Origin of the sequence: Streptomyces hygroscopicus subsp. hygroscopicus, from assembly GCF_030269125.1 — a bacterium.
GTDB lineage: Bacteria > Actinomycetota > Actinomycetes > Streptomycetales > Streptomycetaceae > Streptomyces > Streptomyces hygroscopicus_C.
This window is the reverse complement of sequence record NZ_BSSM01000011.1, coordinates 171,659-228,389: the sequence shown is the minus strand read 5'-3', so window position 1 is coordinate 228,389 and position 56,731 is coordinate 171,659. Positions and strand designations below refer to the sequence as shown.

The following is a 56,731-nucleotide window of genomic DNA, read 5'->3' as shown; positions in this document are numbered from 1 at the left end:
GGGTGCTGGAGGAGATGCGCGGCACCGGGCTCGGCACGGTGCTGCTCCATCTGGTCCTGGAGCGGATGCGGGCGGGCGGCGCGCACGGAGCGTGGTTCCTGTGGACCGGCGAGCGGTCCGCGGCGGGCCGTCTCTACCGCGCGGCCGGTTTCACCACCACCCGCCGGTTCCGGGTGCTGCGCCGGGAGCCCGTCCGGTGACCCGGCCCGCGCGCGGCCTGAACCGGCGGCACTTCGCGCTCGCGCTCCCCTCCACCCTGCTCACCGCCGGATGCGCCGCGCCGCACCGGGGCACCGGGCGCCCCGGGGACCCGATCGTCCTCACCCTGCTTTCCCATTACTCCAGCGGGGCGCTGAAGAAGGCCCTCCAGGACCCGGTGGACGAGTGGAACGCCACGCACGACCGGGTCAAGGTGCGCAACGTGGCGGTGGAGTTCACCGATCTGCTGACCACCTTCATGGTCCGGCAGGCCGCGGGCCAGGGCGCCGACATCATCCAGCCGTACTGCCTGTGGACCGGCCAGCTCGTGCGCGCCGGTGTCCTGCGCCCCGCGCCGCCCGAGCACGCCGAGGAGATCAGGCGCGGCTACAGCGCGGCCGCGGTCGGCGCCGCGTCGGTCGAAAACCGCGTCTACGGCTACCCCACCGAGGCGCAGACGTACGCCCTCTACTACAACGCGCGGCTGCTGCGCGCCGCCGGTGTCGGCGGACCCCCGCGCACCTGGCCGGAGTTGGAGGCCGCCGCGCACCGCACCACCCGCCGGGACCGGTACGGCAACACGCTGGTCCAGGGGTTCGGCCTGTCGGTGTACGACGACTCCACCACCGTCGGCCAGACGCTCGCCCTGCTGAACGCGGCCGGGGGTACCTTCGTCTCCCCGGACGGCAGGGGCACCGCGATCGACTCGCCGGCCGGACGATCGGTGTTCGAACTGGAGCACCGCCTGGTCACCGGCGGGGCGAGCGCGCCCGGGGTCAACGTCTACCAGGCGTTCCCCTCCGGGCGGGTGGCCATGGTGATCAGCGCCGGCTGGTGGACCGGGAGTCTGAAACCGCTGATGGGCGCGGACTACCGGGAGGTCGGCGTCGTGCCCGTGCCCGTGCCCCGGGCGGGCGACCGGCCCGCCACGCTCTCCACCGGCTTCCTGCTGGGGGTCAACACGGCCAGCGAACACCCGCGCGAGGCCTGGGAGTTCCTGCGCTGGCTCAACGCGGAGAGGACGGGTGCGAGAGGCGTGACCCGGATGAGCGCGCTCCAGGTGTCCGTCGGCTCGCTCACCGGTCGGGCGGACGACATGCGGGCGCTGCTCGGCAGGGGCGGCGATCCGAATCTGCGGCCGTTCCTGGACGCGCTGGCGTACGCGGTGCCGGAGCCGAACGTGCCGGGCGCGCAACGGGCGAAGACGCTGCTGCGCGCCAACATCGAGGCACTGTGGACCGGTCAGCAGTCGGTCGGGGAGGCGCTGCGCACCACGCGCCGGCAGGTCGACCAGGAGGTGGCGCGCCCATGGTGAACACGTTGGCGCCGGAGCGCGCCGAACGTCCGGCGTCCCGCCTGCGGCCTTCGGGGCCCGTCCTCGCCGCCCGCGCCCGGCGCCGCCAGACGGTCGTCGGCTACCTCTTCCTGGCCCCGGCCCTGCTGTTCTTCGCGGTCTTCCTGGTCCTGCCGCTCGGCTTCGCCCTGCTGCTGTCGGTGTCGCGCTGGACCGGGTTCGACCTCGGGGACATCCGTCCGGTCGGCACGGACAACTTCACCGCGTTGTTCGCGGCGGGTTCGACGTTCCTCACGCCGGTCCTCACCAACACCGTGCTGTTCGCCCTGGGGACGGTGGTCATCGCGCTCGCGGGCTCGGTGCTCGTCGCCACGTGCATCGACCGGCTGCGGTTCCAGGGGCTGTGGCGGACGCTGTACTTCCTGCCGATGGTCACGACCGTGGTCGCCGTCGGCAACGTCTGGAAGTACATGTACGAGCCGGGCGGCCTGGTCGACGGAGTCCTCAACGCCCTCGGGCTCGGCTCGGTCGCCTTCCTCCAGGACCCGCACACGGCCCTGCCCGCGGTGGTGGTCGTCCAGGCGTGGGCGTCGGTCGGATCGGCGGTCCTCGTCCTCACGGCGGGACTGAAGTCGATCCCGCGGTCCTACCACGAGGCGGCCGCGCTGGACGGCGCCGGGCCGGTCACGGTGTTCCTCAGGATCACGCTGCCGTTGCTGCGGCCGTCGCTGCTGTTCGTGTGCGTCACCCAGTTCCTCACCGGCCTCCAGTCGTTCGCGCTGATCACGGTGATGACCAAGGGCGGTCCCGGCGACGCGACCGCGGTGGCGGCGCTGGAGATGTACCGGCAGGCGTTCTCGTACGGCGACTGGGGGACGGCGAGTGCGGCGGCGTTCGTGCTGTTCGTGGTGGTGCTGGTGATCACGCTGGTGCAGTTGTGGGTGTTCCGGCGCAAGGGGGAGGACGCGTGATCCGTCGCCGTCACCGGTTCCCGTGGGTGTCGTACCTCCTGGTCGTGTCCGGCGCGGTGCTCATGGTGGTGCCGTTCCTCGACATGGTGATGACGTCCTTCAAGGGGCCGGGTGAGTCCGGGAGACTGCCGTACCGCTTTCTGCCGCAGGCGTTCGACTTCTCCAACTACCGGGCGGCACTCGACCAGTTGGATCTGCCGCTGCTGTTCCGCAACAGTGTGGCGGCGACGGCGCTGATCACCGGCTCGGTGCTGCTGACGTCGTCCCTGGCCGGTTACGCGCTCGCCAAACTCCGCTTCCGGGGCCGGGACCTCGTCTTCCGGCTGGTGCTCGCGACGATGATGTTCCCGCCGTTCCTCTTCTTCATCCCGCACTTCCTGATCCTGGTGCACTGGCCCCTGGCGGGCGGCAACGACGTGCTCGGGCGCGGGGGCGCGGGGCTGACCGTCAGCATCGTGGCGCTCACGATGCCCTTCCTCGTCAACGGTTTCGGGATCTTCCTGGTGCGCCAGTTCGTGATCGCCGTCCCGGACGAGATCCTGGAGGCGGCCCGCCTCGACGGCGCGGGCGAGTTCACCCTCTGGTGGCGCGTCGTCCTGCCGCAGACCAAACCGGTCCTGGTCACCCTCGCCCTGCTGACCTTCGTGGACGCCTGGAACGAGTACATCTGGGCCCTGCTGGTCTCCACCGCCGACCCGGACGTCATGACGCTCCCGGTGGGCATCCAGCTCCTCCAGGACTACGTCGACCCGACCCGCACCATGCCGGTCGTCATGGCCGCGCTGGTCCTGAGCATCCTCCCGGTCCTCGTCCTCTTCCTCCTGCTCCAGAAGCACTACCTCCGGGGCGTCATGCTCAGCGGCCTCAAGTGAGCGCCCACAGCTCCCTCGGCCACGACACCGCCTCCAGGTCGTCGCACGGACGTCGACCGACGCGCCGGTGAGCGCGCTCTCGTGCCCACGACCGCCGTCGCCGTCCGGACGGGTCTCGTCCGGCAGCACGGTGCCGACGAGCATCCGGCCGGCGGGTGAGCGCCGTACCAGCGGCGCGGGAGCCGGCGCGCCCACCGTGCCCGGCTCCCGGGGCCGTCGCTGCCGAAGGCCCGCCGCGGTCCCGCTCCGGCGGCGGGCGGTGCCTTCCGGCGGGCGGCTCACTCCTGGGCGGGGGCGCGGAGGAACAGGGCCCCGACGAGCGCCGTCACCAGGACCAGGGCGGTGTCGGCGGCCACGGCGACGCGGATGCCGTGCAGGACGCCCGTGACCGTCGTCGTCGCCATGGCGCCCGTCGCGATCGCGCTCATCACCGGGGTGCCCATCGTGATGCCGATCTGCTGGCTCATGGTGGCGAGCCCCGTGGCCAGGCCCTGTTCGTGGTCGGGGAGTCCGCTGGTGGCGGTGATCATGAAGGCGACGATGAGGAGCATGTTGCCGATGCCGCCGACGAAGGTGGCGGGCAGCAGCAGGGCGAGGCTCCCGGCGGTCGTGCCCAGGGCGAGCAGGGCCGCGGTGGCGACGGTCTGGACGAGGGCGCCGGTGATCAGGGTGGCGCGGGTGCCGGTGCGGGCGACGACACGGGGAGCGAGGGTGCCGCCCAGGACGGTGCCGAGGCCCAGGACGCCGAAGGACAGGCCCGCGGCCAGCGGGGAGAAGCCGAGCACCCGCTGGAGGTAGAGGGTCAGCAGGAAGACCAGGGACGTCTCGGTGACGAAGGCGAGGACGCCGGCGATGTTGCCCCACGCGACGGTGCGCCGGTGCAGGACCCCGACGGGGACCAGCGGGGCCGGGGCCTTGCGTTCGATCAGGTAGAACGCGATCAGGAGCAGGGCGCCGACGGCCAGGACGAGCAGGGCGACAGGCTCGCCCCAGCCGTGCTCGCCGGCGCGCGTGAAGCCGAGGACGACGGCGAGCAGGCCGAGGGTGACCGTCAGCGCGCCGGGCACGTCCAGCCGGGGACGGTCCGAGGGGCGGGACTCGGCCAGGACCATCGGGGCGATCAGCAGGACGGCCGCGGCGACGGGCACGTTGAGGAAGAACGACCACCGCCAGGACAGCAGGTCGGTCAGGATCCCGCCGAGGACGGCGCCGGTGGTGAAACCGGCCGACATCAGCGCGCCGTTGAGCCCCAGCGCCTTCTGCCGCAGCGGGCCCTCGGGGAAGGACGTGGTCAGCAGGGACAACCCGGCCGGGGTGACCGCCGCGGTGGCCAGGCCCTGGAGGACGCGGGCCACGATGAGCATCTCAGGGCCGGTCGCGAGGCCCCCGGCGAGCGAGGCCAGGCCCAGCACGGCCAGCCCTCCCAGGAACAGCCGGCGCCGCCCGAACAGGTCCGCGACCCGCCCGAACAGCAGGGTGAACCCGGCCGCGCACAGCGCGAACGCGGTCGCGATCCACTGCAGGTCGGCCAGCGAGAACCCGAGCCCCCGCCCGATCACCGGCAAGGCCACGTTCAGGATCGAGAAGTCGACCGCCAGCATGAACTGCGCCACCAGCAGCACCACCAGCGTCAGCCGCGTCCGCGACGTCAGCCGCCCCGGTCCGGGACCGGCCGAGACCGCCCCCTCCACCACACCATCGACAACAGACATGGGATTCCCTCCGAGAAGCTTCGACCGCCACGACGGCGTCGACCGAAGGAATCCTGCGACCGGGTACGGCGCCTACCCAGACCCCGAAGATGACTGGTCCCGCGGTGGGTGGTCACGGCATGACCACCCGACGCGGGAACGGCCCCGCCGCCCCCGCCGTTGGACGAGGGGCACACGTCACCGGACGCACCGGAAGGGCCCCGCATGCCTGACTCCTCCGAACTCAGCGACTTCTTGCGCAGCCGCCGCGCCGCCCTCACCCCCGAGGAGATCGGACTCCCCCGGCTCGCGGAACGGCGCCGGGTGCCAGGGCTGCGCCGCGAGGAACTGGCGCTGGCGGCCGGGCTCAGCGTCACCCACTACACCCGGCTGGAGCAGGGCCGTACCCGGCAGGTCTCCGACTCGGTCCTCGACGCGATCGCCCGCACGCTGCGCCTGACCCCCGACGAGCACAGCCACCTGATGGATCTCGCCCGGCCCGGCCGGACCGGCCCCCGGCGCGCCCCGGCCCCGCGCACCGCCTGCGCCGAGCCCGGCATCCGGCAGCTCATCGACACCTTCACGGAGACCCCGGCCCTGGTCCTGGACCGGCGCAACGACATCCTCGCCTGGAACACGATGGGCCATCTCCTCCTGGCCGCGCATCTGGAGTTCGACGCGCCCGAAGACCCCGCACGCCGCCCGAACCTGACCCGGATGCTCTTCCTGGACGAGCGCACCCGCGCCCTCTACCCGCACTGGCAGGACGAGGCCCAACTCGCCGTCGCCTCACTGCGGCTGGTCGCCGGCCGGCACCCCCACGACAAGCGGCTCGCCGAGCTGATCGGCGAACTCACCATGAACAGCGAGGAGTTCGCGGAGCGCTGGGCCCGCCACCCGGTGCGCACCTGCGTCGCAGGCACCAAGGAGTTCGACCACCCCCTCGTCGGCTCGCTGGAACTCTCCTTCCAGAGCCTGCTGGTGCCCGGGGTCGCCGACCAGCGGATGATCGCCTACTCGGCCCGGGTCGGCACGAGTTCGGAGGCGGGCCTGCGGCTCCTCGTGCCGTCGGCCGGCACGAGGCCCGCCGGAGCGCTCCCGGGGGTTCAGTCGTCGCCCGAGGCGAGCGTGAGGGCGAGTCGTCCCAGCAGGTCGGCGAGCTGAGTCCGCTCGTCCTCGGTGAGCCCGGCGAGGAGCCGTCGCTGGTTGTCCAGGTGGACGGCGATGAGGTCGTCGGTCAGTTCGACGCCCTCGGCGGTGAGGGTGATGAGACGTCCGCGCGAATCGCCCTGGGCCACCGACCTGCCGACCAGGCCACGGGCTTCGAGCCGGTCGACCCGCTTGGTGATCGCGCCGGTGGTGACCAGGACGGTACGGCTCAACTCGCCTGCGGACAGGGCGTAGGGCGCCCCCGAACGCCGAAGCGCCGCGAGCACGTCGAAGTCGCCGCTCCCCAGGTCCGCGGCGCCGAAAGGCGGGCGCAGCCGCTGGTCCAGCGCGCTGGTCAGCCGGAAGAGCCGGCCGATGACGAGCATCGGTGTCGCATCGAGGTCGGGCCTCTCGCGTTTCCACTGTTCGACGATGGCGGCGATGGGATCGGGCTGCATGGCTTCCATTGTATCTTCCACGGATGATAATCTATCTTCCATGGAAGATAACCTCGCTCCGCGAGCCACCGCGTCGGTCGTCTGCTACTTCGACCCCTCCTGCCCCTTCGTCTGGGCCACCTCCCGGTGGCTGCTCGAGGTCGAACGGCTCCAGCCGATCGACCTGCGCTTCCGGATCATGAGCCTGTCGGTGCTCAACGAGCACCGCGAACTCGAGCCCTGGTACCGCGAGTTCAACGACCGGGCCTGGGGGCCGGCCCGGGTGTGCGCGGCCGCCGAAGCCCTCCACGGCAACGCGGTCCTGCGCGACCTCTACACCGCGCTCGGCAGACGCGTACACGTGGAGGGGAACAAGGACCACGACGCGGTCATCACCGAGTCCCTCGACGAGGCGGGGCTGCCCGCGTCCCTGGCGAAGGCCGCTCACACCGACGAGTTCGACGCGGCACTGCGCGCCAGCCACCAGGCCGGGCAGGAGGCGGTCGGCGAGGAGGCCGGGACGCCCGTCGTCACCGTGGACGGCGCCGGTTTCTTCGGCCCCGTCCTCACCTCCGTACCGAGGGGCGAGGAGGCGGTCCGGCTGTTCCAGGCCACCCGGATCCTGGCCGGGACCGGGGCGTTCGCCGAGCTGAAGCGGGGCCGGGGTGCGCTCGACCTCCGCTGAGCCCGGCGTCCCCACCCGCCGCCTCATCACCGCGAGCCTGGTCGGCTCGATCGGCGACGGCATATACGTGCCGCTGACGATGCTGTTCGTGCACTCGCTCACCGGCCTGTCGCTGACATCGATCGGCGCGGGCCTGACGATCGCCGGGCTCTGCGCGCTGGCGTTCATGCCCGTCGTGGGCATCGCCGTCGACCGGTTCGGCGGCCGGCGGGTGCTCATCGGCGTGCTCGCGTTACGCGCGCTCGGCTTCGCCGCCTACCCGTTCGCCGGCTCCTACCCCGCCTTCCTGGCGATCGCCCTGGCGGTCGCGGTGGGGATGTGGGCTTCCTCGCCGAGCCAGCAGGCGCTCATCGGCGACCTCGCCCGCGGCGCCGAGCGTGACCGGCTTCTGGCGTGGGACCGCAGCCTGCGCAACGCCGGCATGGGGTGCGGCAGCCTGGTGGCGGCCGGCATGCTCGCCCTGGACGGCGCCGCCGGCTTCGTCGCGGCCGCCGAGGTTCTGGCGTCGCTCTTCGCCGTCGCCGCGGTGCTGGTGGTCCGGATCCCGAACGTCCGCGGCCGCGTCGAGCCGCCGGAGAAGGGCGAGGGGTACCGGCAGGTGCTCGCCGACCGGCCCTACCTGCTGATCACGGCGGCCAATTTCCTGATCGCCTTCGGCTACACCACCCAGGCCATGGCCCTGCCCGTCTTCCTCACCCGCGATGTCGCCATGCCCGACGCCCTGGCCGGGGCCGTCTTCGCGGTCAACACCGCCCTGGTCGCCGCGCTCGGCGTCCCCGCCGCCCGTCTGACCCTGCGCGGCAGACGCACGCGTGCGGCCGCGCTCGGCGCCGTCGTCTTCGCGCTCTCCTTCGCCGCCTTCGCCGTCCTCCCCGGCCTCGTCAGCGGCCCGCACGCCCTCGTCGCCGTCCTCGCGGTGGCGGTGCTCTACACCGCCGGGGAACTCGTCCACTCCCCGCCCTCGCAGAGCCTGTCCGTCCAGGCCGCGCCCGATCACCTGCGGGGACGGTACCTGTCGGTCTACCAGCTGTCCTGGTCGGTCTGCCGCACCATCGCGCCCATGCTGCTGGGATTCCTGCTCGACGCGGGCCAGTGGCACCTGTGGACCGTTCTCGCGCTGATGGTCCTGACCGGCGCGGCGATCCTCCTGTGTGCCGAGCGGTCGCTGCCGGCGCACGCGGTCACCGCCTGACGGGGCCTGCGGCGCCGCCCCGCCGGCCTCCCTCCACGCTCCCTCCACGCCGGCCGGCCTGCCGGTGGACCCGCCTGCAACGCCGCGGCCCCCTCGGACGGGGGTCGATCCCGTCCGAGGGGGCCGCGCCATGCGACACCGCAGGCGAACTCAGCGGAGCGTCACGCGTCCAGCGACGTCATCACGTGCTTGATCCGCGTGTAGTCCTCGAAGCCGTACGCCGAGAGGTCCTTGCCGTAGCCGGACTTCTTGAAGCCGCCGTGCGGCATCTCCGCGACCAGCGGGATGTGGGTGTTGATCCACACGCAGCCGAAGTCCATCTTCTTGGACATGCGCATCGCGCGCGCGTGGTCCTTGGTCCACACCGAGGAGGCCAGCGCGTACTCCACGCCGTTGGCGAACTCGACGGCCTGGTCCTCGTCCGTGAAGGACTGGACGGTGATGACGGGGCCGAAGACCTCCTTCTGGATGATCTCGTCGTCCTGCTTGACGCCGGAGACCACGGTCGGCGCGAAGAAGTAGCCCTTGTCGCCGACCCGCTTGCCGCCGGCCTCGACGCGCGCGTGCGCGGGCAGGCGCTCGATGAAGCCCTCGACCTGCTTGAGCTGGTTGGGGTTGTTCAGCGGGCCGTAGAGCACGTCCTCGTCGTCGGGCTGCCCGGTCTTCGTCTCCTCCGCGGCCTTGGCCAGCGCGGCCACGAACTCGTCGTGGATCGACTCGTGGACGAGGACGCGGCAGGCGGCGGTGCAGTCCTGGCCCGCGTTGAAGAAGCCCGCGACCGAGATGTCCTCGACCGCCTTGGCGATGTCGGTGTCCTCGAAGACGACGACCGGCGCCTTGCCGCCCAGCTCCAGGTGGACCCGCTTGAGGTCCTTGGACGCGGACTCGGCGACGGACATGCCGGCGCGCACGGAGCCGGTGATGGAGGCCATCGCCGGGGTCTCGTGCTCGACCATCAGGCGGCCGGTGTCACGGTCGCCGCAGATGACGTTGAAGACGCCCTTGGGCAGCACCGAGCCGATGATCTCCGCGATCAGCACCGAGGAGGCGGGGGTGGTGTCGGAGGGCTTGAGGACGACCGTGTTGCCCGCGGCGAGCGCCGGGGCGAACTTCCACACGGCCATCATCATCGGGTAGTTCCACGGCGCGACCTGGGCGCAGACGCCGATCGGCTCGCGGCGGATGATCGAGGTCATCCCCTCCATGTACTCGCCGGCCGACCGGCCCTCCAGCATCCGCGCCGCACCGGCGAAGAAGCGGATCTGGTCGACCATCGGCGGGATCTCCTCGGAGCGGGTGAGCCCGGTGGGCTTGCCCGTGTTCTCCACCTCGGCCGCGATCAAGTCCTCGGCGCGCTCCTCGAACGCGTCCGCGATCTTCAGCAGGGCCCGCTGGCGCTCGGCCGGCGTGGCGTCACGCCAGGCCGGGAAGGCGCGGGCGGCGGCCGCCATGGCCGCGTCGACGTCCGCCTGTCCGGACAGCGGCGCGGTCGCGTACGCCTCGCCCGTCGCGGGGTTGACCACCTCGGTGGTCCGTCCGTCGGCGGCGTCCCGGAACTCACCGTCGATGTAGTTGCGCAGACGACGCAGCTCGGTGCTCACTGCCGGCCTCCTGATCTGGTTCGAGGGTTCGAGCGGTCCAGTCCGGACAGCGCGTACCGCTGTCCGGTCACTGAGACACCCCACCCTAGTCGGCACCCCCACGTTTTCAACACCCCTGGCGCGGCCACTTCTGCGAAATCCGCAAGCTTTGATCCCTGAAACAACGAATTTCATCGATCAGGGCTTGCGAAACTGACGAGACCTCGTGCACAGTGAGCGCGTGGCCAGTCGAAGCGCAGACCAGAGGGACTCGTCCCGCGAGTCCAGGAACGGCACCCCGACGTTGGATGCCGTCTCCCTCGCCATCATTCAGCAGCTCCAGGAGGACGGCCGCCGGCCGTACGCCGCGATCGGCAAGGCCGTCGGCCTGTCGGAGGCGGCCGTGCGCCAGCGCGTCCAGAAGCTGCTGGACCAGGGCGTGATGCAGATCGTCGCCGTGACGGACCCGCTCACCGTGGGCTTCCGCCGGCAGGCGATGGTCGGCATCCATGTCGAGGGCGATGTCGAGTCGATCGCGGACACGCTGACGGCCATGTCGGAGGTCGAGTACGTGGTGATGACCGCGGGCTCGTTCGACATCCTCGCGGAGATCGTCTGCGAGGACGACGACCACCTGCTGGACGTCATCAACAAACGCATCCGGGCACTGCCCGGCGTGCGCTCCACCGAGAGCTTCGTCTACATGAAGCTGAAGAAGCAGACCTACATGTGGGGAACCCGATAACCGTGACCCAGAAGGACCTCAGCCGCACCGCGTACGACCACCTGTGGATGCACTTCACCCGCATGTCCTCGTACGAGAACTCCCCCGTCCCGACCATCGTCCGGGGCGAGGGCACCTACGTCTACGACGACAAGGGCAAGCGCTACCTCGACGGTCTCGCGGGCCTGTTCGTGGTCCAGGCCGGGCACGGCCGCACGGAACTCGCCGAGACCGCGTTCAAGCAGGCCCAGGAGCTGGCCTTCTTCCCGGTGTGGTCCTACGCCCACCCGAAGGCCGTCGAACTCGCCGAGCGCCTCGCGCACCACGCCCCGGGCGACCTGAACAAGGTCTTCTTCACCACCGGCGGCGGCGAGGCGGTCGAGACCGCCTGGAAGCTGGCCAAGCAGTACTTCAAGCTGACCGGCAAGCCCACCAAGTACAAGGTCATCTCGCGCGCGGTCGCCTACCACGGCACCCCGCAGGGCGCCCTGTCCATCACCGGCCTGCCGGGCCTGAAGGCCCCCTTCGAGCCGCTGGTGCCGGGCGCGCACAAGGTGCCGAACACCAACATCTACCGCGCGCCGATCTTCGGTGACGACCCGGAGGCCTTCGGCCGCTGGGCCGCCGACCAGATCGAGCAGCAGATCCTCTTCGAGGGCCCGGACACCGTCGCCGCGGTCTTCCTGGAGCCGGTGCAGAACGCCGGTGGCTGCTTCCCGCCGCCGCCCGGCTACTTCCAGCGCGTGCGCGAGATCTGCGACAAGTACGACGTGCTGCTCGTCTCGGACGAGGTCATCTGCGCCTTCGGCCGCCTCGGCACGATGTTCGCGTGCGACAAGTTCGGCTACGTCCCGGACATGATCACCTGCGCCAAGGGCATGACCTCGGGCTACTCCCCGATCGGCGCCTGCATCGTCTCCGACCGCCTGGCGGAGCCGTTCTACAAGGGTGACAACACCTTCCTGCACGGCTACACCTTCGGCGGCCACCCGGTCTCCGCGGCCGTGGGCCTCGCCAACCTCGACCTGTTCGAGCGCGAGAACCTCAACCAGCACGTGCTGGACAACGAGGGCAACTTCCTCCAGACGCTCCAGAAGCTGCACGACCTGCCGATCGTCGGCGACGTCCGCGGCAACGGCTTCTTCTACGGCATCGAGCTGGTGAAGGACAAGGCCACCAAGGAGTCCTTCAACGACGAGGAGACCGAGCGCGTCCTGTACGGCTTCCTCTCCAAGGCGCTGTTCGACAACGGCCTGTACTGCCGTGCCGACGACCGCGGCGACCCGGTCATCCAGCTCGCCCCGCCGCTGATCTCCAACCAGGAGACGTTCGACGAGATCGAGCAGATCCTGCGCGCCACCCTCACGGAGGCGTGGACCAAGCTGTAATCAGCTGACGGTGTGACCGCGACCGGCCCCGGAGCCGCCCGTTCGAGTGAGAACGGCGGCCCGGGGCCGTGTGCTGTCCGGCCTCCGTCCGGCGGCTGCCTAGCGTGCCAGTGACCGATCGGCCCTGCCTTCGTTCCCCCGTACGGAGGAACGGGCACGGGAAAACGGATCAGAACCGAGGTGTACGCCCATGGAGGCTCCGCCGGACAACGACGTGCTGTGGGCACGGTCCCTGCACTTCACCCACCCCGACGGCTCCCCCGGACTCGCCGGGGTCTCGCTCGCGGTCCGGGAGGGCGAGGTCCTCGCCGTCAGCGGCCCCCGGGGCAGCGGCAAGACGACCCTGCTGCGCTGCCTGTCCGGGCTGGTGCCGGTGCGGGAGGGCGAGGTGTGGTTCAACAGCACGCCCGTGCACACCCTCGGCCCCACGCACCGCGAGCGGCTGCGCCGCGACCGCTTCTGCTGGATCGGCCCCGAGCCGGCGCTGGTCCCCGAGCTGAACGCCTGGGAGAACGCCGCGCTGCCGCTGATGCTGCGCGGCACCAGCCGCCGCCGGGCCAAGGCCACCGCGCTGGAGTGGCTGGAGCGCCTGGACGTCGGGGAAGCGGCCCGCAAGCGCCCGCACCGGCTGCGCCAGTCCGAGCGCCAGCGGGTCTCGATCGCCCGCGCGCTGGCCCCGGCGCCGACGGTGCTGTTCGCCGACGAGCCCACGGCCCCGCTGCACCGCGCCGACCGCGGCCATGTGCTGCGCACCCTCACCAGCGCCGCCCGCTCGCACGGCATCACCGTGGTCCTCGCGACGGCCGACCCGGAGACCGCGGCCGCCGCCGACCGCACGGTGACCCTGCTGGACGGCCGGCCGGTGCGGACCGTACATCTGCCGGAGATCCCCGACGCGGGAGGCCGGGCCGCGTGCTCGATCTCCGTCTGACCCGCGCGGCCCGGCCCGCCGTCCAACTGCGCCGCCTGCTGGTGGCGGCGGCCTCGGCGGGCACCGGGTTCCTGCTGCTGTCCTGCCTCGGCTACGCCCTCGGCCACCCCGGGACCGCGGGCGCGGGCGCGCTGCGGCTGGCCTGGTGCCTGGTGCCGGTCGCGGCGACGGTCCACTTCGCGGTCGCCGTCGCCCGCACCGACCCCGGCGCCCGCCCGCGCCCCGGCCTCTCCGCCCTCGGCCTCGGCCCCGCCCGCCTGATGGCCGTCTCCGCGCTCGGCACGGCCCTCGCCACCACCCTGGGCTCCCTCCTCGCCCTGGCCCTCTTCCTCCACCTGCGCGGCGACCTGGCGGGAGTGCCCTTCGACGGCGCCGGAGCGTCCTTCCTGGCCGTCGGCAGACCCCTTCCGGCGGCGGCCGCCCTGACCCTCCTGGCGGTGGTGCCGGGAGTGGCCACGGCGACGGTGGCGGTGGCGCTGCGACCGCGGGACCCGAAGCCGGCGACGAGGCCGCAGCGCAGGTACCTCTCCTTCGTCGGGCCGGCCGGCCGTGCGCCCGCGGGCGATCGTGCCGCCGCCGGCGCCCCGGCCGGAGGAGGCACCCCGTCAGCGCCGGACAGCGCGACCGACCTCGCGGCCCCGACGCCGGACCGGGACCCGGCCGACGGCAGGGACACGCCCGCCGGCCTCCCCTGGGCGGTGGCCCTCCTCGCCGCCGGCCTCACCGCCCAGGCGTACGCGGGCCGTACACCGCCGCCCCCCGCCCCCACCTTCACCACCTTCGCCCCCGCCGCCGTCCCCTTCCTCCTCGGCTGGCTCCTCACCGCCGCAGGGGTCGTCCTCGCCGCCCCCGGCCTCACCCACCTGTGCGGGCGCCTCCTCCAGTGCGCGCGCCCCGGAGCCCTCCGCCTCCTCGCCGGCCGCGTGCTGATGACGGAGGCCGCCAGGATCGGCCGCCCCCTCGGCGTGCTGTGGGCCGTCGCCGCCGGGTACGCGACGACCACCCTGTACGCCGCCCCGGCCCGCGCCTTCGGCCCGCTGAGCATCCTCGGCGCGCTGGTCGTCACCGGCTGCGCCTTCGCCACCTTGCTGACGGTGGCCGTCGAGACCCGCCAGTGCCGCGCCGAGACCACCGCGGCGCTGCTCCGCCTCGGCGCCCCCGCCACGGTGCTGCGCGGCGCCGCAGCCCTGCGCGCGCTCGCCCTGCTGGCCTTCTTCACGCCGCTCACCCTGGCGATCGCGGCCCTGGCGGCCCTGCCCCTGACCCGTTGAGACACCGCGGAAAAAAAATCCCGGGCCACCGATGAGTTCCGCCGCGGCCCGCCGTCTACCCCGGTGAACCAAGCAACAGTACGAACCGGGAGTCACCCACCGTGTACCAGCAGATGATCTTCGTCAACCTGCCCGTCTCCGACCTCGACGCCTCGAAGAAGTTCTTCACGGCGCTGGGCTACTCGATCAACCCCCAGTTCACGAACGACGACGCCGCCTCCGTGGTGATCAGCGACACCATCGTCGCGATGCTCCTCACCAAGCCGTTCTACGCGACCTTCACCAAGAAGGAGATCGCCGACGCGACGACGACCAGCGAGGTGCTGGTGTGCCTCAGCGCGGTGAGCCGCGAGAAGGTCGACGAGCTGGTCGACAAGGCGCTCGCGGCGGGCGGCACGCAGGGCCCGACCCAGGACCACGGCTTCATGTACGGCCGCTCCTTCGACGACCTCGACGGCCACACCTGGGAGGTCATGTGGATGGACCCGGCCGCGATCCAGGGCTGAACCGTCCCCGGCCCGGCCGCGTGCGGGGCGCTGCCTAGCATGGGCGGGTGCATCCGACACCCGCCCAGCCGCGCCGCGCCGCCCGCGCCCATGAGATCGAGTCGCTCGCCGAGTTCGACGAGGTGGTCGCCGAGCGCGGCTCGCTCGCCCGCTACCGCGTGCAGGCCGTGGACCTGACGGGCCGCACGAGCGTGCTGCTCGGCCTCGACACCGCGGACGCCGTCTTCCTGGGCTGCCCGATGGCCCCCGAGGCCGCGGCCCGGGTGCACGCGTCCGGCGCCCTGGTGTTCCCGCCGGTCCCGGGCCTGCCCTTCGACCCGTACCGGGGCTGCCCCTACACGCCGGACGAGCTGTACGCCTCGCTGGAGGAGGGCTACGAGGCGACACCGGACGCGCGGGCCTACGGCTGGTTCATGCGTACGACGGCGAACGGCGACGTCCTCGCCTCGATGCTGCGCGCGATCCACGACGACGCCGTCTCCGACGCCCTGGACGAACTCCTCGACGGCTGCCGGGTGGTCGGGGTCATGGGCGGCCATGCGATGGCCCGGGGCACGGTCGAGTACGCCGGTGCCGCCCGCCTCGGCCGCTCCCTCGCCCGCGCCGGGTTCACGGTCGCCACCGGCGGCGGCCCCGGCGCGATGGAGGCGGCGAACCTCGGCGCGTACGCCGCCCCGTACTCGGACACCATGCTGGAGGAGGCGCTGGTGCCGCTCGCGAAGGCGCCCTCCTTCCGGCCGTCGGTCACGGAGTGGGCGCGCGCCGCCTTCGAGGTGCGCGCCCGCTGGCCCGACGGCGGCGCGTCGGTGGGCATCCCGACCTGGTTCTACGGCCATGAGCCGCCGAACCCCTTCGCCGCGCACATCGCCAAGTACTTCGCCAACGCCACCCGTGAGGACGGTCTGCTGGCCCGCTCCACCGCCGGAGTGGTCTTCCTGCCGGGCGCCGCCGGGACCGTACAGGAGATCTTCGACAACGCGACGCCCAACTACTACGAGTCGCGCGGCGAGCCCAGGCCGATGGTGCTCGTGGACAGGGAGCACTGGACCCGGGAACTCCCGGCCTGGCCGCTGCTCAGATCCCTCGCGCGGGGAAGGGCGCTGGCACCGCGGATCGCCCTCGTGGACTCGGTCGAGGAGGCTCCCGAGGCGCTCGCGCGGCTGGGCGGCTGACGGCGAGGGCCCGGCCTCGGCCCGGGAGCCGGGAGGCGGGCCCGTCGTCGTGCGGTGCTCAGCCGAAGCTCGAGTTCTTCAGCCACAGCTCCAGCACCTCGCGCTCGCCCACGACCTCCAGGCCGGGGGTGTCCAGCGGCAGCCGGTGGTAGAAGGCGAGCAGCACCGAGGTGAGCGGGCCACGCAGGGCGACCGTGGCCTTCTCGTGGCCGCGCCGCCAGGTGACGCCGTCCTCGCCCATCTCGACCAGCCACTCGGCGTTCAGCGCCGGATCGGCGTCGGTGGCGTGCAGATGGATGCTGCGGCCGGGGACGCGCAGCTCGGCGGCCCACTCCCGGGCGCCGGTGCGCTGCACGAACTGCACCAGTTCCAGCCACTCGTCCAGCCCGTCGGCCGCGATGTCGGGCGCGACGTCGTAGGGCGCCCCCACGGTCAGCGCCGCGTCGGCGCGGTGGATGGTGATCTCGTGGGCCATCCGGCGGGCCCAGAAGCCGCTGGAGGCCGGGCCGGCCCAGGTCCACACCTCGGCGTCCGGGCCCGTCTCGCGCAGCGCGCCGACGACCAGTTCGCCGGTCTGGGCCAGCCAGGCGTCCAGCGCGGCCGGGTCCCCCTTCTCCTCGGGACCGCCACCGAGCGGAACCTGGTCCAGCGGGAGCATCTCCTGGGCCCGGTTCCTCACCATCGTGCCCGACCAGCGCAGGGCGCCGCCCATGTGCCGTACGAGCTGTTCGAGCGACCACTCCGGGCAGGTCGGCACCGTGGTCGACAGATCGGCGCCGGAGGTGACCAGGTCCCTCAACTGCTCCACCTGGAGGGCGATTTCGGCGCAGTAGCGCTCGTGCGCGAGGTACGTCATGATCCCACCCTAGGAGACGGACGATCAGTCGAGCACGACGATTTCGGCCGCGTCGAACTCCGCGCCCACCCTGTCCCCGGTCTCCGGCGCGTCCCGCAGCGCGCAGGCGGCTTCGAGCCGGGGGCCGTCCCCCGGCTGGAGGTGGACGGCGACATGGGTGCCCTTGAAGGTACGGGCGGCGACCGTGCAGGTCAGGCCGGTGTCGGCGGGTACGAGCCGTACCCCGGCGGGTCGGACCAGCAGCGTCCGGTCGCCCTGCGGTGCGCCCTGCGGCACCGGCAGCTTTCCCCAGGGGCTGTCGGCGACGGCCCCCACGACCGTTGCCGGGACCACGTTCTCGAAGCCGAGGAAGCGGGCCACGAACGCGTCGGCGGGACGCTGCCAGACCTCCAGGGGCGTGCCGGACTGGGCGATCCGGCCGTCGCGCATCACCACGACCCGGTCGGCCAGCGCGAACGCCTCCCCCTGGTCGTGGGTGACGGCGAGCACGGTCGTACCCAACCTCCCGAAGAGTTCCCGCAGTTCGACCACAAGGCGTTCGCGCAGGGAGCGGTCCAGCTGGCCGAGGGGCTCGTCCAGCATCAGCAGCCGGGGTCGGGGGGCGAGCGCGCGGGCGAGGGCGACGCGTTGCTGCTCGCCGCCGGACAGCCCGGCCACCGCCCGGCGGTCCGCCCCCGGCATCCCGACCATGTCCAGCAACTCGCCGACCCGGGCGACCCGTTCAGCCTTCGCCACACCGTGCATGCGCAGTCCGAAGGCCACGTTGGCGGCCACGTCGCGCTGCGGGAAGAGCTGGTGGTCCTGGAACATCAGGCCGACGCCGCGCTGGTGCGCCGGCACTCCGCCCTGGTCGTGTCCCGCGAGCGATACCCGCCCGGCGTCGAGGGGTTGGAGCCCGGCCACGGCTCGCAGCAGCGTGGACTTGCCGCTGCCGCTGGGGCCGAGGACGCACACCACTTCGTGCTCGGCGATCTCCAGGTCCACCGCGTCCAGCACGGCCCGCCCGCCGAAGCGCACGGTCACGCTCTTCAGGCTCAGCATCAGAACTCCCCCGTCCTGTCCGTGCGCAGCCGCTCCAGGACAAGCAGGGCGGCGGCGCACACCACCATCAGAATGGTCGAAAGGGCCATCGCCTGACCGTAGTTGAGATCCCCGGGGCGGCTGAGCAGCCGGGCCACGGCGACCGGGAGGGTCGGGTTGTCGGGCCGGGCGATGAACACGGTCGCGCCGAACTCGCCGAGCGAGACGGCGAAGGCGAACCCGGCCGCCACGACCAACGCCCGGCGCACCAACGGCAGATCGACCTCCCGCCACACCCGCCAGGGCGAGGCCCCGAGCACGGCCGCCGCCTCCCGCAACCGCAGGTCCACCGCGCGCAGCACCGGCAGCATGGTGCGCACGACGAAGGGGGCGCCGACCAGGGCCTGGGCGAGCGGCACCAGGAGCCAGGACTGGCGCAGGTCCAGGGGCGGTTCGTCGAGGGCGATCAGGAAACCGAAACCGACGGTCACGGCGGAGACGCCGAGCGGCAGCATCAGCAGCGCGTCGAAGCCCCGTACCAGCCGGCCCGCGTCGCGGCGGGCCAGCGCGGCGGCGGCGAGGCCCCCGATCACCACGGCGATGACGGTCGCGGCGACGGCGTACTGGAGCGAGGTCCACACCGCGTGCACCGGCGCCACCAGGAACGTACCGCCGTCGGTGCGGGTCAGCGCCCGGTAGTAGCCGAAGCCGGGGGCGTCCAGGGAGCGGCGGACGAGGACGGCGAGCGGCAGCACCAGGAGCAGCGCGACGGTGGCGAGGACGCCGGCGAGCAGCGCCCGCTGTCCGGCGCCGCGCGGCCGGCGCGCGGTGATCTCGGGGTCGACCAGGCGCAGGGCGGTCTCCCGGCGCCGTACCGTCCAGGCGTGGACGACGAGGACCGCGCCGACGGCGGCGAACTGGACGAGGGTGAGGACGGCGGCCGTGGACAGGTCGAAGACCTCGGAGGTCTGCCGGTAGATCTCCACTTCGAGGGTGGAGAAGGTGGGGCCGCCGAGGATCTGGACCACGCCGAAGGAGGTGAAGGTGAACAGGAACACCATCAGCGCGGCGGCGGCGACGGCGGGCGCGAGGGCGGGCAGCGTCACCTTCCGGAACGCGCCCCAGGGCGAGGCACCGAGCATCCGCGCGGCCTCCTCCTGGCGGGGGTCGAGCTGGGACCACAGCCCGCCGACCGTCCGTACGACGACCGCGTAGTTGAAGAAGACGTGCGCGAGCAGGATCGCCCACACGGTGGTGTCCAGGCGTACGCCCCACAGCCGGTCGAGCAGTCCGCCGTGGCCGACGAGGGCGAGGAAGGCACTGCCGGCGACGACGGTGGGCAGCACGAACGGGATGGTGACGACGGCCCGCAGCAGCTGTCTGCCGGGGAAGTCCAGGCGGGCGAGGACGAACGCGGCGGGCAGCGCGAGCAGCAGGGTGAGCGCGGTGGAGGCGAGCGCCTGCCAGCAGGTGAACCACAGCACGTGCCGGATGTCCGGCTGCGCGACCACGTCCGCGATCCGCCCCGGATGCCAGGCGCCGTCCGTCCTCAGGCCGCGCGCCACGATCGCGGCGACCGGCCAGGCGAAGAACACGGCGAAGAACGCGGCGGGCAGGGCCAGCAGACCCAGCCGCACCGCGCTCCCGCGCACGTCCCGCCCGCGGGCGGTCACTTCAGTACGAGCGACGTCCACGACCTGACCCACTGGTCACGGTTGGCGGCGATCTTCCCGGGGGCCATGGTCTCGGGGTGCCGCGCCGCCGGCCCGTACTTCGTGAAGTCGGCGGGCACCTTGGCACCGGCGACGACCGGGTAGACGAACATGTTCAGCGGCATGTCCTCCTGGAACTCCCGGGAGACCAGGAAGTCGAGGAACGCCTTGGCGCCCTCCGGGTTCTTCGCGTTGCTCAGCAGCCCGGCGAACTCGATCTGCCGGAAGCAGGTGCCGGTCGCCACGCCGGTCGGGGCGGTGGCGGGGCGCTTCTTGGCGTAGATCACCTCGGCGGGCGGGGAGGAGGCGTACGACACGACGAGCGGCCGGTCGCCGCCGGCCTTCCTGCCCTCCGAGGAGCCGGAGAACTCCTGGTAGTAGGCCTGCTCCCAGCCGTCGACGACCTTGACGCCGTTGGCCTTGAGCTTCTTCCAGTAGTCCTGCCAGCCCGTGTCACCGAACTGCGCGGCGCTGCCGAGCAGGAAACCGAGGCCGGGCGAGGCGGTGGCCGCGTTCTCGGTGACGAGGAGGTTCTTGTACTGCGGCTTGGCGAGGTCGGCGTAGGACCGGGGCGGCGTCAGGTGGTGCCCGGCGAAGTACGCCTTGTCGTAGTTGACGCAGATGTCGCCGTAGTCGACGGGCGTGACGCGGTGCTTGGCGCCGTCGAGCTGGTACGGGGTGCCGACCTTGTCCAGGCCCTTGGCGGTGTACGGCTGGAACAGGCCGTTGTCGAGGGCGCGGGACAGCAGGGTGTTGTCGACGCCGAAGAGGACGTCGCCCTGCGGGTTGTCCTTGGTCAGGATGGCCTTGTTGACGGCCTGTCCGGCGTCGCCGTCCTTGAGGACGCGGACCTTGTACCCGGACCGCTTCTCGAAGTCCGCGAGCACGCTCTTGGAGACGGCCCACGAGTCGTGGCTGACGAGGGTGACGGTCTTGGCGTCCGCCTTGCCCTGGCCCTGCGTCGAGCCGCACGCGGACAGCGCGACCAGGCCGAGCCCGACCATCGCGGCCACGAAGGTCTTGTTGTGCACTTGGTTGTCCTCCTGGGGTTGGCCAGGAAGAACGCGGCCCTGCCCGGAGAATCCGGGCAGGGCGCAACAGCTTGAGTAGTGACCGAACTTCCTACCCAGAATGACCTGGGCGAGGTTCAGAGGGTCTGCGGCCCGATGCCGCACTCTCAGCGCTGTGGCGCTCCCCTGTCGGAATATGAAGATGTGATGGGACGGGCCCAGATTACCGCTCGGTGGCCGCGAGCTGACCACAGGCTCCGTCGATCTCCTGCCCGCGGGTGTCCCGGATCGTCACCGGCACACCGTGCGCGGCGATCGCCTCCACGAAGGCCCTCTCGTCCTCGGGCCGCGAGGCGGTCCACTTCGAGCCCGGAGTCGGGTTCAGCGGGATGAGGTTGACGTGCACGGGCCTGCCCCTGAGCAGCCGGCCGAGCCGGTCGCCGCGCCAGGCCTGGTCGTTGATGTCGCGGATGAGCGCGTACTCGATCGACAGCCGGCGTCCGCTCTTCTCGGCGTACTCGAACCCGGCGTCCAGCACCTCGCGCACCTTCCACCGGGTGTTCACGGGGACGAGGGTGTCGCGCAGCTCGTCGTCGGGAGCGTGCAGGGAGATGGCGAGGCGGCACTTGAAGCCCTCGTCGGCGAACCGGTGGATGGCCGGCACCAGCCCGACGGTGGAGACGGTGATCCCGCGCTGGGACAGGCCGAGGCCGTCGGGCGCCGGGTCGGTGAGCGCGCGGATGGCGCCGACGACCCGCTTGTAGTTGGCGAGCGGCTCGCCCATGCCCATGAACACGATGTTGGACAGCCGCGCGGGGCCGCCCGGGACCTCGCCGTCGCGCAGCGCGCGCATGCCGTCCACGATCTGGTGGACGATCTCCGCGGTGGACAGGTTGCGGTCCAGCCCGGCCTGACCGGTCGCGCAGAACGGGCAGTTCATCCCGCAGCCCGCCTGCGAGCTGATGCACATGGTCACCCGGTCGGGGTACCGCATCAGCACGGACTCCACGAGGGTGCCGTCGAACAGCCGCCACAGCGTCTTGCGGGTGGTGCCCTCGTCGGTCGACAGGTGCCGCACGACCGTCATCAGCTCAGGGAACAGCGCCTCGCGCAGCTTCTCCCGGGAACCGGCCGGGATGTCGGTCCACTGCTCGGGATCGTGCGCGTACCGCGCGAAGTAGTGCTGCGAGAGCTGCTTGGCACGGAACGGCTTCTCACCGATCCCGGCCACCGCTTCCTTGCGCTCGGCGGGCGAGAGGTCGGCGAGATGCCGCGGCGGCTTCTTGGCTCCGCGCGGCGCGACAAAGGTGAGTTCTCCGGGCTTGGGCATGGTGGTACCAGTGTCGCAGATCCATCGGGGTGACCTGCGGCAGCCGGTCGTGGCTCACATCGGTTTCGGTTTGATCATCGCGAAGGGGGCGCCCTGGGGATCGGCGACGACCGTCATCCGGCCGGCCATCATGTCGAACGGCGGGGCGAGGACCGTGCCGCCGCTCCTGACCAGGGCGTCCACGGTGGAGTCCACGTCGTCGACCGCGAAGTAGGCCAGCCAGTGCGCCGGGGTGCCCGGCGGGTCGTTCGCGAGTTCGGTGACGCCGCCGACCGCCCGGCCGCCGATCATCAGTGCCCAGTAGGACTCCGCGCCCTCCATGGGCTCGATCTCGATGCCGAACGCCTCGCCGTAGAAGCCGGTGGCGCCGGGCACGTCGCTGGTGTGCAGCTCGTTCCAGGTCAGCGCGCCGGCCTCGTTGACCACCTGCGCGCCGTGGAAGTCGCCGGGCTGCCAGACGCCGAAGACCGCGCCCTGCGGGTCGGCGGCGATCAGCATGCGGCCCAGGTCCCCGACGTCCGTCACCGGGACGAGCAGGGTGCCGCCCGCGGAGACGATCGCGTCCTGGGTGGCCTGGGCGTCGGTGGTGGCCAGGTAGCTGGTCCAGACGGTCGGCGGCGGTTCCGGCATGTCCTGGGGTTTGGGGCCGATCCCCGCCACGGGCTTGCCGTGCAGCTCGCAGACCGTGTACCCGCCGAATTCGGCCGGCCCCGGCTGGCCCTGCCAGCCGAGCAGGTCGCGGTAGAAGTCCAGCGCGGCCTGCTGGTCCGACGCCATCAGATCGACCCAGCACGGAGTGCCGGTCGCGTACGGCTTGGTGACTTCGGGCATCTCTCGCTCTCCCAACCAGGGGCCACACCACGGGCCACTCTTCGTCACCATCGTGTCGCCAAACGTGATCGCCCGCGCGTCAGGAAGGGGAATGTGCCGCCGTCAGGGACGAGGTCGTGCCGCCGCCGGGGCCGGTCAGCCGGCGCGGTCGGCCGTGTCGTTCGGGGACCGAGGGCCCGCACGCGGTCCCCCGGCGGCGTCGTCGAAAACGCCGTCGACCGTTTCGGCATCCGGTGCGCCTTCAGCAGCCGCTGCACCGTCCGCATCAGGGTGCCGCGGTCACCGGGAGTGTGTCACGGTCACCGGGGCGCGCCGTCGGCCAGTCCTTCCGGACGGCTGGGGGGAATCAGCCGGGCGCGCTCCCGGCCCGGCCGGAACGCGCGGGGGCGACGCGGACCGCGGGGCGCCGTAGACGCGGGAACCGTCTCCCGGAGCGCGGCTGCCGGGTCTCCAGGGCGCCGGTAGGAGGGTCCGGGCCGACCGTACGGGGGTCCCGGCCGGCGACCGTACGGGGGTCCCGGCCGCCGACCGTACGGGGGTCCCGGCCGACGGGGCCGGGGATGCGCGGGCTCGGCCGTCGGCCGCCGACGTGCCCCCGGGGTCCGCCGCGCCGCGGGCGAGTTCCGGCGCCCGCTCCGGTGCTCGCTCCGGATGACCGGGAGACCGTACGACGACGGGCCCCCGCCCTGGGAAGAGGGCGGGGGCCCGTACGGCCGAAGAGGCGCGGTGCCGGGTTTCGTCAGGCGGTGCCGACGAAGAGCACCAGCAGGAGCCAGACCACCGGTGCGGTGGGCAGCAGGGAGTCCAGGCGGTCCATGATGCCGCCGTGGCCCGGCAGCAGGGTGCCCATGTCCTTGATGCCCAGGTCGCGCTTGATCATGGACTCGCCGAGGTCGCCCAGGGTGGCGCTGGCCGCGACCGCGAGGCCCAGCAGCAGGCCCTGCCACCAGTGGCCGCCGTCGATCAGGAACTGCATGCACAGCGCGCCCGCGACCATCGAGAACGACACCGCGCCGAACAGGCCCTCGCGGGTCTTGCCGGGGCTGATCCGCGGGGCGAGCTTGTGCTTGCCGAAGCGCCAGCCCACGGCGTAGGCGCCGGTGTCGCTGACGACGGTCAGCAACAGGAAGGTCAGCACCCGCCAGGGGCCGTCGTCCGCGGTGAGCATCAGGGCGACGAAGGTGGCCAGGAAGGGCACGTAGAACGCGGCGAAGAGACCGGCCGTGACGTCCTTGAGGTAGCCCTCCGGTGGTTCCGTCATCCGCCAGCCCAGCACCGCGAGCGCGGTCAGTGCCATGGCGACCCACGCGCCCTCGGCGCCGCGCACATAGCCGGCGACGACCATCGCCGCGCCGCCGACCGCGAGCGGCACGAGCGGCGCCTTGATCTCCTTGCGCTCCTGGAGCCTGCTGGTCAGCTCCCACAGGCCGACAACGACGGCGACCGCGATCACGCCGACGAACACGGCCTTGACGATGAACAACGACGCGATGATCACCACGCCGAGTCCCACGCCGACGCCTATGGCCGCGCCGAGGTCACGGCCCGCGCTCTTCTTCTGCGGCGCCGGCGGCGGCTGCGGGGCGTCGGGCATGGGCTCCGGATTCTGGATCGGACTCGGGGTCGGCTGGGGCGTCCCGTACGGGGGCTGCGGCTGCGTCCCGTAGGGCGGCTGCTGCCCGTACCGCGGCTGCGGCTCGTACCGCGGTCGCTGCTGCGGCTGCTCGTACGAGGGCTGCGCCCCCGCCGGGGCCTGCGTCCCGTACGAGTCGTACGGCCCCGGCCCCTCGGGCGGTCGCGGGGTGCCGTAGCCGGGCTGCCGTTCGTACGGCGGCTGCGTCCCGTAAGGGGGCTCGGTGCCGTACCGCGGTGGGGTCCCGTACTGCGGCTGGGGCTCGTCCCGGAACAAGGGGCCGCTCAGCCGAGCAGCCCCCCGGGTGTCGTCCTGGTCTCCGCCATACGCGGGTACGTCGGGCACGATGGGCATGGGGCGCGTCTGCTGCGCCTCGGGCGCGTCGTACGCGGGACCCGCCGGGGCGACCCCGCCCTGGACGGGCCCACCCTCGGTGGGCCCCCAGTAGCCGGTCTGCCCCGCCGGTGGCGGCGCCCCCCAGGAAGAGTCGCTCATCAGACTTCGAGCAGCTCCGATTCCTTGTGCTTGAGGAGCTCGTCGACCTGGGCGACGTACTTCGCCGTGAGGTCGTCCAGCTCCTTCTCCGCGCGGCGGCCCTCGTCCTCGCCGATCTCGCCGTCCTTGATCATCTTGTCGATGGCGTCCTTGGCCTTGCGGCGCACGGAACGGATGGAGACCTTGGCGTCCTCACCCTTGCCCTTGGCGACCTTGATGTAGTCGCGGCGGCGCTCCTCGGTCAGCTCGGGGAACACCACCCGGATGATGTTGCCGTCGTTGCTGGGGTTGACGCCCAGGTCGGAGTCGCGGATCGCCTGCTCGATGTTGCGCAGCGCGCTCTTGTCGAACGGCGTGACGACCGCCATCCGCGGCTCCGGCACGGAGAACGAGGCCAGCTGGTTGATCGGCGTCGGGGCACCGTAGTAGTCGGCCACGATCTTGTTGAACATCGCCGGGTGCGCACGGCCGGTGCGGATCGCGGCGAAGTCCTCCTTGGCGACCACGACGGCCTTCTCCATCTTCTCCTCGGCTTCGAGGAGGGTCTCTTCGATCACCACTTGCTCCTGCGTGTCTTGAGTGAGGCCCGGCTGCGGTCCCTCAAGGGTCCTGCGGCCGGCTGCGTCGCGTCTTCTTCCTGCACGGTTCCCGACCGGCAGGACATTGTCCATCCCCCGGCCAAGGCGCGTCCCGTCCGTCCCTCGGACAGGTGCCGTACCCGGGCGACGGGGGGCGTGCCGGTCAGTCCCGGCTGCCCTGGTCACCCACCAGCGTGCCGATCTTCTCACCCTTGACGGCGCGGGCGATATTGCCCTCCGCGAGAAGCTCGAAGACCAGGATCGGGAGCTTGTTGTCGCGGCACAGCGTGATGGCGGTGGCGTCGGCGACCTTCAGGTCCCGGGTGATGACCTCGCCGTAGCCGAGGGCGTCGAACTTGACGGCGTCCGGGTTGGCCTTGGGGTCGGAGTCGTAGACCCCGTCCACGCCGTTCTTGCCCATGAGCAGCGCCTCGGCGTCGATCTCCAGCGCACGCTGGGCGGCGGTGGTGTCGGTGGAGAAGTAGGGCATGCCCATACCGGCGCCGAAGATGACCACACGGCCCTTCTCCAGGTGGCGCACGGCGCGCAGCGGGATGTACGGCTCGGCGACCTGACCCATGGTGATGGCGGTCTGGACCCGGGACTGGATGCCTTCCTTCTCCAGGAAGTCCTGGAGGGCGAGGCAGTTCATCACGGTGCCCAGCATGCCCATGTAGTCGGAGCGGGCGCGGTCCATGCCGCGCTGCTGGAGTTCGGCGCCGCGGAAGAAGTTGCCGCCGCCGATGACGACCGCGATCTGCGCCCCGTCCCGCACCACGGCCGCGATCTCACGGGCGATCTTGTGCACCACGTCCGGGTCGACGCCCAGGCCGCCACCTCCGGAGAACGCCTCTCCGGACAGCTTCAGCAGAAACCGGCCGCGTACTTTGCCGTCGTCGCTCTTCTGGGTGTCGGTCATGGGAGATCCCGCCTCTTTCACGTGTTGCACATACGAAGAAGGCCATTGCCGGTGGGGTCGCTTTTCGCTCCCATACGCGGCAATGGCCTCCTCGTCAGATCTGCTGCCGTCCGCCCCACACCCGGGTGTGGCGGTGGTCGCGGACGACTGCTGTCGACCCTATCGGGATTTCTCCGCGGGTCGCGCGTCGATCGCGGTACGGACTCAGATGCCGACCTTGATGCGCGTGAAGCGCTTCAGGGCGACACCGGCCTCGTCCAGCACCTTCTGGACCGACTTCTTGTTGTCCAGCGCGTACGGCTGGCCGAGCAGCGTGGCGTCCTTGAAGAAGCCGTTGAGGCGACCCTCGACGATCTTCGCGATCGCGGCCTCGGGCTTGCCCTCGGCGCGGGTGGTCTCCTCGGCGATGCGACGCTCGGACTCGACGACGTCGGCCGGCACCTCGTCCTTGGAGAGGTACTTCGGCGCGAACGCGGCGATGTGCTGGGCGACACCCTTGGCGATCTCGGCGTTCGGCTTGTCCAGCTCGACCAGGACACCGATCTGCGGGGGCAGGTCGGGCATGGTGCGGTGCATGTAGGCCGTGACGTAGCCGTCGGAGAACTGCGCGAAGCGGTCCAGGACGATCTTCTCGCCGAGGTTGGCGTTGGCCTCGTCCACGAACGCCTGGACGGTCTTGCCGGCCTCGATCTCGGAGGCGAGCAGGGCCTCCAGGTCGGCCGGGGAGGACTTGGCGACGTGCTCGGCGATGGCCTTGGCCACGGCCTGGAACTTGTCACCCTTGGCGACGAAGTCCGTCTCGCACTTCAGCTCGACCAGGACACCGGAGGAGTTGTCGTCGGCGATGATGGAGACCACGGCGCCGTTCTCGGCGGAGCGGCCCTCGCGCTTGGCGACGCCCTTCTGGCCCTTGATGCGCAGCGCCTCGACGGCCTTGTCGACGTTGCCCTCGGCCTCGTCCAGCGCCTTCTTGCAGTCCATCATGCCGGCGCCCGTGAGCTCACGGAGCTTCTTGACGTCGGCGGCGGTGTAGTTCGCCATGAGTCAGTGAGTCTTTCTCGAAGTCTGGGAGATCTTCAGATCCGCACGGTGTGCGATCCACATGTAGACGCGGAGCGCATACGTCGTACCGACCTAGGGGTGAACAGCGGGGGCGGAGTCCATGTCGCCGCCCCCACTGTCAAACGCTGACGCGGCGGGTCAGGCCTGCTCGCCCTCGGCGGCCTTCTCCTCGGCCGGAGCCTCGGCGGCCGGAGCCTCGGCGGCGGGGGCCTCGGCAGCCGGGGCCTCGTCCTTCTTCTCACCCTCGAGCAGGTCGCGCTCCCACTCGGCGAGCGGCTCGCCCGCGGCCTTCTCGCCCTTGTCGCCGGCGGCCACGCCGGAACGGGCGATGAGGCCCTCGGCGACGGCGTCGGCGATCACGCGGGTGAGCAGGGTGACGGAGCGGATCGCGTCGTCGTTGCCCGGGATCTTGTAGTCGACCTCGTCGGGGTCGCAGTTGGTGTCGAGGATCGCGACGACCGGGATGTTCAGCTTCCGGGCCTCACCAACGGCGATGTGCTCCTTCTTGGTGTCCACGATCCAGACGGCGCTGGGCACCTTCTGCATCTCGCGGATACCGCCGAGGGTCTTCTCCAGCTTGGCCTTCTCGCGGGAGAGGACCAGCAGCTCCTTCTTGGTCAGACCGGAGGACGCGACGTCCTCGAAGTCGATCTGCTCAAGCTCCTTGAGGCGCTGCAGACGCTTGTAGACGGTCGAGAAGTTGGTGAGCATGCCGCCCAGCCAGCGCTGGTTGACGTAGGGCATGCCGACGCGGGTGGCCTGCTCGGCGATGGCCTCCTGCGCCTGCTTCTTCGTGCCGACGAACATGACCGTGCCGCCGTGGGCGACGGTCTCCTTGACGAACTCGTAGGCGCGGTCGATGTACGACAGCGACTGGAGCAGGTCGATGATGTAGATGCCGTTGCGCTCGGTGAAGATGAAGCGCTTCATCTTCGGGTTCCAGCGACGGGTCTGGTGACCGAAGTGGACGCCGCTCTCCAGCAGCTCCCGCATCGTGACGACGGCCATGGCCGTATCTCCTCGAGTTTCTCGGTTGTACCGCGTCCGCCGGACGGCGGTCGCGCCTGACGCCCGCGGTGCGCCGTGCCGCAAAGGACCGAGAGGCGCTTGGTACGAACCGTTTCCGGATGCCGTACCGGGGCGTGCGAAGTCGACCCGGTGACCCGGATCGCCAGAAGAAGTGTACGGGACCGCCGGGCCACCGGGTGACGCCACTGTCCACAACCGGGGAGTAGCGCACAGGGGAAGGGGGCGGGTCGCCGGGGTGCGGGACGGTGGGGGCATGCGACGACTTCTGTGGTGCGGGGCGCTTCGGGCGGCCCCGGCGGTGGCGTGGACGCTGCTCGCCCTCGGGTGTCCGGCGTGGGCGGGTGCCCCGCCGACGGCTTCGGCTCCGGGCCCGGCTCCGGCTCCCGATGCCGCCGGGGTGCCGGCGATCGGCCGTTTCTGGCCGGTGGGCTCACGGCCCCCGGTCCTGCGCGGCTGGCAGCCTCCGGCGACGCCGTACGGGCCGGGGCACCGGGGAGTGGACCTGGGAGCGGCGGCGGGGACGCCCGTGCGGACGGTGTCGGCGGGCCGGGTGTCGTTCGCGGGGCGGGTGGCCGGCCGGGGGGTGGTGACGGTGGAGCTGGCGGGGACGGATCTGCGCACCACGTACGAGCCGGTGAGCCCGTCGGTGCGGAAGGGGGACGCGGTGGGTGCGGGCGAGGTGATCGGGGTGGTGGAACGGGCGGAGGCGCATTGCGGTACCGCGTCGTGCGTCCACTGGGGCCTGCTGCGGGGCGAGACCTACCTGAATCCCTTGTCCCTGCTGCCACCGTGGCTGCTGGGCAGGGGTCCGTCGAGACTCCTGCCGGTGCTCACCGACTAGCCGCGGGCCCGTCGTGGCCCGGCGCGCCTCCGGTACTCAGCCGCGCACGCCCCGCAGCGCCATCCGTACGGCCGCGTCCGTCACCGCCGCGGGATCCTCCGCGCCGAGTTCGATGCGCCGTACCGCCGCGTCCACGACCCCCTGCAGCAGCATCGCCGCCAGCCGCGGCTCCTCCTGCCCCATTTCCCCCAGCGCCTCGACGATCATCGCGACCAGCTCCCCGTGCGCCGCCCTGATCTTCTCCCGCGCTCCGGCGTCCAGCTCGCTCGCGGAGATCGCCACGACCGCCCGGTGTCGCCGGTCCCCCACGAGGGCCAGCTGCCGGCGGACGTACGCCTCGACCTTCCCCTCGGGCGAGTCCGCGCGCGACATCGCCGCGGCCACCTCCGCCGCCCACAGCGGGAAGTCGACCTCGCACAGCTCCTCGACCACGGCCGCCCGGGACCGGAAGTACTCGTACACGGAGGACCGCGCGAGCCCCGTCCGCTCGGCCAGCGCGGGAAAGGTCAGCGCCTCCGTCCCGCCCTCGGACAACAGGGAACGAGCCGCGTCCAGCAGGGCGGCTCGCTGCATCGACCGGTGCTCGGCCACGGAGGCCGCTCGAATCCTTGGCACGTCGACCACTTTAGGACGCGCCCGCCCGGACCGGTGCCGTCTCAGCGCCCGAAGCTCGCCAGCTTGGCCCGCAGCTGGAGCACCGACTTGGTGTGGATCTGGCTGACCCGGCTCTCGGTGACACCGAGGACATTGCCGATCTCGGCGAGGGTGAGGCCCTCGTAGTAGTAGAGCGTGACGACGGTCTTCTCACGCTCGGGCAGCGTGTTGATGGCACGCGCGAGGAACCGCCGCAGCTCCCGGTCCTCGGCGACCTCCACGGGGTTGTCCGCGGCGGTGTCCTCCAGCGTGTCCATGAGGCTGAGCCGGTCCCCGCCCTCGCCGCCGACGTGCAGCAGCTCCTCCAGGGCGACCACGTTGGCGAGCGACAACTGGCTGAAGACGGCGTGCAGTTCGTCCACCTCCATGCCCAGCTCGCGGGCCACCTCGCTCTCGCTCGGGGTGCGCCGCAGCCGGGCCTCCAGGGTGGCGTAGGCACGCTCGACATTGCGCGCCTTCTGCCGCACCGACCGGGGGATCCAGTCCAGCGCCCGCAGCTCGTCGATCATGGCGCCGCGGATCCGGGTGATCGCGTACGTCTCGAACTTGATCTCCCGGTCGATGTCGAACTTCTCGATCGCGTCGATCAGCCCGAACACCCCGGAGGAGACGAAGTCGGCCTGTTCGACGTTGGGCGGCAGGCCCACGCTCACCCGGCCGGCCACGTACTTCACGAGCGGCGAGTAGTGCAGGATCAGCTGCTCCCGCAGCCGTTCGTCCCCCGTCGCCTTGTACGACCGCCACAGCTCGTCGAGCGTCGAGGGAGCGGGCGGCCGCACGCTGCCACCGTCGCGGGCGGCTGGGGGGATCGCCGCCCGGTCGGACCCGGAGGTGTGCTGGGGCATTCGTCGCCTTGTGCCGTTCTGCCGTGAAGTGCCGTCAAGTGCCGTGACTGTGGGTGCGGTGCGAGGACGTTGTGGGTCGGAGGGGGCCGCCTGGGTGAGGTGTCGGTCTGATGTCGAGTTGGCGTGGTCTGTGGAGACGTCTTCGTGAGCGTAGCGTGACTGGGGAGTCGCGGTGTGCGAACGGCGGGGCACCACCCCCGCGCGGGGTCCCGGGAGCCGCCTCGCCACCGCCTTCCGCAGCTCGCTCTGCGTGATGGCCGACGGGCACCAACTCCGGGAAACCCCAAGGGCGTCGGGCGTTCCCCCGGACGGCCGTACACGCTCGGTCAACACGGAGGGTGACCCGTCCGGGCCGAGATCACCGCCTGGCGTGTCAACTTCCAGCCATCGCCGTGTCGTTCGACGTATCCAAGTGCTCGGAGTTCGTACAGCCTCGCGATCGCCTCGTCCGGCGTGGTGCGGGCGTCCAGCGCGATCTCCCCGACGGGGGCCGCGCGGTCCCCGGGCAGGGCGGCGAGGACGGTGCGGGCGGCCGGGGCCAGCAGGTCCCGGGGCAGGATCGGGCCGGTGCGGGGCGGGGCCAGGTCGCCCATGGCGCCGACGAGTTCGGCCACCTCGGCGGCGTCGGTGACGAGGGCGGCCTCGCCGCGCAGCAGTTCGTGCACACCGGCGGAGAGTGCGCTGGTGACCGGGCCCGGTACGCCCATGGTGTGTCTGCCGAGGCGCCGCGCGGCCCGCGCGGTGGCGAGCGAGCCGCTGCGGCAGGCGGCCTCCACGACGACGGTGCCTCTGGTCAGGGCGGCGATGACGCGGTTGCGGAGGATGAAGCGGCTCGGGGTCGGGTGGTCGCCCGGAGGGAGCTCGCCGATCACCAGGCCCTGGTCCGCGATCCGCTCGATCAGGGCGGCGTGGCCGCGGGGGTAGGACCGGTCGACGCCGCAGGCCAGGACGGCCGCGGTGGCTCCGCCGGCGGCGAGGGCGCCGCGGTGGGCGGCGGCGTCGATGCCGTAGGCGCCGCCGGAGACGACGACCCAGCCGCGTTCGGTGAGGCCGGCGGCGAGGGTGGCGGCGACGTGACTGCCGTACTCGGTGCAGGCGCGGGCGCCGACCACGGCGACGGATCTCAGCGCCCACATCCGCAGACCGGGCCGCCCGCGGACCCACAGCCCGAGGGGCCGCGCGTCCCCGAGATCGTCCAGTTGTCCGGGCCACTCGGGAGCCCCCGGCACCACGAACCGTGCCCCCGCCGCCCGCGCCACGGCGAGGTCCCGCGCCGGCTCCGCCCGCTCGGCCCGCGCCACCAGCCCGGCCCACCGGGCCCCGCCGACCCCCGGCAACGCCTCACCCCCGCCTCTGATCCGCCGCACCACCTCCGCGACACCGAACTCCCTCACCCACCGCCCAGCGACCTCGTCCCCCGGCTCGACCACCCGCCCCAGGAACACCCGCCCGAGAAGGTCCTCGTCCCATTCACGGGCCAGGCCCTCGCCCGCCCCGCTCACGTCAGCGCGCCGATGGCCATCGGGACCCCTCGCGGGACCCCGGTGCGCAGATGCAGGGCGAGGGCGACGTCGGTCGCGTCCGGGCGGGCGTGGCCGACGAGGTCGGCGACCGTCCAGGCGACGCGCAGCACCCGGTCGAGGCCGCGGGCGGTGAGGGCGCCCCGCTCCAGGCTCCGCTCGGCCTCGTCCATCGCGCCGGTGACGGCCTGGAACCTGCTGCGCAGTTCCCGTCCCGGCACCTCGCTGTTGGTGCGCCAGGGTGTTCCGGCGAGGCGGGCGGCCGTACGCTCCCGGGCCTGCCGCACCCGGTCGGCGACGGTCGCCGTGGACTCGCCTCGGGCGCCGGGCGCGACGAGCTGGGCCCGGGTGACCGGATCGACCTCGACGCGCAGGTCCACCCGGTCCAGGAGCGGGCCGGAGAGCCGGGCCTGGTAGCGGCGGATCGCCGACGGCGGGCACTCGCACAGGGCGTCACGCTGCGAGAAGCGGCCGCAGGGGCAGGGGTTGGCCGCCAGCACCATCAGGAAGCGCGCCGGGAAGCGGACCACTCCCGCGCTGCGAGCGATCACGACGTGCCCGGACTCCAGGGGCTGCCGCAGGGCGTCCAGGGTCTGGCTGTGGAACTCGGGCGCCTCGTCCAGGAACAGCACGCCTCGATGGGCGAGGGACACCGCCCCCGGGCGCGGGACGCCGGGGCCGCCGCCGACCAGGGACTGCATCGTCGCCGAGTGGTGCGGGGCGCAGTAGGGGGCGATGTCGACGAGCGGTTTGCCCGGTGGCAGCAGGCCGGCCACCGAATGCACGGCCGTGACCTCCAGGGACTCCTCCCTGGTGAGCCTCGGCAGGACGGAAGGCAGCCGTTCGGCCAGCATCGTCTTGCCCGCGCCGGGCGGCCCCTCGAGGAACAGGTGGTGTCCGCCGGCGGCGGCCACCTCCACCGCCGTACGGGCCGAGGTCTGGCCGACGACGTCGGCCAGGTCGTGATCGCTCTCGTGCTGGGCGGCACCGAGGCTGTGCATACCGGTGGCGGCGCCGGTGCCCGGTACCCGCAGCCCGGCGAGGAGCGGGTCGGGGCGCCCTTGCTCGTCGGGCGCCTCGTCGGGCACGGGCTCCTCGGCGAGGAGCGCGATGAGCTGGCGCAGGCTGCGGACGCCGAGGACCGATACGCCGGGGACCAGCGCGGCCTCCGCGGCGGCGCACTCGGGCACGACCACCTGTTCGTAGCCCGCGTCGGCGGCGGCCAGCACGGCGGGCAGGATGCCGCGCACCGGGCGCACCCGGCCGTCCAGGCCCAGCTCGCCGATCATGACGATGTCGGCGAGGACCCGGGGGTCGATCCGCTCGGCGGCCCCGAGCACCGCGCAGGCCACGGCCAGGTCGAAGCCCGAGCCGGCCTTCGGCACCGAGGCGGGACTGAGCCCCACCGTGAGCTTCTTCTGCGGCCACTCGGCACCCGAGTTCACCACCGCCGCGCGCACCCTGTCCCGGCTCTCCGTCAGGCTCTTGTCCGGGAGGCCGACCAGGGTGAAGGCGGCGACACCCGGTTCGAGGTCGGCTTGGACCTCCACGACCACGCCCTCGACGCCGACGAGGGCGACGGAACAGGTTCGGGCGAAGGCCATTCAGGCCACCCCCCGGGCATGCTCGACCTGGGGTGCGCCGCGGCGGGGGACGAGGACGCCGATCAGGTCGATGCGGACGCCGCCCGGTGGGGCGCCGCCGTGGGCGTGGATCCAGTGTTCGGCGAGGTCGCGCAGCCGCGCGGCCTTCTCGGGGGTCACCGCGGCCATGGGGTGTTCGTAGTGCCCGCCCGCGCGGGTCTTGACCTCGCAGACGACCAGGACCTCGCCGTCCCTGGCCACGATGTCGATCTCGCCGCCGCGCCCGGCGCGCCAGTTGCGCGCCAGGATCGTCATGCCGCCCTCGGCCAGCCGCCGGGCGGCCAGGTCCTCTCCGTACCTGCCGATCGCTTCTCGTGCGTTCATGTCGGCACCACCTCCGGCGCCAACGCTCACGCGTCACGGCCCATCAAGTGGATCTTGGTGGGCTACCGGGCGGTTGTGGAAAACCTCGTCACCCGGAGGCGTGAAGCAGCGGAAACACGCAGGTCATCAGCCGCCCGGCAGCTCCAGATCGCTCTTGTTCAGCTCCTCGATGTTCACGTCCTTGAACGTGAGCACCCGGACCTGCTTGACGAACCGGGCCGGCCGGTACATGTCCCAGACCCAGGCGTCGGCCATCGACACCTCGAAGAACACCTCGCCCTGAACCGAGTGCACCTGCATCTCGTAGTCGTTGGTGAGGTAGAAGCGCCGTTCCGTCTCGATCACGTATTTGAACAGACCGACGACATCTCGGTACTCCCGGTAGAGCTTCAGCTCCATCTCGGTCTCGTACTTCTCGAGGTCCTCGGCGCTCATGGCATGTTCCCCTTCAGCCGTGCGATCCCCCCATTGTGCGCCAGTTCCGCTCGCCCTCAGACGATTTCCGTATCGAGGGTCAGGGGGCCGGCCGGGGGACCCTCGTCGAGCAGCGTGCGCAGCAGCTCGGCGAGTCTGGTCGGATACACCGTCTCATGTGCCCGGGTCAGTTCCCGGCACGTCCACCAGCGCGCTCCGGCGACACTGCGCCGCTCCAGCTCCGTCAGGCCCGTGGCCGCGGTCGCGGTCTGGGTCGTACGGGCCAGGTAGTACCACTCGTCCTGCTCCCAGCGGCGGCCCGCGAACGGGAAGGAGCAGCGGCGCCGCCACAGCACCGGGCCGAGGTCGACCTCGGTGATGCCGGTCTCCTCGGCGAGTTCGCGCAGCGCGGCCTCGGCGCGGGTCTCGGCGCCCTCCACTCCGCCGCCGGGAGTGAACCACCAGTCGTCGGCGGGGTCGTCGGGCTCATGGCCGTGCAGCAGGAGGATGCGGTCCCGGGGGTCGAGCAGCACCACACGGGCCACCTTGCGCAGGCCGCCCTGGTACGACTGCGCGGGCTCGGTCTCAGCGGACACCGGCCGCCTCCGCGCGGGCGGCACGGGCCCGGGAGCGGCCCGCGCGCCGGGCGATCGGGCCGTAGGCACCGCCGCCGAGGACCAGGACGGCACCGACGACGATCAGCAGCTCGATGGTGGACAGCGGTCCCGGCCGCGAGAGGGTGCCCAGCGCCTCGAACCCGGTGGGGCGCTTCAGCGCGCCCTTCCAGGGGAAGACCACCGAGTCCACGCGGGCGATCACGGCGGTGCGGGCGACGGTGCCCTTGGCGGCGTCCGTGAGGTGGGCGGTGGAGTCCAGGGAGCCCTGGCGTTCGTCACCGAGCAGGAAGAGCCGGCCCCGGGGTACGGTCACGGTCGGGAAGTCCTGGTTCTCGGCGAGGCTGCCCTTGGGCAGGTACGGCTCCTCGATCTGCTTGCCGTTGACGGTCAGCTTGCCGTCCGTGCAGCAGGAGACGGTGTCGCCGCCGACCGCGACCACACGCTTGACCACGTCGGAGCCGGTGACCCAGCTGCTGTCGCGGAAGACGACCACGTCGCCGCGGCGCACCTCGTCGCCGCCCACGCGCTGCGCGAGTACGCGGTCGCCCGCGTCGATGGTGGGGGTCATGGAACCGGTGGGCACGGTGTACGGCCGGTAGCTCACGGCCGCCCAGGCGAAGCCGCCGAGGAACAGCACCAGGCCCAGGGCCACCGCCACTCCGGACAGCCGCTGCCCGAGCCGGCCGCTGCCCGCCGCCGTGCCGGAGCCGGTGCCGCCGCTGCGCGGGGCCGTACGCGTCGTACTCTCACCACCCATGGACCCGCACCCTACCTGCCGGTACCGGACGGGGTCAGCCCCTCCTTCACGACCCGGGGCACAGCTTTCCCCGAGCCTCACGCACGAGCCGGGAAAGCCGCGGCGGGGGCTCAGCGCTGCCCGGTGGTCGCCTTCGGGCGGGCGTCCGAGCGCAGCCGGTCCTCGCGACGGCGACGCCACACCAGGGCCGGTGCGACGGCCGCGACGGCGACGCCCTCGGGGGCGACCGTCAGGGAGGCGGCGGAGGACCGCTGGTCGCTCAGACCGGGCTGTTCGAAGGTGTCCGGGACGGGCAGGGTGCCCCAGTGGCTGATGGGCCAGGCCTTGACGATGGCACGGCCGACGACCTTGTCGACGGGCACGAAGCCGTGGTTCTTGTCGGTCTGGTTGTAGCGCGAGTCCCGGGAGTTCTGCCGGTGGTCGCCCATCACCCAGATGAAGCCCTTGGGGACCTTCACCTTGAACTGGCCGCCCTGGTCGTCCTGGCTGCACGGCGTGTTGCCCGGGTAGACGTACGACGACTCGTTCAGCGCCTTGCCGTTGACCAGCAGGGGGCCCGTGCCCTTGCACTCGACCGTGTCGCCGCCGACGCCGATCACCCGCTTGATCAGGTCCTTCTCATTGGCGGACGGCATCAGGCCGATCCAGCTGAGGACCCTCTGCACCGCGTTCGGGTTCGGCGCGGGTTCGCCCGCCAGCCAGTCGTCCGGGTCGTGGAAGACGACGACCTCGCCGCGCTCGGGCTCGGAGCCGAACCACGGGGTGAGCTTGTCGACCAGGACGCGGTCGCCGATCTGGAGGGTGTTCTCCATCGAGGCGGAGGGGATCGAGAACGCCTGGACCAGGAAGGTCTTGATCAGCAGCGCCAGGACCAGCGCGATGACGACCAGGATCGGCAGCTCCTTCCAGAAGGAGCGCGGCTTCCTGGGCGGCGGCGTGGCGTCGCCCGCGTCCCCGGTCCGGGGCCCCTGTCCGTCCCGTGGGGTGCCGTCGCCCGTCGCGTCATTCCCGGTGGTCATGGCGCCGTCCGAACCTGAGCCGTCCGCCCCCGCGGGGTTCCCGGGGTGCTCCTCGCCGCCGTGTCCCGACCGTGCGCCAACCGCCACATCCCCCACGCCAACTCCTTACTCCGTGCCGCCGCCCGCGCCACAGACGGCGCAGGCCCACCACTCCCATAACGAGCGGGAGTTCCGCAGGGGTCGGGAGTTCGGTCATTCCGTTCGGATTCTCATGGTCAACCCTATGCGACAGGGGCGGGGCCGAAGCCGTCCGCGTGTCGGCGTGGGCAACGCTTGCGAAGGTTTTAGGTTCCTCCAGGCGCGTCCAGTGGCCGATCGGCCAGCCGATCCACATGGCCCGCCCGACCACCGACTTCACCGAGACCGTTCCCCCGTACGGGGAGTCCCGGTGGTAGCGGGAGTCGGCGGAGTCGCCCCGGTGGTCGCCCATCACCCACAGCCTGCCCTCGGGCACGGTGACGTCGAAGCGCATGTCGGACGGGTCGTTGCCCGGATAGAGGTAGTCCTTCTCGGACAGCGGCACCCCGTTGACGGTGACACGGCCCTGCGCGTCGCAGCACCTGACATGGTCGCCACCGACCCCGATGACCCGTTTGATCAGGTCTTTCTCATTGTCGGACGGCAGCAGGCCGATGAAGCTGAGGCCCTCCTTGAGCTGTTTCACGACGACCGGGTCGGGCTTCTGGGCCGCCTGCTCGCCGGCCAGCCAGCCGCCCGGGTCGTGGAAGACGACGACGTCCCCGCGCTGCGGCTCGGCGCCGAACCAGGGGGTGAGCTTGTCGACCAGGACGCGGTCGCCGATGCGGATCGTCTGCTCCATGGAGCCGGACGGGATCACGAACGCCTGGACGAGGAAGGTCTTCAGGACCAGCGCGATCAGCACCGCGACTCCCACCAGGAGAGGGATCTCCCGGACTGCTGAGTGCCTGCGCTTCCGCTTGACCTTGCGCTGGAGCTTGCGCCGCTCCGCGCGGGTGCGGCCGCCGCCGGGCGCCGAGCTGCGCCGGGTCGCGGTGGACGACGGGGGGCCGGCGGGGCCGGAGCCCGCGCGCGGCTTGCCGCGGTTACCCATGGGCGCCACCCGTCGCGGCGGGCACGCGCGCGTAGGCGGGCGGCCGGGTCAGACGGGTCCAGTGGGCGTACGGCCATACGATCCAGTCGGCCCGTCCGATGACCTCGCCGAGCGGGATCATGCCGCCGCCCGGGGAGCCGAGGTGGTCGCGGGAGTCGCTGGAGTCGCTGCGGTGGTCGCCGAGCAGGAAGAGCGTGCCCGGGGGCACCACGATGTCGAAGGGCACGCTGGAGGCGGTGTCCCCGGGGTAGAGGAACGCCGACTCGTCGACCGCGCGGCCGTTCACCTCGATCCTCCCCCGCCTGTCGCAGCAGACCACGTGGTCCCCGCCCACCCCGACGACACGCTTGATGTAGTCGCCGTCCCCGAAATACCCCGTTCCGTCGAACACAACCACGTCCCCGCGGGCGGGCCGGCCGCCGAAGCGGTAGGCCAGCTTGTTCACGAGGACGCGGTCGCCGATCCGCAGGCCCTGCTCCATGGAACCGCTCGGGATCTGGAACGGCTGCACCACGAAGGTGCTCAGCAGGAGCAGGAACACCAGGCAGGCGAAGAGGGTGAGGGTGACGCGGCCGCCCGGCAGCCACTCGGCGATCCGGGCGGGCAACGCGAAACGCGACCGCTCCTCCGGGCCCGGGGAATCCGGGCGGGAGGCGCGGTCGCGTTCCGTGTGCTGTGCTTCGGTGTCCATCGGGGCGAGATGTTATCCGGCCCCGCTGTGACGCCGGGGAAGCGCTCAGCTCTCGCGCTTCTCCTTGATCTTCGCGGCCTTGCCGCGCAGCTCACGGAGGTAGTACAGCTTGGCGCGGCGCACGTCACCACGGGTGACCAGCTCGATCTTCTCGACGATCGGGGTGTGCACCGGGAAGGTGCGCTCGACGCCGACGGAGAACGAGACCTTGCGGACCGTGAAGGTCTCGCGGACACCGGAGCCCTGGCGACGGATCACAACGCCCTTGAACTGCTGCACACGGGAGCGGTTGCCCTCGATGACGCGGACGTGGACGTTGACGGTGTCACCCGGGCGGAAGGCCGGGAGGTCGCTGCGCAGCGACGCGGCGTCGACGGTGTCGAGCAGGTGAGACATTTCGTCTGCTTTCTTCGCTGATGCCACAGGTCATCAACGGGAGAGATGAGGTACGGGAAGCTGCCGTGCGGGTCGGGACGGGCGTCGTGTCCCCCTGTGGCAGGGGCGCACACCGGACGAGCGCACAACAGCGGCCTATTCTTCCATGCTCCCGGCCCGGCGCCAAAATCGGCCGTACGAGTGACCGTCCGGGTCCGGCTCCCAGCCCAGGATGGACAGCATCTCGCGGTCCTTCTTGTCGAAGGACTTCGGGTCGCAGCGCTCGATCAGGTCGGGCCGGTTGAGGGTCGTACGGCGCAGCGCCTCGTCGCGTCGCCAGCGGGCGATCCTGCCGTGGTGGCCGCTGAGCAGCACCTCGGGGATGTCCCGGCCGCGCCAGGCGGGCGGCTTGGTGTAGACGGGGCCTTCCAGGAGGTTCGCCATGGCGCCGGGCGCGAAGGAGTCGTCGCGGTGGGACTCGGCGTTGCCGAGGACGCCGGGCAGCAGCCGGGCGACGGCCTCGGTCATGACGAGGACGGCCGCTTCGCCGCCGGCGAGGACGTAATCACCGATGGAGACCTCGTAGACGGGTATCCGGGTCGCGTACTCGTCGAAGACGCGCCGGTCGATGCCCTCGTAGCGGGCGGGCGTGAAGATCAGCCAGGGCCGCTCGGAGAGTTCCACGGCGAGTTCCTGGGTGAACGGGCGGCCGCTGGGGGTGGGGACGACCAGCGCGGGGGCGTGGGCGCCGCTCTCGTAGCCGTCGGCGAGGACCGTGTCCAGGGCGTCGCCCCAGGGCTCCGTCTTCATGACCATGCCGGGGCCGCCGCCGTACGGCGTGTCGTCGACCGTGTTGTGCCGGTCGTACGTCCATGCACGCAGGTCGTGGACGTGGACGGCGAGCTGTCCGCGATGGCGGGCCTTGCCGACGAGGGAGACGTTCAGAGGGTCCAGGTACTCCGGGAAGATCGTGACGACGTCCAGGCGCATCACGACTCGTCCCCCGCGGTGCCGGCGTCCCGGGTGGAGGCGATCTCGGCGCGGTCGTCGATCAGGCCGGGCGGGGGCGTGATGACGGCCTTCTGCTCCTCGAGGTCGATCTCGGCGACGATCTCCTCGACGAAGGGGATCATGACCTCGGTGCCGTCCGGACGCTCCACGATGAACAGGTCCTGCGAGGGCAGGTGCGAGATCTCGGTGATCCGGCCGACCTCCGTGCCGTCCTCGGTGACCACGTCCAGGTCGATGAGCTGATGGTCGTAGTACTCGTCCTCGTCCTCCGGCAGTTCCTCCGGGTCCACCTCGGCGATCAGCAGGGTGTTGCGCAGGGCCTCGGCGGCGTTCCGATCGGTGACGCCCGCGAAGCGCAGGAGCAGACGACCACTGTGGACGCGGCCCGTCTCGATGGTCAGCGGACCCGTGGAGGCGGGGTCCGTGGCGAGTACGGCGCCGGGGGCGAGCCTCAGCTCCGGCTCGTCGGTACGTACCTCGACGGTGACCTCGCCCTTGATGCCATGGGCACGGCCGACCCGTGCGACTACCAGCTGCACCTGTCCAATTCTCCTGTCATCTCCTGCGCGTGTCCTGCTCATACGACTGCGGGCCGGGGACGGCCGAGTGGCCCTCCCCGGCCCGAGCCGGTTGCGATGAAGCGTCAGCGGACGTTGTCCACGTCGACCAGGTCGACGCGGACACCGCGACCGCCGATGGCGCCCACGACGGTACGCAGAGCGCGCGCGGTACGGCCGTTGCGGCCGATCACCTTGCCGAGGTCGTCGGGGTGGACCCGGACCTCCAGCACGCGCCCGCGGCGCAGGTTGCGCGAGGCGACCTGCACATCGTCAGGGTTGTCGACGATGCCCTTCACGAGGTGCTCAAGCGCCTCTTCGAGCATGCTGCTCAGGCCTCGGTCGACTCGGACTCAGCCGCGGCCTCGTCCTTCTTCTCAGCCTTCTTCTTCTGGGTGATGGCCTCACCCTTGGCGTCGTCGTCGCCACCGAGGGCCTCGAACGACGGACGGGCCGGCTTGGGCTCGGCGACGAGCAGCGGCGCGGGAGCCGGCTCGCCCTTGAACTTCTGCCAGTCGCCGGTCTTCTTCAGGATGGCGAGGACGGGCTCGGTCGGCTGGGCGCCGACGCCGAGCCAGTACGCCACGCGGTCGGCGTCCACCTCGATGACCGACGGGTTGTAGGTCGGGTGGTACTTGCCGATCTCCTCGATGGCCCGGCCGTCACGGCGGGTACGGGAGTCGGCGACGACGATGCGGTAGTGAGGCGAACGGATCTTGCCCAGACGCTTCAGCTTGATCTTGACTGCCACGGGAGTGGGTTCTCCTGATTTTGACGTGGTGGGGCACGGCGAGCTGCCGCGTGGGGTTGCGGTACCCGAGTGCCCGACGGACGCGTCAGCCGGAGGAGAGAGGGGTCCTGTGCGGCTGTCGAGTACAGCCATCCATTCTGCCATACCCGGCGGGCCGCTCCCGGCCGGGGCCTCGGCGGGCCCGCGCCCGCTCGGCACGCGGCCGGACGCGCGTCGGCACACCCGCCGACCGGGAGCCGGCGGGAGCGGGGAGGGTGAGGTCGGGTCGCGGTGGGTGGGTGTGAGGCACCCGCCCGCCGACGCTGGTGGTCGGCGGGCCGGGGCGGAGTCGGTCCGGCACCCACGAGATGCCGGGGTGGGGGATCAGGCGGCGCCCGACATCTCGGGAATGCGGAAGGGTTTGCCGCAGCCGCCGCAGACGATGGGGGCCTGGGCGAGGACGGAGGGGACCACGCGGACGTTGCGGCCGCAGTCGCACACCGCCTTGACGCGGACGCCGCCGCCGGAGGAGCCGTGCCGGGCGGCCGGGCCCCGGAAGGTGCGGGAGGTGTCCTCCGTGGTCGCCGCCGAGTGCGCCTTGAGGGCGCGCTGGAGACGCTCGATGGTCGGCCGGTAGCGCCGCTTCGCCTCGGGGTTGAGCGTGACCAGCGAGAAGCCGCTGCTGGGATGCGGTTCCTCGGGGTGGTCCAGGCCCAGCTCCTCCGCGATCGCGAGGAACCGTCGGTTGTGGTAGCGGCCGGCACGGGAGGTGTCGCGCACCCCGCGCGCGGCGGCGATGCCGTGGACTGCCTCATGGAGCAGCCGTTCGAAGGAGAGTTCGTGTCCGCACGCGGAAGACGACTCTCCGATCAGGGACTCTGGCGCGGCAAGGTCCGGCAGCTCGGGGTGGTACCGCTGAATGTCGGCCCACGCCTGTGCCAGCTCTGCGGCGAGTACAGGGGGTGTCTGTGTCGTGCTCACGTAATGACAACGAGCGGAGGGCACGCTGTGTTCCTATTCCGGGGCATCCCAAATAATTTGCACGTACCCGTCAGTTGGCACTGATGCGTCCTGACGAGGGCGCGTGCGCTGATCTGCGGAGAAAGCCTCACAGCTCCTACCAAGCCGGTGCGTAGACGGCACTACGCTCCACCCGGTACGCCGTGTCACGAGGATGGCCCGCGGATACGCAAGGGGCGATTCGGCCGCTCTCGGTATCAAGCCTCAGCTTGGTCAGCGCCCGTGACGGTCGCGACGTTACCGTGCGCGACCGCACCCCCCGGCACCGGCCCGTCCTCCGGTGTGCACACCGTAAGGGCGGCACGATTGCCGGGATGTGAATTCTCGCCACACCGGCGCCCCGGGTCCGAGCGGGCCTCCTCGACCCCTGGACGGCACCGCGGTGCGGGGGTTACCTGGCATACGTGGGACGGAGCACGGGGGCCACACACGACCGGGCAGGGCGGCGGACCGCCGGGGATGGGGGCGCTTATCCATGACAGCTTCGCTCGTACGGCGGCGGCCGCCGCACACGGATTCCACAGCTCACGGGAACTTTGGGACACGCGCGCGGGACTGGGCCGAGATCCAGGAACGGATGCTCGTCCCGCTGGTGGAAGCGGTGTACGAACGGCTCGACGTGGGTCCGGACACCCGTCTCCTCGGCCTGCGCTGCGGCTCCGGCCTCGCCCTCCTCCTCGCGGCCGCCCGCGGCGCCACCGTCACCGGCACCGATCCCTCCCCCGGCCTCCTGGCCCTCGCCCGCGAACGGCTCCTGCCCCCGGGCGGGGCCCCCGGCACGGGCACCGCACCCGCGGAACTCCTCCAGGACGTCCCAGATGACCGGGACTCCCCCGACGACGCGGAAGCCGCCGACGGCACCGAGCCCGCCGCCCCCTACACCCTGATCACCGCCCTCGACCCGATCCGCCACCCCGGGGGCGATCCCCAGGGCCTCGCCGAACTGCTCGCACGGGCCCTCCCCCACGCCGCCCCCGGCGCCGCCGTGGTGCTCGCCGGCTGGGGTCCGACGGAACGTTGCGCCACCTCCACCGTCCTGCGGGTCGCGGCGAAACTGGCTGATCCTTTGCGCAGTGCGGGCAGTTGGCGCCCGGCCCGGCGCGACGATCTGGAGGAGGCCGCCCAGCGGGCGGGGCTGCGTCCCGACGGCTCCGGGCGAGTCGCTTGCCCGTTCGGATACGCCGACCCGGACAGCGCGGTGCGCGGACTGCTGTCCACGGGGCTCTTCGACGCGGCGATCGCGGCGACCGACGCCGAGCAGGTCGACAAGGAGCTGACCGAGGCCCTGCACCCGTACCGCCGCCCCGACGGCACCGTCCGGATGCCCAACGTCTTCCGCTACCTGATCGCCCGCGTCCCGTAGGCCGCCCTCACCGCGCCTCCTCGGTGTCCTTCCCCAGCCGCGTGATCCCGGCGATCCGGTACGCGTCCGCCTCCTCCAGCGTCTCGTGCTCCAGCAGCGCCCGTGCCAGCGCGTCCAGCTGCCCGCGGTGGTCCTGGAGTTTGCGCCGCGCCTCGTCGTAGCACTCGTCCACGATCCGCCGCATCTCGGTGTCGATGGCGTCGAGCGTCGCCGGCGCGGCGGAGAGACCGTACGCCTGCTGGGCGTCGCTCGGCAGGGCGGACAGCCGGCCCACCCGCTCGCTCATGCCCCAGCGCGCCACCATCCCGCGCGCGATGTTCGTCACCTGTTCGAGGTCGTTCTCCGCGCCCGTGGTGACCACGCCGTAGACGACCTCCTCCGCGGCCATGCCGCCCAGCGCGCCGATGATGCGCCCGCGCAGGTACTCCTCCGAGTGCGCGTACCGCTCCACCTCGGGCGTCGACATCGTCACCCCGAGCGCCCGTCCGCGCGGCACGATGGTGATCTTGCGTACCGGGTCGGCGCCGGGCTGGAGCATGCCGAGCAGCGCGTGGCCGCTCTCGTGGTACGCCGTACGCCGCCGGTCCTCCTCCGGCATCACCAGGGTCCGCTCGGCACCCAGCTGCACCTTCTCCAGCGCCTCCGACAGATCCGCCCGGGTCACCCGCTCCTGCTTGCGCTTGACCGCGAGCAGCGCCGCCTCGTTGGCGAGGTTCGCGAGGTCGGCTCCCGTCATGCCCGGGGTCGCGCGCGCCAGCCTGGCCAGGTCCACCTCCGGCTCCAGCGGCACGTCCCGGGTGTGGATCCGCAGGATCGCCTCGCGGCCCGCGCGGTCCGGCGGGGCCACGGTGACCACCCGGTCGAAGCGCCCGGGGCGTGTCAGCGCCGGGTCCAGGATGTCGGCGCGGTTGGTCGCCGCGATGACGATCACGCCCTCCGAGCCCGAGAAGCCGTCCATCTCGGTGAGGATCTGGTTCAGCGTCTGCTCGCGCTCGTCGTGGCCGCTCATGGCCGAGCTGCCGCTGCGTGCCCGGCCGATGGTGTCGATCTCGTCGATGAAGATGATCGACGGCGCCACCTTGCGGGCCTCGGCGAACAGCTCGCGCACCCGGGAGGCGCCGACGCCGACGATCATCTCGATGAACTCCGACGCCGAGGCCGAGAAGAACGGCACCCCGGCCTCGCCCGCGACCGCCCGCGCGAGCAGCGTCTTGCCGGTGCCGGGAGGCCCGGCGAGCAGCACGCCCCTGGGCAGTTTCGCGCCCATGCGGCGGTACGCGTCGGGGTGCTCCAGGAAGTCGACCACGTCGTCCAGCTCGCCCTTGACCTCGTCGATCCCGGCCACGTCCGCGAACGTCGTGCGCCTGGTTTCCAGCTCGGGCCCCACCGGCTTGGGCGGCGCCCGGCGGCCGAACAGACCGCCCGCACCGGGCAGCGCGCCGCCGAGCCGGCGGGCGAAGAAGACCCACACCGCGACGAGGACGAGGATCGGGATCAGGGAGAGCAGCAGGTTGGACAGGAAGCTTCGCTCCTGCACCACCGGCCGGGCGGTCACCGTGACGCCATGACTGCTCAGGTTCTGCCACAGCCGGTCGTCCGCGAAGGCCGGCCGCTGCGTCTTGAACCGGGTGTACCGGCCACCGCCCTCGGGGTTGCTCCGCGCGCTCTTCAGCTGGCCCTGGATCGCGTCGCCCTTGGAGTAGATCGTGGCGACGTTGCCGTCGGAGACCTGTCGGCTGAACTCGGTGTACGAGATCGTCGGCTGGTTGCCCTGGCCGAGGTAGTTCAGGCCGAAGTAGGCCAGCAGGAAGACGACGATCGCGGTGACGAGCAGCCCCCACCACTTGCCGCCCTTGAGCCCTCCGCCGCCGGACCGCCAGGACCCCTCGGGGGTGCCCTCGGCGCGCCACGGCTGCTCCGGGTCCTTGCGCGGGGGCGCCGCATTGCTCATATAGGGACGTTAAGACAGATATCGGGACACGGCACATGGTGAAGGGCGCCCCCTCGCAAGAGGGAGCGCCCTTCAGGCCGTACGGCCGGCCGCAAGACGGTCCTACGGCCGTCAGCCCATGAACTTCTTGAACTCGTCCGGCAGCTCGAACTCCTCGCCGCCCTGCTGCGGCAGTCCGAACGCGTTCCCGCCCTGCGCGGCGGCCTCGCGGCGCTGGGCCTCCTCCAGCTCCTGCTGCTTGCGCTTCATCGGGTTGCCGGAGCGCTGCTTGCCCTTGGCCTTCTTCTGCTGCTTCCGCTGCCGGCCGGGACCGCCGCCCATGCCCGGGATTCCCGGCATGCCCGGCATGCCGCCGCCCTGCGCCATGCGGGACATCATCTTGCGGGCCTCGAAGAACCGCTCGACCAGGCCCTTCACGGCGCTGACCTCGACACCGGAACCCTTGGCGATGCGGGCGCGGCGGGAGCCGTTGATGATCGTCGGGTCCTGGCGCTCGGCCGGGGTCATCGACTTGATGATCGCGGCGGTGCGGTCCACGTCCCGCTCGTCGATGTTCTGGATCTGGTCCTTGATCTGGCCCATGCCCGGCAGCATGCCGAGCAGCTTGGAGATCGAACCCATCTTCCTGACCTGTTCCATCTGGGACAGGAAGTCGTCCAGGGTGAAGTCCTGACCCTTCTTGGACGCCAGCTTCGAGGCCATCTTGGCGGCCTCTTCCTGGCTGAAGGTCTTCTCCGCCTGCTCGATCAGGGTGAGCAGGTCACCCATGTCGAGGATGCGGGAGGCCATCCGGTCGGGGTGGAACGCGTCGAAGTCGTCCAGCTTCTCGCCGTTCGACGCGAACATGATCGGCTTGCCGGTGATCTGCCGGATGGACAGCGCGGCACCACCGCGGGCGTCACCGTCGAGCTTGGAGAGGACCACGCCGTCGAAGCCGACGCCGTCGCGGAAGGCCTCGGCCGTGTTGACGGCGTCCTGACCGATCATCGCGTCGACGACGAAAAGGATCTCGTCCGGGGAGACGGCGTCGCGGATGTCCGCGGCCTGCTGCATCATCTCCTGGTCGATGCCGAGGCGGCCGGCGGTGTCCACGATCACGATGTCGTGGACCTTGGACTTCGCGAACTCGATGGAGTCCTTGGCGACCTTGACCGGGTCGCCGACGCCGTTGCCGGGCTCCGGCGCGTAGACGGCCACGCCCGCGCGCTCGGCGACGACGCTGAGCTGGTTGACGGCGTTGGGGCGCTGGAGGTCGCAGGCCACCAGCAGCGGGGAGTGGCCCTGCTCCTTGAGCCAGCGGCCGAGCTTGCCCGCGAGCGTGGTCTTGCCGGCGCCCTGGAGACCCGCCAGCATGATCACGGTGGGCGGCTGCTTGGCGAAGCGCAGCCGCCGGGTCTCGCCACCGAGAATGGTCACGAGCTCGTCGTTGACGACCTTCAGGACCTGCTGGGCCGGGTTCAGCGCCTTGGAGACCTCGGCGCCGAGGGCACGCTCCTTGACGTTCTTGATGAACGTACGGACGACCGGAAGGGCCACGTCCGCTTCGAGGAGCGCGATGCGGATCTCGCGTGCCGTGGCGTCGATGTCCGCCTCGGACAACCGGCCCTTGCCGCGGAGGTTTTTGAAAGTCGCGCTGAGGCGGTCGGAGAGGGTATCGAACACGGTGGCGTCGGTCCTCGGGGTCGGAGTGGTCTGGGCTGCCCTCAAGGGTATCCGGCCCGGCAGGGCATCAGTCCCCGCCGGTCGCGTTCGGTTGCGTCACGGCGCCCGCAGCGTCTCCTCCAGCGCCCTCGCCACCGACCCCGCGTCCCCCGCCGGCAGGGGCTCGCCCGCCCCCGTGGTGACGTAGAAGGCGTCGACCGCGTTGGCGCCCAGGGTCGAGACGTGCATGCTGCGGACCCGGACACCCGCCTTCTCCAGGGCCATGCCGATGCGGTGGAGCAGGCCGGGGGCGTCCTGGGCGCGGACCTCGATCACCGTGGCGTGGTGGGAGGCGGCGGGCGCCACGGTCACCCGGGGCGGCGGGGCGAGCAGACCTCGGCGCCTCGGGTAGGCGGCGTCGCGCTCGGCGAGCCGGCCGGCGATGTCGAGGGAGCCGTCGAGCGCGCGCACGAGGTCGGCGCGCAGCCGGGCCGCCTCGGGCAGGGAGCCGTACTCGGCGGCGACGCGCCAGTCGAGCAGCAGCACCGAGCCGTCGCCGTCGTGCACGTCCTCCGGCAGCCGCAGGGTGCGCAGCTCCGCGGTGCGGACGGTGAGCCGGTGCACGGCGAGGACTCCGGCGACCGCGGGCAGCACGGCGGTCTGGTCGGGTACGGCGATGAGCAGCTCGACGCCGAGCGGTTCGGGCGCGCCGGGCGGTTCCTCGGCGGGGACCGGCTCGCTGCGGGCGCGCAGCGCCAGGACCGGACCGCCGGTGCGGAACGCCTCGATGGCCAGGCGTTCCTGCTCGGCGGTGGGCGCGGTGGGCGCCGGTTCGTCCGGGACCTCCCCGGCGAGGAGGGCGCCGACCCGGCGGACCAGGTCGCCGACGAGGGAGCCGCGCCAGGCGGACCAGGCGGCCGGGCCGGTGGCGAGGGCGTCGGCCTCGGTGAGGGCGTGCAGGAGTTCCAGGGTGCTCTGGGTGCCGACGGCCTCGGCGACGGAGCGCACGGTGGCGGGGTCGTCGAGGTCGCGGCGGGTGGCGGTGTCCACCAGCAGGAGGTGGTGGCGTACCAGGGTCGACAGGACGGCGGCGTCCTCGGGGTCGAAGCCGATGCGTGCGGCCACGTCCTTGGCGATGATCTCGCCGGCCACCGAGTGGTCGCCGGGCCAGCCCTTGCCGATGTCGTGCAGCAGGGCGGCGACGAGGAGCAGGTCGGGGCGGTGGACGTGGCGGGTGAGCGCGGAGGCGCGCACGGCGGTCTCGATCAGGTGCCGGTCGACGGTCCACACGTGCACGGCGTTGCGCTGGGGGCGGCAGCGGACCCGTTCCCAGTCCGGGAGCAGGCGGCTGATCAGTCCCTCGGCCTCCAGCGCCTCCCAGACCTCGACGGTGGGACGGCCGGAGCCGAGCAGGGTCACCAGTTGTTCGCGCGCCTCGGCGGGCCAGGGGGTGGGCAGGGGGCGGGTGCCCGCGGCCATGCGCCGTACCGCGTACGGGGAGAGCGGGAGGCCCGCCTGGGCGGCGGCGGCCGCGGCGCGCAGCGGGAGCACGGGGTCGCGTTCGGGGCGCGCGGCGCGGGCGAGCACCACCTCGCCGTCCTGTTCGACCACGCCCTCGGCCAGCGGGGACCGTTCGGCGACCTGTCTGCCGCCGCCCAGCATGGCGCGCAGGCGTGGGCGCACGGCGCGCGAGCGCAGGACGCGCCCCACTTCGCGCCAGGTGACGTCACCGGCGTAGGAGATCACGCGGGCGGCCTCGTAGACCTGCCGGAGCAGGACGTCGGCGTCGAGCAGGCCCAGTTCGGCCGCGACCTGGTCCTGTTCCTGGAGGGCGAGCCGGTCGGTGGCGCGGCCGGTGCTCAGGTGGAGCGCGTCACGGACGTCGAGGAGGTGGCGGCGGGCCTCGGCGAGGCCCTCGCGGGGGGCGTCGGCGAGCCAGGAGGCGGCCACGGCGCGCAGCGCGGTGGCGTCCCGCAGTCCGCCGCGGGCCTCCTTGAGGTCGGGTTCGAGGAGGAACCTCAACTCGCCCTGGCGGGCGGCGCGTTCGTCGCCCAGTTCCTTCAGTTCGGGCAGCCGGCGGGGGGCCTGGTTGCGCCAGTCGGCGAGGACGGCGGTGCGCAGCGCGGTGGTCAGACCGAGGTCGCCGGCGACGTGGCGGGCGTCCAGCAGGCCGAGCTGGACCTTGAGGTCCTCGCCGGCCGTCCTGCGGGCCTCGGCGAGGGTGCGCACGGAGTGGTCGAGGTCGAGGCCCAGGTCCCACACGGGGTACCAGAGGCGGTCGGCGAGGGCGGCGACCGCGGTGGGGTCGGAGCCGTCGTGCAGCAGCAGGAGGTCCAGGTCGCTGCGGGGGGACAGTTCGCCGCGGCCGTAGCCGCCGACGGCGACGAGGGAGACGCCCTGGGGACGGCCGGCCGCGGCGGTGAACAGTCCGGCGAGCCAGTCGTCGGTCAGTTCGGCGAGGGCGGCACGGCGCGGCGGCCCGGTCCGCGCCCCCTCGGTGAGGAGGCGCAGCCGTGCCGCCGCGTAGCCGCCGGGTTCCGGGCCTTCGGCCGGTGTCCGCTCATCCGTTCCCGTCACCCAGCGACTCCCGTTCCGTTCCGGTGTTCCAGCCTGATTCAGAGGGCGTCCGGGCCGCGTTCGCCGGTGCGGACCCGTACGGCCGTCTCGACCGGGACCGACCAGACCTTGCCGTCGCCGATCTTGCCGGTGCGGGCCGCCTTGACGATGGCCTCGATCAGTTCCTCGGCGTCGTCGTCCTCGGTGAGGACCTCGATGCGGATCTTGGGAACCAGGTCGACGGTGTACTCCGCGCCGCGGTAGACCTCCGTGTGGCCCCGCTGCCGACCGTAGCCGCTGGCCTCGGTGACCGTCAGTCCATGGACGCCGAAGGACTGGAGGGCTTCCTTGATCTCGTCGAGCCGGTACGGCTTGACGACGGCCGTGATGAGCTTCATGCGTCCACCTTCTTGGTCTGCTTCCCGCTCTTCTTGTCGTCCTGATTCTCCGGCTGCTTCCCGCCGGCCGGGGCGGAGACGGCGGACCCGAGGACACCGCCGCCGGCGCCGCTGAAGTCGTACGCCGTCTCGGCGTGCTCGGCACGGTCGATGCCGGAGACCTCCTCGTCCTGGGTGACGCGCATCCCGATGGTCTTGTCGAGGAGGAAGGCGAGGACGGCGGAGACGACCAGGGAGTAGACGAGGACGCCGCCGACGCCGGCGCACTGCTTCCACAGCTGGGTGAAGGAGTGGTCGCCGTAGAAGACGCCGGTGGCGGTGGACTGGCCCTTGCCGCTGGCGAAGAAGCCGATCAGCAGGGAGCCGAGGATGCCGCCGACCATGTGGACGCCGACGACGTCCAGGGAGTCGTCGTAACCGAAGCGGAACTTCAGTCCGACGGCCGCGGCGCAGGCGACACCGGCGATGGCGCCGACGGCGATCGCGCCGAGCGGGGTGACCGCGCCGCCGGAGGGGGTGATGGCGACGAGGCCGGCGACCGCGCCGGAGGCGGCGCCGAGGGTGGTGCAGGCACCGTGGCGGATCTTCTCGTAGCCGAGCCAGGCGAGCATGGCGGCGGCGGTGGCGATCTGCGTGTTGACGAACATCAGAGGGCCGACGCCGTCGTCGTTGCCGAGCCAGGAGCCGGCGTTGAAGCCGAACCAGCCGAACCACAGCAGACCGGAGCCGAGCATGACGAGCGGGAGGCTGTGCGGGCGCATCGGGTCCTTCTTGAAGCCGACGCGCTTGCCGATGACGAGGATGACGCCGAGGGCCGCGGCACCGGCGTTGATGTGGACCGCCGTACCGCCGGCGAAGTCGATCACGCCGAGTTCGAAGGCCCAGCCGCCGGTGCCCCAGACCCAGTGGGCGACCGGGAAGTAGACGATGGTGACCCACAGCACGACGAAGAGGGTCCAGGCGCTGAATTTCACCCGGTCGGCGAGGGCACCGCTGATCAGGGCAGGGGTGATGATCGCGAACATCATCTGGAAGACGGCGAAGACGAAGACCGGGATGGTGTAACCGGGCCACAGGTCCGTCTTACCGATGCCGGTCCAGCCGACGAAGTCGGAGGTCCAGCCGATCAGCGAGCCGTGGTCCGTGCCGAAGCTCATGGAGAAGCCGTAGAGCACCCACAGGATGGTGACGATGCCCATGCTGATGAAGCTCATCATCAGCATGTTCAGGGTGCTCTTGACGCGGACCATGCCTCCGTAGAAGAAGGCCAGGCCCGGGGTCATGAGCAGCACCAGGGCGGAAGCAATGAGCATGAAGCCTGTGTTGGCGGACGACAGCTTGGGTGCGTCCGCCGCAAGCATGATGGCTGGAGCCATCGGCGTCTCCTCGTCGATCGGTACGGCCCGTGCGGGCGGTGCCTCAGCGGTCCGGTGTCGGTGGGGCGGGGGGTGGGCCGGGTATGCGCCAGAGACTGACGTAGCACCGTTTCCACGGAAGCCACTCGTTGTTTCACCGGGGTGACGAAGACGACCTCTGTGTTACACGTCCATGAACCGACCGCGGCCGGTACCTCTCGATGACCTGGCGTTGGGGGAGCCGAGTCGGGCGGTTCGGGAGGTCCGGCCGCGGCCGGGGTTCGGGGGGGAGCCGGGGTCAGACGGCCTCGGACTCGGGGAGGTCGACGGCGAGCTGTTCGGCGAGGTCGACCACGGCACCGAGATCGCCGTGGTCCCGCACGGCCGTGCCGACCGTTTTTCGGATACGGGTGTTCACGCGCTCGGAGCGGACCTTCTTGGCCACGGTCATGGCCCGCGAGGCGAACTCGGCACCGGCCTCGGGCTCGCCCCGGAGCAGATGCACGGTGGCCATGCCGATCAGGTTGAGCGCATACGACCGCTGGTGCTCGCCGTCCTCGGCGAACAGGTCCACCGCCCGCCGCATCAGGGGCTCGGCGAGGGAGGCGTAGGCGGGGCTGCGGCCCGCGCTGTAGGCGAGGTCGCGGAACGAGTGGGAGTTCTCCGCGTACAGCTCGGCCTCGGAGAAGAAGCGGATCCAGTCGGGGTCCGGCTCGTCCCACTCGTCGGCCTCGGCGAAGGTGTCCTCGGCCATGCGCACCGCGCGCTTGGTCCGGCCGGGCTGCCCCATGTTGGCGTAGGCGCGGGCCTCCATCGCATACAGCATGGCCTGGGTGCGCGGCCCCGCGCAGTCACGGCTGCCGTACTGGGCCAGGTGGATCAGTTCCAGGGCGTCGTCGGGCCGGCCGAGGTGGATCATCTGGCGGCTCATGCTGGAGAGGACGTACGAGCCGAGGGGCCGGTCCCCGGCCTCCTTGGCGGCGTGCAGCGCGAGCACGAAGTACTTCTGGGCGGTGGGCTGGAGTCCGACGTCGTACGACATCCAGCCGGCCAGTTCGGCCAGCTCGGCGGCGACCTTGAAGAGCTTGCGGGTGGTGGCCTCGGGCTGGGACTCCTGGAGCAGGTCGGTGACCTCGTGCAGCTGGCCGACGACGGCCTTGCGGCGCAGGCCGCCGCCGCACTGGGCGTCCCACTGGCGGAACATCCGGGTGGTCGACTCCAGCAGCTCCAGCTCCGGCCTGGACAGCCGGCCCGGCCGGCGGGAGTCGAGGGGGGGCTCGGGGGCGGGTCCGGCCGGGGCGCCGGGGGTGGGCACGAGCCAGCGCTGCATGGGCTCGATCAGGGAGGGGCCCGCGGAGAGCGCGAGGGAGGTGCCGAGGAAGCCGCGGCGGGCGAGCATGAGGTCGCTGCGGGAGAACTCGCCGAGGAGGGCGACGGTCTGGGGGCCGGTCCAGGGGAGGTCCACACCGGAGGCGGCGGGCGACGGGCGGGCGGCGCGCAGGCCCAGGTCCTCGATGGAGACCACACAGCCGAAACGCTCGGAGAACAGCTCCGAGAGGATGCGCGGGATCGGCTCGCGCGGGTTCTCGCCGTCCAGCCAGCGGCGCACCCGGGAGGTGTCGGTGGAGATGTGGTTGGCACCCAACTGCCGTGCCCTGCGGTTCACTTGGCGGGCCAGCTCCCCCTTGGACCACCCGCTGCGCACGAACCACGAGCCGAGCAGCTCATTGGGGCGCTTGTCAGCGTTTGTCCCGCTACCGCCATTGCCGCCCACTGGAACGCCCCCATTCCTGAGACCTCTTGCCGCCCGAGTGCGCCAAGCCCTATCAGAATGCCGGTAAATACGGCCCCGCGTCCCCCGGTTCTCAGCCTTCGAACGCTTTACCGAGCCGCCTCCGGGGCGGTCTCGAAGTCGCCTTCGGATTGCCCCCGGCATAACCACGGGCGCATGTGCCCGAGGGTTCTGCACACTGACAGTAACCCCGTGATCACCGGCTAAGCCACGCGGATCACAGAAACGCCACCATTCGCCACCCCTTCGAATGAACTCCCGCCCCGCCGCACGCGATTCACTTGACACAAGACGAACAGAGGCGGGCGGAGTGGTGCACGAAGGGGCGCGTGGATCCCGGTGCGCCACCCGACACGCTTCAAAGCGCCGTCTTGGCCCCATCACGGCGAGGGAAGGCGGAGCCGTAGCGTTACGTTCCGCTTCCGTCTCGTTCCGTGTCGTAACCACCGGCGCGCTGGACCCGTTGGAGGGGGCATGGGCTTCACGATCGGCGGCATTCGCGAGATCCGGTCCGGCGCGCGTCGGCGTGGCCGGTCCGCGGAGTGCACCGCCGTCGCCGAGTTCACCTGCCTGTGGGGCTGGGACGTGGTGCCGGGCGCGCGGGCCGCGGCGGGCGTCTGCTCCTGCGGGTACGAGGACTGCGCGGAGCCGGGCGCGCACCCGCTGGACTTCGCGCCCGAGGTGCCGGCCGGGGCCACGCTGGACGACGTGGCCAAGGCGTGGGCGGAGTTCCCCGGGGCCTCGGTGCTGCTGCCCGTGGGCCGCGCCTTCGACGTCGTGGAGGTCTCCGAGTCGGCCGGCCGGCGCGCCCTGGTCCGCCTGGAGCGGATGGGCCTGCCGCTCGGTCCGGTGACCGTGACCCCCGCGGGCCGCGCCCACTTCTTCGTCGCCCCGGGCGCCGCCGCCGAGCTGCCCAGGCTGCTGTACCGCATGGGCTGGGACGACCCGCGCGCCCTGGACCTGCGCGGCCTCGGCTCCGGTACGTACATCACCGCGCCGCCCTCCGACCGGGGCGGCCTGGGCCCGGTGCGCTGGCTGCGTCCGCCCGCCCTCGACTCCGCGACCCGCCCCCCGGCGGCCCGGCTCCTGCTGGGAACGCTGGCGTACGTGGCGCACCGGTCGCGGGCGCGGACCTAGGGCCGCCCGGAGAAGGCGGCCCGGACAAGCGAAGTGCCCGTCCCCGACTGCACCTGGGGGCGGGCACTTCTTCGCGGCGGGCGGTAAATCTCCTACGGTCAGTCTCCGATCAGCGCGTCCACGAACGCCTCCGGCTCGAACGGCGCCAGGTCGTCCGCACCCTCGCCGAGCCCGATCAGCTTGACCGGCACGCCCAGCTCGCGCTGGACCGCGACCACGATGCCGCCCTTGGCCGTACCGTCCAGCTTGGTCAGCACGATGCCGGTGATGTCCACGACCTCGGCGAACACCCGGGCCTGCACCAGACCGTTCTGCCCGGTGGTGGCGTCCAGGACCAGCAGGACCTCGTCCAGCGGCGCGTGCTTCTCGACCACGCGCTTGACCTTGCCCAGCTCGTCCATGAGGCCGGTCTTGGTGTGCAGCCGGCCGGCGGTGTCGATGAGGACGACGTCGACCCCCATCTCCTTGCCCTCGTTCACCGCGTCGAAGGCCACGGAGGCGGGGTCACCGGCCTCCGGACCGCGCACGGTGTAGGCGCCGACCCGCTCGCCCCAGGTCTGCAACTGGTCGGCGGCGGCGGCGCGGAAGGTGTCGGCGGCGCCGAGCACCACGCTGCGGCCGTCGGCGACCAGCACGCGGGCGAGCTTGCCGGTGGTGGTGGTCTTGCCGGTGCCGTTGACACCGACGACCATCACGATGCCGGGCTTGCGGTCGGCGGGCTCGGTCTTCACGGTGCGGTCGACATCGGTGCCGACCAGCTTGAGCAGCTCCTCGCGCAGCAGGCCGCGCAGCTCCTCGGGGGTGCGGGTGCCGAGCACCTTGACGCGCTCGCGCAGGCCCTCGACCAGCTCCTGGGTGGGCTGCACGCCGACGTCGGCGGTGATCAGGGTGTCCTCGATCTCCTCCCAGGTCTCGTCGTCCAGGTGCTCGCGCGAGAGCAGCGTGAGCAGGCCCTTGCCCAGAACGTTCTGGGAGCGGGACAGGCGGGAGCGGAGCCGGACCAGGCGGCCGGCGGTGGGCTCCGGGATCTCGATCTCGGGAGCCTCGATGACGGGTACGGGGGGCTCCTCCACGGCGACCGGGGGGCCGCCCGGGAGATCCACCTCCTCGATCGTCCGGCGCGGTTCGTCGCGCGGCGTCTCGGCCTCTTCGCCGACGTGCGGCTCGGCCGGGGGCGCGGTGATGTCGGGCGCCTTCGGGGGCGGCGGGGGCAGCGACTTCCGGCGCCGGCTGCCCACGATCAGCCCGCCGAGCGCGCCGAGCACGACCACGGCGATGACTACAGCAAGGATGACGGTTTCCATAACGCGTCCAGTATCGGCCATGGGCCCCGCCGTGACCGGGCTTGTGACTTCCTCCGGGAGACAAACGCCACCTTTGCTGAGGAGTCGGAGCAAAGTACGATGGTTCGGGCTGCTGCGACGCGCGTAGAGTCCGACCGTCCCCCTCCCCCCACTCTCTAGGGCACCACTCCCCCATGAGCAGAACCGTCGAGAGCGAAGGCGCTCTGGAGACCCGTGGCATCGAGCAGGTCCCGGATCACGAGCGCACCGGCCGGACCCGTGAACTGTTCCCGACCTGGGTCGGCGCCAATATCAGCGTGCTGCTGCTGACGATGGGCGCGAGCCTCGTCGTGGCCTACCACCTGAACATCTGGCAGGCGCTGGTCGTCGCGGTGGCGGCGCCCGTCGTGTCGTACGGACTGGTCGGGCTGGTCGGCATCGCCGGCAAGCGGGGCGGGGCGCCGGGCATGGCGCTGTCGCGCGCGGTGTTCGGGCAGCGCGGAAACCTGCTGCCGGGTTCGCTGATCTGGGTGGCCCGCTGGGGCTGGGAGACGATCAACGCGGTGACCGGTGCCTACGCCATGCTCACCATCCTGGACATCGTGTTGCGCGTCAGGGCGAACAGCGTG

55 protein-coding genes (2 of these 55 cut by a window edge) are annotated in these 56,731 nt (G+C 72.0%); 17 read left to right on the top strand and 38 right to left on the bottom strand.

Going from position 1 to position 56,731, the window contains the following annotated elements; translation table 11 throughout:
• The 4 genes in view from QSK45_RS24410 to QSK45_RS24395 are tightly spaced (each overlapping or abutting the next) and all read left to right on the top strand, a layout consistent with a single transcriptional unit that may run on beyond the window.
• Positions 1-200, top strand: the 3' end of a protein-coding gene (locus QSK45_RS24410; RefSeq protein WP_285560333.1) for a GNAT family N-acetyltransferase. Its footprint begins 778 nt before the window's first position; 200 of the gene's 978 nt are visible here — the last part of the coding sequence; the start codon falls outside the window, past its left edge; its stop codon occupies positions 198-200.
• A complete protein-coding gene (locus QSK45_RS24405; RefSeq protein WP_285560331.1) occupies positions 197-1,513 on the top strand; it encodes an extracellular solute-binding protein in 1,317 nt (438 codons plus the stop codon). Before QSK45_RS24410 ends, QSK45_RS24405 begins: the two co-directional genes overlap by 4 nt.
• A complete protein-coding gene (locus QSK45_RS24400) occupies positions 1,507-2,463 on the top strand; it encodes a carbohydrate ABC transporter permease (protein ID WP_285560329.1) in 957 nt (318 codons plus the stop codon). Before QSK45_RS24405 ends, QSK45_RS24400 begins: the two co-directional genes overlap by 7 nt.
• Positions 2,460-3,335: a carbohydrate ABC transporter permease gene (locus QSK45_RS24395; protein WP_285560327.1), complete on the top strand. Its 876-nt coding sequence runs from the start codon at positions 2,460-2,462 to the stop codon at positions 3,333-3,335. Before QSK45_RS24400 ends, QSK45_RS24395 begins: the two co-directional genes overlap by 4 nt.
• A 278-nt stretch (positions 3,336-3,613) precedes the next feature.
• Here the strand turns inward: QSK45_RS24395 and QSK45_RS24390 are convergent, their stop codons facing one another.
• A complete protein-coding gene (locus tag QSK45_RS24390) occupies positions 3,614-5,047 on the bottom strand; it encodes an MFS transporter (protein ID WP_285560325.1) in 1,434 nt (477 codons plus the stop codon).
• 204 nt (positions 5,048-5,251) lie between these two features.
• On the opposite strand from QSK45_RS24390, the gene QSK45_RS24385 reads away from it, so the two are divergent.
• The gene (locus QSK45_RS24385; RefSeq protein ID WP_285560323.1) at positions 5,252-6,190 is read left to right on the top strand and encodes a helix-turn-helix domain-containing protein; all 939 of its coding nucleotides are present in this window, start codon (positions 5,252-5,254) and stop codon (positions 6,188-6,190) included.
• Here the strand turns inward: QSK45_RS24385 and QSK45_RS24380 are convergent.
• On the bottom strand, positions 6,133-6,633 hold the full coding sequence (locus QSK45_RS24380; protein ID WP_285560321.1) for a MarR family winged helix-turn-helix transcriptional regulator: 501 nt from the start codon (positions 6,631-6,633) through the stop codon (positions 6,133-6,135). The two genes, QSK45_RS24385 and QSK45_RS24380, sit on opposite strands and share 58 nt — an antisense overlap.
• Before the next feature lie 40 nt (positions 6,634-6,673).
• On the opposite strand from QSK45_RS24380, the gene QSK45_RS24375 reads away from it, so the two are divergent.
• Entirely contained in the window at positions 6,674-7,297 is a 624-nt protein-coding gene (locus QSK45_RS24375; protein WP_285560319.1) for a mycothiol-dependent nitroreductase Rv2466c family protein, read from the top strand.
• Positions 7,278-8,489 (top strand): MFS transporter, encoded by a 1,212-nt coding sequence (locus tag QSK45_RS24370; protein ID WP_285560317.1) that lies wholly within the window; start codon positions 7,278-7,280, stop codon positions 8,487-8,489. The genes QSK45_RS24375 and QSK45_RS24370 overlap by 20 nt, the downstream gene beginning before the upstream one ends.
• A gap of 161 nt (positions 8,490-8,650) precedes the next feature.
• Here QSK45_RS24370 and QSK45_RS24365 read toward each other — a convergent pair whose 3' ends face one another.
• Positions 8,651-10,090, bottom strand: coding sequence for a gamma-aminobutyraldehyde dehydrogenase (locus QSK45_RS24365; protein WP_285560315.1), 1,440 nt, complete (start codon positions 10,088-10,090; stop codon positions 8,651-8,653).
• A 205-nt stretch (positions 10,091-10,295) separates the two neighbouring features.
• Here QSK45_RS24365 and QSK45_RS24360 point away from each other — a divergent pair, with 205 nt between their 5' ends.
• From QSK45_RS24360 to QSK45_RS24335, 6 genes are all read left to right on the top strand, one after another.
• Positions 10,296-10,814: an Lrp/AsnC family transcriptional regulator gene (locus tag QSK45_RS24360; RefSeq protein ID WP_285560312.1), complete on the top strand. Its 519-nt coding sequence runs from the start codon at positions 10,296-10,298 to the stop codon at positions 10,812-10,814.
• Positions 10,799-12,181 carry an aspartate aminotransferase family protein gene (locus tag QSK45_RS24355; protein WP_285560310.1) on the top strand — a complete coding sequence of 461 codons (1,383 nt, stop codon included), beginning with the start codon at positions 10,799-10,801 and terminating at the stop codon, positions 12,179-12,181. The genes QSK45_RS24360 and QSK45_RS24355 overlap by 16 nt, the downstream gene beginning before the upstream one ends.
• A 190-nt stretch (positions 12,182-12,371) precedes the next feature.
• Positions 12,372-13,112, top strand: coding sequence for an ABC transporter ATP-binding protein (locus tag QSK45_RS24350; RefSeq protein WP_285560308.1), 741 nt, complete (start codon positions 12,372-12,374; stop codon positions 13,110-13,112).
• Entirely contained in the window at positions 13,094-14,383 is a 1,290-nt protein-coding gene (locus tag QSK45_RS24345) for a hypothetical protein (RefSeq protein ID WP_285560307.1), read from the top strand. The genes QSK45_RS24350 and QSK45_RS24345 overlap by 19 nt, the downstream gene beginning before the upstream one ends.
• Positions 14,384-14,484: 101 nt before the next feature.
• A complete protein-coding gene (locus QSK45_RS24340; protein WP_285560305.1) occupies positions 14,485-14,889 on the top strand; it encodes a VOC family protein in 405 nt (134 codons plus the stop codon).
• 47 nt (positions 14,890-14,936) lie between these two features.
• Positions 14,937-16,061, top strand: a complete 1,125-nt coding sequence (locus QSK45_RS24335; RefSeq protein ID WP_285560302.1) for an LOG family protein — start codon at positions 14,937-14,939, stop codon at positions 16,059-16,061.
• A 58-nt stretch (positions 16,062-16,119) separates the two neighbouring features.
• On the opposite strand, the gene QSK45_RS24330 is transcribed toward QSK45_RS24335, so the two are convergent.
• The 11 genes from QSK45_RS24330 to rpsB form a co-directional block, all read right to left on the bottom strand.
• Entirely contained in the window at positions 16,120-16,917 is a 798-nt protein-coding gene (locus QSK45_RS24330) for a maleylpyruvate isomerase family mycothiol-dependent enzyme (RefSeq protein ID WP_285560301.1), read from the bottom strand.
• A 24-nt stretch (positions 16,918-16,941) separates the two neighbouring features.
• Positions 16,942-17,958: an ABC transporter ATP-binding protein gene (locus QSK45_RS24325; RefSeq protein WP_285560299.1), complete on the bottom strand. Its 1,017-nt coding sequence runs from the start codon at positions 17,956-17,958 to the stop codon at positions 16,942-16,944.
• Positions 17,958-19,559: an ABC transporter permease gene (locus tag QSK45_RS24320; RefSeq protein WP_285560499.1), complete on the bottom strand. Its 1,602-nt coding sequence runs from the start codon at positions 19,557-19,559 to the stop codon at positions 17,958-17,960. The genes QSK45_RS24325 and QSK45_RS24320 overlap by 1 nt, the downstream gene beginning before the upstream one ends.
• Before the next feature lie 47 nt (positions 19,560-19,606).
• Complete coding sequence (locus QSK45_RS24315) at positions 19,607-20,680, bottom strand: thiamine ABC transporter substrate-binding protein (protein ID WP_285560297.1); 1,074 nt, start codon at positions 20,678-20,680, stop codon at positions 19,607-19,609.
• 202 nt (positions 20,681-20,882) lie between these two features.
• On the bottom strand, positions 20,883-21,989 hold the full coding sequence (rlmN, locus tag QSK45_RS24310) for a dual-specificity RNA methyltransferase RlmN (protein WP_285560295.1): 1,107 nt from the start codon (positions 21,987-21,989) through the stop codon (positions 20,883-20,885).
• A 54-nt stretch (positions 21,990-22,043) separates the two neighbouring features.
• Positions 22,044-22,820 (bottom strand): VOC family protein, encoded by a 777-nt coding sequence (locus tag QSK45_RS24305; RefSeq protein ID WP_285560293.1) that lies wholly within the window; start codon positions 22,818-22,820, stop codon positions 22,044-22,046.
• 739 nt (positions 22,821-23,559) lie between these two features.
• Positions 23,560-24,807 (bottom strand): phosphatidate cytidylyltransferase, encoded by a 1,248-nt coding sequence (locus QSK45_RS24300; RefSeq protein ID WP_285560498.1) that lies wholly within the window; start codon positions 24,805-24,807, stop codon positions 23,560-23,562.
• 140 nt (positions 24,808-24,947) lie between these two features.
• Positions 24,948-25,505 carry a ribosome recycling factor gene (gene frr, locus QSK45_RS24295; protein ID WP_285560291.1) on the bottom strand — a complete coding sequence of 186 codons (558 nt, stop codon included), beginning with the start codon at positions 25,503-25,505 and terminating at the stop codon, positions 24,948-24,950.
• 184 nt (positions 25,506-25,689) lie between these two features.
• A complete protein-coding gene (gene pyrH / locus QSK45_RS24290) occupies positions 25,690-26,445 on the bottom strand; it encodes a UMP kinase (RefSeq protein ID WP_285560289.1) in 756 nt (251 codons plus the stop codon).
• 204 nt (positions 26,446-26,649) lie between these two features.
• Positions 26,650-27,486, bottom strand: coding sequence for a translation elongation factor Ts (tsf, locus tag QSK45_RS24285; RefSeq protein ID WP_285560287.1), 837 nt, complete (start codon positions 27,484-27,486; stop codon positions 26,650-26,652).
• 159 nt (positions 27,487-27,645) lie between these two features.
• Positions 27,646-28,515: a 30S ribosomal protein S2 gene (rpsB, locus tag QSK45_RS24280; RefSeq protein ID WP_285560285.1), complete on the bottom strand. Its 870-nt coding sequence runs from the start codon at positions 28,513-28,515 to the stop codon at positions 27,646-27,648.
• A gap of 274 nt (positions 28,516-28,789) precedes the next feature.
• On the opposite strand from rpsB, the gene QSK45_RS24275 reads away from it, so the two are divergent.
• Positions 28,790-29,377 (top strand): murein hydrolase activator EnvC family protein, encoded by a 588-nt coding sequence (locus QSK45_RS24275; protein ID WP_285560282.1) that lies wholly within the window; start codon positions 28,790-28,792, stop codon positions 29,375-29,377.
• 36 nt (positions 29,378-29,413) lie between these two features.
• Here the strand turns inward: QSK45_RS24275 and QSK45_RS24270 are convergent, their stop codons facing one another.
• The 17 genes from QSK45_RS24270 to QSK45_RS24190 form a co-directional block, all read right to left on the bottom strand.
• Complete coding sequence (locus QSK45_RS24270; protein WP_285560497.1) at positions 29,414-29,968, bottom strand: TetR/AcrR family transcriptional regulator; 555 nt, start codon at positions 29,966-29,968, stop codon at positions 29,414-29,416.
• A 65-nt stretch (positions 29,969-30,033) separates the two neighbouring features.
• Positions 30,034-30,876: an RNA polymerase sigma factor WhiG gene (gene whiG, locus QSK45_RS24265; protein WP_285560280.1), complete on the bottom strand. Its 843-nt coding sequence runs from the start codon at positions 30,874-30,876 to the stop codon at positions 30,034-30,036.
• 326 nt (positions 30,877-31,202) lie between these two features.
• Positions 31,203-32,378 (bottom strand): DNA-processing protein DprA, encoded by a 1,176-nt coding sequence (gene dprA, locus QSK45_RS24260; RefSeq protein WP_490993609.1) that lies wholly within the window; start codon positions 32,376-32,378, stop codon positions 31,203-31,205.
• Positions 32,375-34,000 carry a YifB family Mg chelatase-like AAA ATPase gene (locus QSK45_RS24255; RefSeq protein ID WP_285560278.1) on the bottom strand — a complete coding sequence of 542 codons (1,626 nt, stop codon included), beginning with the start codon at positions 33,998-34,000 and terminating at the stop codon, positions 32,375-32,377. Before QSK45_RS24255 ends, dprA begins: the two co-directional genes overlap by 4 nt.
• Positions 34,001-34,363, bottom strand: a complete 363-nt coding sequence (locus QSK45_RS24250) for a YraN family protein (RefSeq protein ID WP_285560276.1) — start codon at positions 34,361-34,363, stop codon at positions 34,001-34,003. It abuts the gene before it with no gap.
• A 126-nt stretch (positions 34,364-34,489) separates the two neighbouring features.
• Positions 34,490-34,798, bottom strand: coding sequence for a DUF2469 domain-containing protein (locus tag QSK45_RS24245; RefSeq protein WP_003965949.1), 309 nt, complete (start codon positions 34,796-34,798; stop codon positions 34,490-34,492).
• A gap of 56 nt (positions 34,799-34,854) precedes the next feature.
• Entirely contained in the window at positions 34,855-35,373 is a 519-nt protein-coding gene (locus QSK45_RS24240; protein ID WP_285560274.1) for an NUDIX hydrolase, read from the bottom strand.
• Positions 35,363-36,151, bottom strand: a complete 789-nt coding sequence (gene lepB / locus QSK45_RS24235; RefSeq protein WP_285560273.1) for a signal peptidase I — start codon at positions 36,149-36,151, stop codon at positions 35,363-35,365. The genes QSK45_RS24240 and lepB (QSK45_RS24235) overlap by 11 nt, the downstream gene beginning before the upstream one ends.
• Positions 36,152-36,261: 110 nt before the next feature.
• Positions 36,262-37,266 (bottom strand): signal peptidase I, encoded by a 1,005-nt coding sequence (lepB, locus tag QSK45_RS24230; RefSeq protein WP_285560272.1) that lies wholly within the window; start codon positions 37,264-37,266, stop codon positions 36,262-36,264.
• Complete coding sequence (lepB, locus tag QSK45_RS24225) at positions 37,154-38,242, bottom strand: signal peptidase I (RefSeq protein WP_285560271.1); 1,089 nt, start codon at positions 38,240-38,242, stop codon at positions 37,154-37,156. Before lepB (QSK45_RS24225) ends, lepB (QSK45_RS24230) begins: the two co-directional genes overlap by 113 nt.
• A complete protein-coding gene (gene lepB / locus QSK45_RS24220; protein WP_285560269.1) occupies positions 38,235-38,933 on the bottom strand; it encodes a signal peptidase I in 699 nt (232 codons plus the stop codon). Before lepB (QSK45_RS24220) ends, lepB (QSK45_RS24225) begins: the two co-directional genes overlap by 8 nt.
• A 45-nt stretch (positions 38,934-38,978) precedes the next feature.
• Positions 38,979-39,329: a 50S ribosomal protein L19 gene (rplS, locus tag QSK45_RS24215; protein WP_285560267.1), complete on the bottom strand. Its 351-nt coding sequence runs from the start codon at positions 39,327-39,329 to the stop codon at positions 38,979-38,981.
• A gap of 135 nt (positions 39,330-39,464) precedes the next feature.
• Positions 39,465-40,298, bottom strand: coding sequence for a tRNA (guanosine(37)-N1)-methyltransferase TrmD (trmD, locus tag QSK45_RS24210; RefSeq protein ID WP_285560265.1), 834 nt, complete (start codon positions 40,296-40,298; stop codon positions 39,465-39,467).
• A complete protein-coding gene (rimM, locus tag QSK45_RS24205; protein WP_285560263.1) occupies positions 40,298-40,858 on the bottom strand; it encodes a ribosome maturation factor RimM in 561 nt (186 codons plus the stop codon). The genes trmD and rimM overlap by 1 nt, the downstream gene beginning before the upstream one ends.
• 104 nt (positions 40,859-40,962) lie before the next feature.
• Positions 40,963-41,202 (bottom strand): RNA-binding protein, encoded by a 240-nt coding sequence (locus QSK45_RS24200; protein ID WP_029385578.1) that lies wholly within the window; start codon positions 41,200-41,202, stop codon positions 40,963-40,965.
• Between the two features lie 5 nt (positions 41,203-41,207).
• Complete coding sequence (gene rpsP, locus QSK45_RS24195; RefSeq protein ID WP_285560256.1) at positions 41,208-41,627, bottom strand: 30S ribosomal protein S16; 420 nt, start codon at positions 41,625-41,627, stop codon at positions 41,208-41,210.
• Positions 41,628-41,990: 363 nt separating this feature from the next.
• A complete protein-coding gene (locus tag QSK45_RS24190; protein ID WP_285560254.1) occupies positions 41,991-42,587 on the bottom strand; it encodes a hypothetical protein in 597 nt (198 codons plus the stop codon).
• 514 nt (positions 42,588-43,101) lie between these two features.
• Here QSK45_RS24190 and QSK45_RS24185 point away from each other — a divergent pair.
• On the top strand, positions 43,102-43,989 hold the full coding sequence (locus tag QSK45_RS24185; RefSeq protein WP_285560252.1) for a methyltransferase domain-containing protein: 888 nt from the start codon (positions 43,102-43,104) through the stop codon (positions 43,987-43,989).
• 7 nt (positions 43,990-43,996) lie between these two features.
• On the opposite strand, the gene ftsH is transcribed toward QSK45_RS24185, so the two are convergent.
• From ftsH to nsdA, 6 genes are all read right to left on the bottom strand, one after another.
• Positions 43,997-45,940 (bottom strand): ATP-dependent zinc metalloprotease FtsH, encoded by a 1,944-nt coding sequence (gene ftsH / locus QSK45_RS24180; protein WP_285560250.1) that lies wholly within the window; start codon positions 45,938-45,940, stop codon positions 43,997-43,999.
• 111 nt (positions 45,941-46,051) lie between these two features.
• Positions 46,052-47,602, bottom strand: a complete 1,551-nt coding sequence (gene ffh, locus QSK45_RS24175; protein ID WP_285560248.1) for a signal recognition particle protein — start codon at positions 47,600-47,602, stop codon at positions 46,052-46,054.
• A 96-nt stretch (positions 47,603-47,698) separates the two neighbouring features.
• Positions 47,699-50,158, bottom strand: coding sequence for a [protein-PII] uridylyltransferase (locus QSK45_RS24170; protein ID WP_285560247.1), 2,460 nt, complete (start codon positions 50,156-50,158; stop codon positions 47,699-47,701).
• 38 nt (positions 50,159-50,196) lie between these two features.
• Positions 50,197-50,535 (bottom strand): P-II family nitrogen regulator, encoded by a 339-nt coding sequence (locus tag QSK45_RS24165; RefSeq protein ID WP_085566762.1) that lies wholly within the window; start codon positions 50,533-50,535, stop codon positions 50,197-50,199.
• Positions 50,532-51,911 carry an ammonium transporter gene (locus QSK45_RS24160; RefSeq protein ID WP_285560244.1) on the bottom strand — a complete coding sequence of 460 codons (1,380 nt, stop codon included), beginning with the start codon at positions 51,909-51,911 and terminating at the stop codon, positions 50,532-50,534. Before QSK45_RS24160 ends, QSK45_RS24165 begins: the two co-directional genes overlap by 4 nt.
• A gap of 277 nt (positions 51,912-52,188) precedes the next feature.
• Positions 52,189-53,664 (bottom strand): transcriptional repressor NsdA, encoded by a 1,476-nt coding sequence (nsdA, locus tag QSK45_RS24155; protein ID WP_285560240.1) that lies wholly within the window; start codon positions 53,662-53,664, stop codon positions 52,189-52,191.
• Between the two features lie 492 nt (positions 53,665-54,156).
• On the opposite strand from nsdA, the gene QSK45_RS24150 reads away from it, so the two are divergent.
• Positions 54,157-54,819, top strand: a complete 663-nt coding sequence (locus tag QSK45_RS24150) for a bifunctional DNA primase/polymerase (protein WP_285560238.1) — start codon at positions 54,157-54,159, stop codon at positions 54,817-54,819.
• A gap of 98 nt (positions 54,820-54,917) precedes the next feature.
• On the opposite strand, the gene ftsY is transcribed toward QSK45_RS24150, so the two are convergent.
• Positions 54,918-56,123, bottom strand: coding sequence for a signal recognition particle-docking protein FtsY (ftsY, locus tag QSK45_RS24145; RefSeq protein ID WP_285560237.1), 1,206 nt, complete (start codon positions 56,121-56,123; stop codon positions 54,918-54,920).
• 173 nt (positions 56,124-56,296) lie between these two features.
• Here ftsY and QSK45_RS24140 point away from each other — a divergent pair, with 173 nt between their 5' ends.
• Positions 56,297-56,731, top strand: the 5' portion of a protein-coding gene (locus QSK45_RS24140) for a cytosine permease (RefSeq protein WP_285560235.1). Its footprint extends 1,056 nt past the window's final position; only the first 435 of its 1,491 coding nucleotides appear in the window; its start codon is at positions 56,297-56,299; its stop codon lies off the right edge, out of view.

Bases quoted from the DNA above. Each gene is read 5' to 3' on its own strand.
- QSK45_RS24390 (WP_285560325.1), bottom strand. From the start codon at position 5,047: ATGTCTGTTGTCGATGGTGTGGTGGAGGGGGCGGTCTCGGCCGGTCCC.
- QSK45_RS24400 (WP_285560329.1), top strand. From the start codon at position 1,507: ATGGTGAACACGTTGGCGCCGGAGCGCGCCGAACGTCCGGCGTCCCGC.
- QSK45_RS24305 (WP_285560293.1), bottom strand. From the start codon at position 22,820: ATGCCCGAAGTCACCAAGCCGTACGCGACCGGCACTCCGTGCTGGGTC.
- QSK45_RS24375 (WP_285560319.1), top strand. From the start codon at position 6,674: ATGGAAGATAACCTCGCTCCGCGAGCCACCGCGTCGGTCGTCTGCTAC.
- lepB (WP_285560273.1), bottom strand. From the start codon at position 36,151: ATGGGTGGTGAGAGTACGACGCGTACGGCCCCGCGCAGCGGCGGCACC.
- QSK45_RS24250 (WP_285560276.1), bottom strand. From the start codon at position 34,363: ATGAACGCACGAGAAGCGATCGGCAGGTACGGAGAGGACCTGGCCGCC.
- rlmN (WP_285560295.1), bottom strand. From the start codon at position 21,989: ATGCCCAAGCCCGGAGAACTCACCTTTGTCGCGCCGCGCGGAGCCAAG.
- QSK45_RS24150 (WP_285560238.1), top strand. From the start codon at position 54,157: ATGGGCTTCACGATCGGCGGCATTCGCGAGATCCGGTCCGGCGCGCGT.
- lepB (WP_285560269.1), bottom strand. From the start codon at position 38,933: ATGGACACCGAAGCACAGCACACGGAACGCGACCGCGCCTCCCGCCCG.
- rpsB (WP_285560285.1), bottom strand. From the start codon at position 28,515: ATGGCCGTCGTCACGATGCGGGAGCTGCTGGAGAGCGGCGTCCACTTC.
- tsf (WP_285560287.1), bottom strand. From the start codon at position 27,486: ATGGCGAACTACACCGCCGCCGACGTCAAGAAGCTCCGTGAGCTCACG.
- QSK45_RS24185 (WP_285560252.1), top strand. From the start codon at position 43,102: ATGACAGCTTCGCTCGTACGGCGGCGGCCGCCGCACACGGATTCCACA.
- whiG (WP_285560280.1), bottom strand. From the start codon at position 30,876: ATGCCCCAGCACACCTCCGGGTCCGACCGGGCGGCGATCCCCCCAGCC.
- QSK45_RS24200 (WP_029385578.1), bottom strand. From the start codon at position 41,202: ATGCTCGAAGAGGCGCTTGAGCACCTCGTGAAGGGCATCGTCGACAAC.
- QSK45_RS24325 (WP_285560299.1), bottom strand. From the start codon at position 17,958: ATGCTGAGCCTGAAGAGCGTGACCGTGCGCTTCGGCGGGCGGGCCGTG.
- ftsY (WP_285560237.1), bottom strand. From the start codon at position 56,123: ATGGAAACCGTCATCCTTGCTGTAGTCATCGCCGTGGTCGTGCTCGGC.
- ftsH (WP_285560250.1), bottom strand. From the start codon at position 45,940: ATGAGCAATGCGGCGCCCCCGCGCAAGGACCCGGAGCAGCCGTGGCGC.
- QSK45_RS24245 (WP_003965949.1), bottom strand. From the start codon at position 34,798: ATGAGCGCCGAGGACCTCGAGAAGTACGAGACCGAGATGGAGCTGAAG.
- QSK45_RS24380 (WP_285560321.1), bottom strand. From the start codon at position 6,633: ATGCAGCCCGATCCCATCGCCGCCATCGTCGAACAGTGGAAACGCGAG.
- QSK45_RS24385 (WP_285560323.1), top strand. From the start codon at position 5,252: ATGCCTGACTCCTCCGAACTCAGCGACTTCTTGCGCAGCCGCCGCGCC.
- QSK45_RS24165 (WP_085566762.1), bottom strand. From the start codon at position 50,535: ATGAAGCTCATCACGGCCGTCGTCAAGCCGTACCGGCTCGACGAGATC.
- QSK45_RS24275 (WP_285560282.1), top strand. From the start codon at position 28,790: ATGCGACGACTTCTGTGGTGCGGGGCGCTTCGGGCGGCCCCGGCGGTG.
- pyrH (WP_285560289.1), bottom strand. From the start codon at position 26,445: ATGACCGACACCCAGAAGAGCGACGACGGCAAAGTACGCGGCCGGTTT.
- rplS (WP_285560267.1), bottom strand. From the start codon at position 39,329: ATGTCTCACCTGCTCGACACCGTCGACGCCGCGTCGCTGCGCAGCGAC.
- QSK45_RS24350 (WP_285560308.1), top strand. From the start codon at position 12,372: ATGGAGGCTCCGCCGGACAACGACGTGCTGTGGGCACGGTCCCTGCAC.
- QSK45_RS24255 (WP_285560278.1), bottom strand. From the start codon at position 34,000: ATGGCCTTCGCCCGAACCTGTTCCGTCGCCCTCGTCGGCGTCGAGGGC.
- QSK45_RS24300 (WP_285560498.1), bottom strand. From the start codon at position 24,807: ATGCCCATCGTGCCCGACGTACCCGCGTATGGCGGAGACCAGGACGAC.
- trmD (WP_285560265.1), bottom strand. From the start codon at position 40,298: ATGCGCCTGGACGTCGTCACGATCTTCCCGGAGTACCTGGACCCTCTG.
- lepB (WP_285560271.1), bottom strand. From the start codon at position 38,242: ATGGGTAACCGCGGCAAGCCGCGCGCGGGCTCCGGCCCCGCCGGCCCC.
- QSK45_RS24330 (WP_285560301.1), bottom strand. From the start codon at position 16,917: ATGACGTACCTCGCGCACGAGCGCTACTGCGCCGAAATCGCCCTCCAG.
- QSK45_RS24160 (WP_285560244.1), bottom strand. From the start codon at position 51,911: ATGGCTCCAGCCATCATGCTTGCGGCGGACGCACCCAAGCTGTCGTCC.